The following is a 57,671-nucleotide window of genomic DNA, read 5'->3' on the forward strand; positions in this document are numbered from 1 at the left end:
AATTAAATATTATTCATGGTGTATATGTCCGACAATAACCCAACACTGACTCTGCCGATGCGCTATGCGGACTTCCCCACTCTGGTGGAAGCGTTGGACTATGCAGCCCTGAGTTGCGCCGGTATGTATTTCTACGATCGGCGCCTCCAGCTTGAGAGCACACTGGAATACCACCAGCTGCAACAACGCGCGAGAGCTGGCGCACGGCGATTGCTGTCGCTGAACATTGGTAAGGGCGAGCGCGTCGCGCTTATTGCCGAAACCAGCACCGGGTTCGTTGAAGCCTTTTTTGCTTGTCAGTACGCCGGTTTGGTTGCTGTTCCGCTCGCCATTCCAATGGGCGTAGGGCAACGTGACGCCTACACCACCAAACTTCAGGGTTTATTGGCCAGTTGTAAACCCGCCGCAATTATTAGCAGTGATGAATGGCTCTCACTTATTGATGTAGAAAATACAGATAACGCCACGCTTCATATTTTAAGCCATGCCGACTTTAATGCGCTGGCAGAAAAAGAGGGGGAACTCCCGCTGCCGTCTCCCGATGATATTGCTTACCTTCAATATACCTCTGGCAGCACCCGCTTCCCGCGCGGTGTTATTATTACGCACCGAGAGGTAATGGCGAATTTACGCGTCATTAGCCACGATGGGATAAAATTACGCGCAAGCGATCGTTGCGTTTCCTGGCTGCCTTTCTATCATGATATGGGGTTAGTCGGCTTTCTATTAACGCCGGTCGCGACGCAGCGCTCTGTCGATTATCTGCGCACGCAGGATTTTGCCATGCGCCCGCTCCAGTGGCTAAAGCTAATCAACCAAAACCGCTGCACGGTCTCGGTTGCGCCACCTTTCGGCTATGACCTGTGCCTGCGTCGCGTCAATGATCGCGATCTGGCCGAGCTCGATCTCTCCTGCTGGCGTGTGGCGGGCATTGGCGCAGAACCTATTCCTGCGCAGCAGTTAACCGAGTTCGGCGAACGCTTTCGTCAGGCGCAGTTTGACTCTTCCGCCTTTATGCCCTGCTATGGTCTGGCCGAAAATGCGCTGGCGGTGAGCTTCTCCGCTGAAGCCGCTGGGCTGCAAGTCAATGAAATCGACCGTGATATTCTTGAGCGCCAAGGCAAAGCCGTTGCGCCCACCGCCCAAACACGCGCCATTTCCACCTTCGCTAACTGCGGCAAGGCCCTTCCAGGGCATGCCATTGAAATCCGCAATGAACTGGGTATACCTCTGGCCGAGCGGGAAATCGGTCATATCTGTATTTCCGGGCCGAGCCTGATGAGCGGTTATTTCCAGGACATGGCTTCACAACAGGAAATTCAGTCAACCGGCTGGTTGGATACCGGCGATCTGGGTTATCTGCTGGATGGCGATCTTTACGTCACCGGGCGAATTAAAGATCTGATTATTATTCATGGTCGGAATATCTGGCCACAGGACATTGAATACGTCGCGGAAAAAGAGTTGGGCATTCATGCAGGCAACGCGATTGCGTTTGTCACCGCACAAGAGCGGATTGTCTTGCAGATTCAGTGCCGTATCAACTCAGAAGAGCAGCGCCAGCAAACGCTGCATGCGCTTATGGCACGCATTCAAAGTGAATTCGGCGTGATGGCGAATATCGAATTTGTTCCTCCGCACAGCATTCCGCGCACCTCGTCCGGTAAACCCGCGCGCGCTGAGGCTAAACGACGTTATCGAAGTCCGTTCGGCGAAACCATTGGCTCGCCGCAAACTCCGGTGGCAGGTTTAGTGCAATGACGCATACGGTCGCGGTAACGGGGGGAACGGGTTTTATTGGCAGGCATATTCTTGCCAGTCTGCTTTCCCGCGGCTTTACGGTTCGTGCCTTAACCCGCGTTCCGCGTAATGACTCAAGCCATCATCTCACCTGGATCCAGGGTTCACTGGAAGACAGGAACTCTCTCGCGGAACTGGTAAAAGGCGCGCGATACCTTGTTCATGGCGCAGGTCAGGTACGTGGGCACAATGAGGATGTTTTTACCCAGTGTAATGTGATGGGCAGTCTGCGTCTGCTGCAGGCCGCCAAAGAAGGCGGATGCTGCGAGCGATTTCTGTTTATCTCTTCCCTGGCCGCGCGGCATCCTCAACTCTCCTGGTACGCCAATTCGAAATATATGGCCGAACAGAAATTAGCGGCAATGTCCTCCGGGATCTCACTGGGCGTTTTCCGCCCCACAGCCGTTTACGGCTCGGGTGACAAAGAACTCAAACCGCTCTTCAACTGGCTGTTACGCGGGGTTCTTCCCCAGCTCAGCGCGGCGGACACAAAGCTCTCTTTTATTCATGCGATCGACCTGGCACAGGCCGTTACGCAGTGGTTATCCAGTGAAACCCCGCAGGCACATACCTACGAATTAGGCGACGGCACCGGGAGTTATAGCTGGAAGGATCTTCAGAACATCGGCGCCACTGCGCGTCAGGGGCCGGTCAGATTAATACCTGTTCCCCGGTATCTGCTGCAAATGATGGCGGATATCAACACGCGGCTCAGCCTGCTGACAGGAAAAGAACCGATGCTCACCCGGTCAAAAATATGCGAACTCACACATCCGGACTGGTCGGTAAACATCAAAAAGGCCGTCGACGATTTTAACTGGTCTCCAGGGATTAGCCTGACGCATGCGATACACAACAGGCTATTTTGATTATCTACATAACAGGTGTGGCAACATTTCTATGGTAAATCGTGAAAGAGTGATGGATTACATTCTCTCCTGCTTGCGGGAGATGATCGAAAATGGACGGGAAATTAAGCCTGACAGTGATCTCGTCAACGATCTGGGCCTGGAGTCGATAAAGGTGATGGATTTATTGATGGAGTTAGAAGACGAATTCGATATTTCCATTCCTATCAATATCTTGCTGGATGTCAGAACCCCTGTGCAATTGCGTGATGCTTTAATTCCCCTGCTGGAGAACCGCAATGAGTCTTTATGATAAGTTTTCACGTCTCGCCAGCGAGCGCGAGCAGTTTTCCACCTCCGGCATAACCCCCTTTGGCACCTGCATTGACGAAGTGTATTCCGCCACACAGGGGCGCATTGGCACACAACGGGTCATTCTGGCGGGAACCAACAACTATCTCGGCTTGACCTTCAATGCCGACGCCATCGCCCTGGGCCAGGCGGCGTTAGCCGCGCAGGGTACCGGCACTACCGGGTCGCGCATGGCGAACGGCAGCTACGGCCCGCACCTTGCGTTAGAGCAGGAACTGGCGCAATTCTTCGATCGTCCCTGCGCAATTGTCTTTTCTACCGGCTATACGGCTAATCTCGGCGTCATTAGCGCACTGGCAGACCACAACGCAGTGGTGCTGCTGGACGCCGACAGTCATGCCAGCATTTACGATGCCTGTACCCTGGGCGGCGCAGAGATTATTCGCTTCCGCCACAATGACGCGAAAGATCTCGAACGCCGAATGGTGCGTTTGGGCGAGCGTGCGCGTGACGCCATAATCATCGTCGAAGGCATTTACAGCATGCTCGGCGATGTGGCGCCGCTGGCAGAGATTGTCGACATTAAGCGCCGTCTGGGCGGCTTTTTGATCGTGGATGAAGCGCACTCTTTTGGCGTGATGGGGCTACATGGGCGGGGTCTGGCTGAAGCGGTCGGCGTTGAGCAGGATGTTGATATCATCGTCGGCACCTTCAGTAAAAGTCTCGCATCTATCGGCGGCTTCGCCGTCGGTGGTAAAGAGATGGAAGTGCTGCGCTATGGTAGCCGCCCCTATATTTTCACCGCCTCGCCATCGCCTTCCAGCATCGCCTCCGTGCGATCCTCTCTGCACACCATTGCCACCCAGCCCGCGCTGCGGCAAAAATTGTGGGATAACGCGCATCGTCTGTATGAAGGGTTGGAAAAACTGGGCTATCAGCTCGGTTCACATATCAGCCCGGTTGTGCCGGTGATTATCGGATCGAAAGAGGAAGGTCTGAAGATCTGGCGTGAACTCATTACAGCCGGCGTTTATGTGAACCTGATTTTACCACCCGCTGCACCAGCAGGAATCACTTTGCTGCGCTGTAGCATAAACGCTGCGCACAGCGATGAAGAGATCGATGCCATTATTCAGGCCTTCTCCGCGCTGAAGTCCTGAAACAAGTTCAGCCATGCGCATATCACGACGCATGGCTGACTCACTCACCGCGCCCGATCGTATCTCCGCACCAGGAGTATCGCCACTATCACGCAGGCCGTCGGCAACGCCAGCGCAGTTAACGGCGCATTGAGGGCGAACAATAATCCCAGATTAACCATAATTTGATAACTGATGTAGAGCAGCAGCCCCAGAATACCGCCCATGGCTAAGCGGCTGCCGAGCCCTGACGAGCGCGGCGTAACAAAGGCAAACGGAATCGCCAGTAAGATCATTGCCAACGTTAAAACTGGCCGCCCCAGCTTTTGCCAAAGCGCCAGTTGGTACTCCATGCTGGGCTGGTGTGTCTGCTTGAGATAGGCAATGTAATGATTAAGCTGACAAATGGAAAAGGTATTTCCCGGCAACGAGAGCACGTCCAGACCCATATGGGTGAAAAAGGCGTTCCACGGTAAACTTGCTTTGCTTTCAATCGTTTCCCTGCCCTCATGCCACTGTTTTTTACGCACGTCCTGAAGCACCCACTTATCGCCTTTCACAATGGTCGCTTTCCGGGCATAGATGTAGAACGCAAGTGAGAGGTCGTCGCGATAGTGAAAAATCTCCACCCCCATAGGCTGCCCCTGCTCGTTCAGTGATTTCACGGTCATAAACGTATTATCGCGACGAGCCCACAACACATTCCCGGTCATATCGATAGCGTTCCCGGCGGCCATCGACACATTTCTCATTTGCAGCGCCCGCTGCTGTAAAGGCGAGGCCACCCACTCATCAATCGCCCCCAGCGATACCGCCCATATCACGCCCGCGCACAGGGCCACCATTGCAATCCTGAAAACGGAAAAACCGGTACTGCGAATGGCCGTCAGCTCACTGCTTTTCGACATCAGCCCCAGCCCGACAATCCCGCCGAGCAGCGCGATGAAGGGCCCAAGATCGATAAGGCAGCGCGGGAGCGTCATCAACACCACCAGCATCGCCTGCGTCCAGTGATAGCCGCCAGGGCTGACATCATCCAGTTCGTTGATCAGATTAAAAGTACTGAACAACGGCAGCAGCAGTCCCGCCGCCGCTGCAAAACCGGTGAAGAGGTAACGCATCAGGTATCGGCTCAATAACGTCATCGGAAAAATGTCTGTCGCCAGGAGAAGTCGCGCGCCATCAGCACTAGCATGCCGAAAAGCATAAGAACCGGCACCAGCCAAACGCCGGGCGTCAGGGGTATCGCGCCGTTCGCCACCAGCGTTCGGCAAACATTGCCGCCGTAAAAAATCGCAACGAACATCAGTGTCAGCGGGATTAACGTGGCAAAGCGCCCTTGCCGGGGTTTTACGCGGCTTAATGGAATAGCCAACATCGCCATCAACAGTGCGGTGATGCCGCGGCTTTTTCGCCATTGTAGCTCCGCATGGTCAGCCGGATCGCTGGAAACCGACAGCGTCTCAGCCGGTTTGGCTTTACGTTTAATTTCCACCCGCTGCGTCAGCGGATTGAGGTGCAATTCAAGATTACGGTAAATTTGCTCGTTATCGTCGCTGCCCTCCTGGTCGAGCGTATAGGCCGTTCCGGCGTGTAGCATCACCGTTGGCGTCAGAGGGGAAGAGTCGATCACATCAATAGATTGCGCGCGGAACAGACTGGTTTTTCCGGCTGCCGAGGTGTAAATCAGCGCTTCATTCAAATGATTCGACTTAGGATGAATCATCTCGGCCATGATCATCCGGCCGTTATCATTGACGTTGAATTTTTTCGCCTGCAAATGGCGAACGTCCAGCTCCGACTGCGATTCCTGTTCTAACAGATAGATTTGCGCATACGCCCACGGTCTACCGTACACAGAGAGCAACATCACCAGAACACTCAGTGGGATAGCCAAAGCTATCACCGCCTTATACAGGCGCAGCGGGCTGGCGCCTGCGGCGGACATGGCGGTGATTTCCGAATCGGTATACAACTGACCCAGCGTCACGCCCACCGACACATACAGCGCGACGGGCAGAAGCATCTCCAGCGCAATCAGCACCTTATAGAAAACCACGCTTAATACCACTTCCAGCGCCAACGTGCCGTTAGCGGCTTCGGTGAGATAACGTTGTGCGCAGTAGCAGGTAAAAATGAAGATCAAAAAACCGACCATAATCAGCATCAGGCGACAGGTTCCCCCTATGATGTAGCGCTCAATCAGTTTCATGTTTAGCCGCAGACCTTTCTTTTTCAGAAATGAGCACCCATAGCAGCTTAATCACCTCGCTGACCTCTTTTTCCGTCAGGCCGCCGTCTTTGGCCCACACGATTTGCCCCTGATGGTTGAGGACAAAAATGGTGGAACTCTCTTGCGGAAGCTGCCAGCTATTGCGCCCCACGCCACCGCCGTCGATGACGAACTGCGCCCAGGCATATCGGCGCTTATTGTTCTCAATCTTCTCACGCACGAAATAGCCGGTGCCGAAGACGACATCATCGGTATTCACAATGGTGGTAGGCTGAAACACATCGCCAGGAAAGTGCGCTTTCTCGACGGCTTTAATCAGCAGTGAATTCTTCTTTTTCGCCGATTTCCGCCCTGCGATGTACTGCACTATGCGCACTTTCCCCACCAGTTGCGCGCTGTTCCAGGGGTGATAACCAATGCTATCGTCGTCATTTAGCTGCAGCTCGCCGCCGTCACTAATGGCGATTGGCGAAACGGCCTTACCCACGACAAAATTGTGCGCCGCCGCCAGGCCGGGAAGACTCAATAGTGTTATCAACAGCATAATGGCGCATGTGCCTCTCCATCGATTATCCATCATCGTATTGAGCGTCCTTTTACAGCGGAAAGCGCGCCAGAAGCAGTTCTAAGCGCTGGCGGATGTCCTCGTCCAGCGCCACGGGCGTCTCATAGGCCAGACGATTTTCCATGTCGTCGGCCACCATCTCATCATGCTTATCGCCCATCAGCCCGTTGATGGCGGCCAAAAAGCGGGAAACCTGACATGCTTCGCGGTTATCCGGGTCAATCGACCGCAGAGTGTCGTAAAACGAAACCTGCTGGCTGATGATTTTTCGCACGTCATGGAATTCGCGCCCAGTGAGCTTTGGTCGAGCGATGATTGTCTTTAGCGTCTGCATTTGCGATCGGCGACAGGCGACAAAATTGTCAACGCTCGCCAGCGTGCTATGGCGCAAGCGGTAGCGCACCAGCCCCCATACCGGCGAGCTCAAATACACCCGTAGCAGCCTGCCGTAAAAGCCAATGACATCCTTCTTTTGATTACGAAATCCATCCTGAAAGCGCCCAAGATAGACCGTCGTTTTGCCAAACAGGAAACCGGCCTGGTGTTTTTGCAGATACAGCCTTTGGGCGAAACGCAGATGCTTATAGCGCGCACGCATATATTTGTACTGCAGGCGTTCTGCTGCAGAGAGTTCAACACCGCTTGCCTGTTTCAACGTCAGATCGAGCAAATCCTGGCGCGTTACCCCCTCTTCCCAGAATTGCAGACACAACGCATAGTTGTCCTGAATGATTTCCGGCGTGCAGTGTAAATCAATCACCGGCGGCAGGCTGACCTGCGCATCCACGTAATCGTCCTCTTCTACCGCCGTAAACAGGCGCCGGGTCACTTCAGGTGCAAAACGTTTTTCCATCACTTTCCGCCCTCCGTCGATCCTTTAAAGACCAGTAAATGACGCTGAAAATAGGCCCGTAGCGTCGGCGCCAGCGAAAACAGGACGTCGAGACATTGACCAAAGAAATAAGCGAACGCCGCGCCCATCACGCCGAAAATATGCGATAGGGCGATCAGCAAAATCAGGTAACCTGCAGAGGCGAACGTTTGGGCGACGAGAAAAGCACGCTGTTTACCCGCCATGAGCAGCAGCGACTCCTGCGGGAAGCCCACCATCGAAATCACTATGGCCGCCAGCATGACCTGAATTAAGTCGTACGCTTCAAGGTATTTCACACCGAACACCAGCGAGATAAGCGGTTTGCCGACCACAATCACCAGCAGCGCGACCAGAATGCCAATCCCGCCGGCCAACAGCGCAGAACGAATGCCCAGCATCCACGGACGCTTTGTGCGTGGGTCAAGGCGCATCACTTCCGGGTAAAAACTTTTGCTCAGCAAGCTGGCAGGCGTACCCGCCGCATCAAAGAAAGTCATGGCAATTTTAAACAACCCCGCCGCCGCTGGCCCCAGCACTACGCCTACCAGCACGGTGCTGCATGAGTTGCGCGCCGCCCAGATGGAGTGCGCGATGTTGGTTGACCAAACGAACCCCCAGGCGCCAGGTATCCGTCGCGCGGATTCAAACAACCGGGGACGCAGTGCACCATGAATATGGCGGCGCCGCAGTTCGCGGGCGGCAAACCACCAGTACATTGTGCCGCCGACCAGATTCGAGGCGTACCAGGTGATCACAAATCCGGCGAAACCAAAATCACCGTAATACGCAATCACGCTACCCAACGCGCGCAGAAAAGGCTTTGTCGCCTGCTGAATAGCAATCAGATCAAATCGGTTGACCGCTCGCAAAATGCCGGTCGGCGTGGATGACGCCATCGAGGGAATCAACGTGCAATAAAGCATGGCTAACCAGAAGCTTTGCGCATCCAGCCCCATGGAATGAGAGAGAAATGGCAGCAGCGCCATGCCACCGACAATAGCAACAGCCCCGCTGGCGATATCCAGACCTAAGGAAAACGACACCACATCACGAAACTGCTGCGGGTTATTATTTTCCAGCGCGGGCGTGCCGTACTGAACCACCAATTGCCAGGTCTGAAACTTGATAAAATCGCTGATGGATTTGGCGTAAGACTGCACAACCACCAGCACGCCAAACATCGCCGGCGTCATGCCCTTACCGGCACAAGAGAGTGCCAGCAAACCCAGCAGAGCGCTCACCACATTACTGGAGCCTAAATACGCACTATTGCGAATAATGGTGCGGAACGCGCCATCAGAAAACCAATTTTTCATTGTAATAATAACAGTCCGTCAGGCTCTAATATTCAACAAAGAATTAAATACTTTGCATTCATAATTTAATAAAATGCTTTATTAGCAGCCGTTCATATTAATTCGCCACACGCTGGCGTTTTGAAATCGCAGCCACCTCAGAGGCTGCCGACAATGCTTTTTTCAGCACCTCGGCATAAGGTGCGCGCGCATCCAGCTCTATAATGCGTGAACCGTTGTAGTTAATTCTCGACATCACGTCGATTTTATCCCGCAGCTCTTCATAATCATGATCGGGCTTTCGCGAAAACGCTGTCTCGACATCAATCATCAGTCGAATAATTAAATCTGGTTGATAGCGCGCCATGTTCTGATATAGCAACGTCTCGCGCGCTGCCAGTCGCTGCTTTATTTTCCCCGTCGCGCGCTCAATGCCGATACCCGGCCCATCGTAATAAAAGCCGGAGATTTCTGCCTGGGGGAAGCGGTCGCTCACCACCAGCACGCCACGTTGCGTCAGTTGCTGAACCCTGCGTAACTTCACTCGCCGACGAAGCGAAAAGGCGAACATAATCAACGCGGCCCAAAGCGCTGGCGATCGGTTTTTCATGCTCTGCGTCTTCGACGACTTCGCGGCCAGTCGCCGCTCAAGCCAAACACCAATCAGCGGTAACTTTTTGATTTTGTCGCCATCTTCTCCTGAAAGCAGCCCCAGATACCGACGCTCAGTAACCCACTGCATTTGTAGCTGTTTCACCAGATCCGTGGTCAGGGTTGATTTACCGGTGCCATCGCAGCCCACCACCGCAATCAGACCAGAAATAGATTCGGTCTGAGGCACTGTGGCCGGGGTGAGGTTGGTTGTTTCCATGGTGTTTACTCTTGAATTCGTCACAATCAGATTGCGGCAATCAGGAAAGCGCGGATTGAATCGAACGTAATGATTCAGCGAGGACGGCATCCGCGGGCTGGCGTCCATCCAGCTCAAGAATGGGCGCATTGTTAAAATTGAGTGTAGGGATCACGGTAGTTTTCTCATGCAGCGCCGCCAGTGAATGATCGGGCTTGCGGCTGAAGGCCGTTTGCTCATCAATCGCGAGGCGAATCAATAACACAGGGATATAAGAAGCCATCCAGCGATATAATTTCAGTTCTTTTTTTCTGAGCAAACACACCCAGCCGTTACCGCCTTGCGTCTTTGCCAGTTGCGGGCCATCAAAACGAAAACCGGGCACTTCCACCTGCGGGTAGCGGTCGGTTATCAATACATAACCTTGCTGGCTTTTGCGCAGCATTTTGCGAAACTTCCAGCCCCGCCAGCAGGAGAGTAAAAAGATAACCAGCGCGCTAACGTTGCCCGGCGGTAAGGAAGGATAGTCATGAACCCTGGCGGCTTTGGCACGTAAATACCGGCCAAACGGCGCACCGATAATCGGCAGCTGCGTAATCCATTCGCCAATACGCCCGGAGGATTGCCCAAGATAAAGTAATTGCGTAGGCAGGTTTACGGCAAGCTTTTCAACCAGCGCCGAAGCCAGTGTTGATTTACCAGAACCATCACAACCGACAATGGCAATCACTCTGACAAAAGGTGGATTAACCTTTTGAATATTATATTGGCTCATGAAAAATCCATTATTAAAGAAATGATTGTATATTACTGGCATTGTGCTCAGAATATCTTTTCGGCATTGTCGTGACAATAATTAAATGTCAGCATGCGATAAACTATCGTCACGCTTAAATACATTTATCAAAACAATATTTAATATGGATATATTAAATAAGGAATTTATTTATGCAGTCAATAACACCGCCGGTTATTGCCGTTATTGGTAGTGACGGCTCCGGTAAATCCACTGTCTGTGAACGTCTGATTACCACCTTAAAAAAATATGGCCCTGCCGAACAGGTTCACCTGGGAAAACAAGCTGGCAACGTTGGTCGTGCCGTGGCCAAACTCCCCTTAATGGGTAAATCACTGCATAAAACCATAGAACGCAACCAGGTGAAAACGGCGAAAAAATTACCCGGCCCGCTTCCCGCGCTGGTAATTACCGCTTTTGTTGTACGCCGCCTGCTCCGTTTTCGCCATATGCTGGCATGCCATAAAAAAGGATTAATCGTGTTAACCGATCGCTACCCTCAGGCGCAGATCCCCGGCGCTTACGACGGTACCGTTTTTCCGCCCAATGTGACCGGTAGCCGTTTTGTTTCATGGCTGGCTGAATGTGAACGCAAGGCCTTCCACTGGATGGCCAGCCATAAACCGGATTTAGTCATTAAACTGAACGTTGATCTTGAGGTAGCCTGTGCGCGGAAACCCGATCATAAGCGAGAATCGCTGGCACGGAAGATAGCGATTACCCCGCAGCTCACATTTAACGGCGCCGAACGGGTTGATATCGATGCGAATAAACCACTGGATGAGGTGCTGAACGACGCGGAAAACGCGGTGATGCGCTTTATGGCGCGCCGGGGATATACGCTGTTGTCACAGGGCTGATTACCCTGTTAAGCCCGGTATATCACCGGGCTTAAGGGGTGTCACTCAGATAAGCTGCAGCGCAATCCAGTACAGCGCCCCGGATAAAAAGATGGCGGCTGGCAGCGTGAAGATCCACGCCATCAAAATACTGGTCACCGTTTTACGCTGTAAGCCGCCACCATCCACCAGCATGGTGCCTGCGACAGCGGAAGAGAGCACATGGGTGGTGGAAACGGGCATCCCGATGTAGCTCGCCAGGCCGATAGACATCGCCGCTGTAATTTGGGCGGACATCCCCTGGGCGTAGGTCATCCCTTTCTTGCCAATTTTCTCACCAATGGTCATCGCCACACGTTGCCAACCAATCATCGTGCCGATACCCAGCGCCAGCGCTACGGCCATGATTATCCAGACAGGCGCATACTCAATCGTACTCAGAATGTCGCTTCGCAGTTTTTTCAACATCTGCTGATCGTTAGGATTCACACCTTCTGACTTCGCCGCTTTTTCTGCGGTATCGGAGATGCAGAGCATAATGCGGCGTAACTGACTACGCTGACTCGCATCTAACGCACTGTAGTGAGTTATATTACCTGCGAGCAAAGTTTTCACACGATCGAAAGTCTCCATCGTATTCGCCGGATGGCAGTGAAACGCGCCAGATTGCCTATCAGCAGTCTGTGCAGTCGCCACCGGTTGCTCCGTTGTGGTGATGGCTTTCAACAGCGCCGGACGTTGCTCAAGGAACACCTCAAAGTTGTTGATGGCATCGCGGGTACGGGCAATTTCGTATCCTGATGCGTTCATGTTGACCACAAAACCGGCAGGCGCGATCCCGACGAGCACCAGCATCACCAGACCAATTCCTTTTTGACCATCGTTCGCACCGTGGGAAAACGCCACGCCCGCCGCCGAAACGATCAAGGAGGTTCGCGTCCAGAACGGGGGTTTTCTCAGGCCACCTTTCTTTTTACGTTCTTCGGGCGAACGGTGGATGCGGGCGCGTTTTTTGGTGCCGCTCCAGAAACGGCGCAGTAAGAAAATCAGCCCGCCCGCCAGCACCAGGCCCACAATCGGCGACACAATTAAGGAGGTGAAGATTTTCGTCACTTCGCGCAGATTTAATGCTTCAACCACGGAGTTGCCGTTCATTATCGCGTTGGTAAGTCCAATGCCGATAATCGCGCCAATCAAAGTATGCGAGCTGGACGCCGGCAAGCCGAAAAACCAGGTTCCCAGGTTCCAGATAATTGCCGCCAGCAGCATCGAAAAGACCATTGCCAGCCCATGCGAAGACCCCATATTCAGCAGCAAATCCGTCGGTAGCATATGCACAATGGCGTAGGCCACGCTAAGGCCGCCCAACAGTACACCAAAAAAGTTGAACGCTGCGGCCATAACCACCGCCAGCCGTGGGTTCATGGCGCGCGTGTAGATAACCGTCGCCACCGCGTTTGCCGTATCGTGGAAGCCATTAATCGCTTCATAGAACAGGACGAATGCCAGAGCAAGCAATAATAAAAGCCCGGTGTATATATCCAAGCCCATAAATAAATTTAGCATATATATAATTGCGCCATATTAAAATAATGAACCGGCGCATTATCGGGGAGTTTAGCTATTCGGGCAAAGTGAATTGTATTTTTTTAGTGCCTGAACAATAAATATAACCTTATCCTCTTAAAATAATTTTCATATCCAATAAATCACCCGAAATATATCTAAAACATGAATGTTTCGCTAGAAAAAGAAAAAGGTCAAATAGCAATTTTTGTTGAATGTTTCCAAAAAAAACCGGGTAAGACTTGCGTCTACCCGGCTCGATTGTCAACTCACGATTACTCGTTAATTTTTGGATGCTGCTGCACCAGCCGCGTACGTTGCTCCTGAAGCGTCGCGATTTCGGCATCGATATCTTCAATTTTATGCTCGATGTTATCGTGATGCTCCTGCAGAATTTCTCGCGCTTCTTCGATATCCGATGCGGCAGGCGTCGCACCTTTCAGCGGACGGTTGGCCGTTTCTTTCATGGTAAGGCCGGTAATCAGGCCGATCACCGCAATCACCATCAGATAGTAAGCCGGCATCATCAGGTTCTGCGAGGTTTCCACCAACCAGGCCGCCAGCGTCGGCGTCAGACCGGCAATCAGTACGGAGATGTTAAACGCCGCAGCCAGCGCACTGTAGCGAATATGCGTTGGGAACATCGCCGGCAGCGTCGATGCCATCACGCCGGTAAAGCAGTTCAGGATCACCGCCAGTAACAGCAGGCCGGCGAAAATCAAGCCAATCACGTTGCTGTTAATCAGAATAAAGGCCGGTATTGCAAACACCAGCAGCGCCACGCTACCAATAATGACGAACGGACGACGACCAAAACGGTCACTCAACAGGCCCATCACCGGCTGCACAAACAGCATACCAATCATGATGGCGATAATAATCAGCACGCCATGATCTTCCGAATAGTGCAGGTTATGCGACAGGTAGCTCGGCATATAGGTCAACAGCATGTAATAGGTGACGTTGGTTGCGATAACCAAACCAATACACGCCAGCAGGCTACGCCAGTGTTTCGTGGCAATTTCTTTAAAGGAAACTTTTGGCCCGTCCTGCAAACCCTGACGGTCACCCTGCTCAAGTTTATCAACGTGCTGCTGGAACGCTGGCGTCTCTTCCAGCGCATGGCGCAGATAGAGGCCAATAATCCCTAACGGCAGCGCGATAAAGAACGGAATACGCCAGCCCCATTCAAGGAAGTTTTCCTCACCCACCACGGTGGAAATCAGCACGACCACGCCCGCACCCAGGACGAAGCCTGCGATAGAACCGAAATCTAGCCAACTGCCCATAAAGCCGCGTTTACGGTCAGGTGAATACTCCGCAACGAAGATGGATGCCCCGGTATATTCGCCACCCACCGAGAAGCCCTGCGCCATTTTACACAGTAACAGCAGGATAGGAGCCCAAATACCGATAGAAGCATACGAGGGTATCAAACCAATACAGAACGTACTGATCGACATAATAACGATGGTGATCGCCAGAATTTTCTGACGTCCATATTTATCGCCGAGCATTCCGAAGAACAATCCACCCAGCGGGCGAATTAAAAACGGTACGGAGAACGTCGCCAGCGCGGCAATCATCTGCACGCTGGGGTCGGCGCCCGGGAAGAAGACTTTACCTAAGGCGTAGGCCACAAAGCCATACACACCAAAGTCGAACCATTCCATAGCATTACCAAGCGAGGCCGCGGTGATGGCTTTACGGAGCTTGGCATCATCGATAATCGTGACATCACGTAGCGTGATCGGCTTAACTTTTTTCCTTCGAAGCATGGGTATTCCTCGTTTACTGTCGCCGTTAACGCACACCCTGTGGAGTCGAACAGCGCACTGTTCGCATGGTGTACGGAGGAGTCGGGAAAATGCAGACTCCTGTTAATCAAGCGTAGCAGGTTTGCTTGTACTGCTAGCGCGCCCCTTGCGCGGGAGCGCATTTGGGGATGACAGCGTCGCTTTACACGTCATGACGTGGCGATCGCTCCCGGTGCAATCAAACCTGTTGACGCCTGTACAGGCAAAATACAGGTGGTTAAAAAATCCCCGGAATGTTGGTTCCGGTCTGGACTCAGGCCTTTTACCCTACCAGCGTTTAAATTTGTGATCAACTTCGCAAATAAATGCACGCTGTTGTTAAGTTGAGTCGAAATTCGTAAATAAGTTCAATCTTAATGGTTTTTTGCGTCAACGCGCTGACGCAGTGTGTTACCAAAAACACACTCAAAAATGTCAAATAACCCGAGAAACAATTACCCGCTTTATTATTTCCGTAAGATAAATCTCATCATATAAATTCACAAAGTTTTCACAGCAAAATTTGCGCACCCCGCAGTAAGTTAGATTTCGTCAAAATATGTGATCGATATAACTAAAACACTGTTTTATTTTGATTGAATCATAATTCCACCAAATGCATCATAGTTTCAGGAACAGCACCACGGGGCTTTTCAGGAAGAATTTCTTCCTCGTTGTACCCACCACGTTCCGGCCGCATGGACAGAGATACCCGAAAGGACTGATTCGGGTAACTGGTTGAAATTATTATTCTTAACCTCTTCCGTCGTTGTTCAGATGAGAAGCGAGGATGCAATATGAAAATTAAAGCCACAATGGAAAGAATCCCTGGCGGGATGATGCTGATCCCTTTACTGCTGGGTGCCGTATTAAACACTTTTGCGCCTAACACCGGCGAATACTTTGGTTCATTCACAAAAGGCATGATTGGCGGCACGGTGCCGATTCTGGCTGTCTGGTTCTTCTGTATCGGCGCTTCAATCGATTTACGCGCAACCGGAACGGTTTTACGTAAATCCGGCACGCTGGTGCTGACCAAAATTGGCGTCGCCTGGATTGTAGCGCTGATTGCAGCCATGTTTATTCCGGAGAACGGTATCCAGACCGGCTTCTTCGCGGGCCTCTCCGTGCTGGCCATCGTTTCCGCCATGGATATGACCAACGGCGGCTTATATGCCAGCCTGATGAATCAATATGGTACGAAAGAAGAATCCGGCGCATTTGTGCTGATGTCTTTAGAATCTGGCCCGCTGATGACCATGGTTATTCTCGGTTCTGCCGGTCTGGCCTCTTTCGAGCCTCACCACTTCATCGGCGCGGTGCTGCCATTCCTGATTGGCTTTACGCTCGGTAACCTGGACCACGACCTGCGCGCCTTCTTCAGCAAAGCCACGCCGGTACTGATTCCGTTCTTCGGTTTCGCGCTGGGTAACACCATCAACCTGAACGTGATTATGGACACCGGCCTGCTGGGTATTGCGCTGGGTGTTGCTGTCATCATCATCACCGGTATCCCACTGATTATTGCTGACCGCGTAATTGGTGGCGGTAATGGTACCGCGGGCGTCGCGGCCTCCTCCGCAGCGGGAGCGGCAGTCGCTAACCCGGTGATTATCGCCCAGATTAACCCGTCGTTTGCCCCGGTTGCCGCCTCAGCCACCGCGCTGGTAGCAGCAAGCGTCATCGTCACCGCGATTCTGGTACCTATTATCACCGCGTTGTATGCCAAACGTTTCGGAAAAGTGCCCGCAACGGAGAGCCCTGCCACCGCCAGTGTCTCTCAGGCTGCTCACCACTAACATCCCCCGCCCCCTCTTCGGAGGGGGTTCTGTTCCCCCTTCAGGAATAACGCCGACAAAAGTGTGGTTTTGCGCTATCATTAGCGACTGTTTGCGGCATTATGCCGGTTTTTAGGGGCTTATTGCCCTTTCGCACTTTTGAGGAAATCCCCATGTCATTACCCCACTGCCCGAAATGCAATTCCGAATACACTTATGAAGATAACGGCATGTACATCTGCCCGGAATGCGCTCACGAATGGAACGACGCAGAACCTGCACAGGATAGCGATGAGCTGATCGTGAAAGATGCTAACGGCAACCTGCTGGCCGACGGCGACAGCGTCACCGTAGTGAAAGATCTGAAAGTCAAAGGCAGCTCTTCGATGCTGAAGATCGGCACCAAAGTGAAAAACATTCGCCTGGTGGAAGGTGACCACAACATTGATTGCAAAATCGACGGATTCGGCCCGATGAAGTTGAAATCTGAGTTCGTTAAAAAGAACTGATTTTATCTGTTGGCACGCAATCGGTAGGCCGGATAAGGCGCACGCGCCGCATCCGGCAACGGTGCCAAATGCCTGATGCGACGCTAACGCGTCTTATCAGGCCTACAAATCCCCCGCTCCCATCCTCGTCTGTACAAAATTCAAACTACACTTAATGGGCTCTTCTTACCTGAGGTAACGATTATGCCGTTAAGTCCCTATATTGCTTTCGCCGGAAACTGCGCCGATGCCATCGCCTACTATCAACAGACGCTGGGCGCGGAACTGCTCTACAAAATCACCTTTGGCGAAATGCCGAAAGATGCGCAGGAAAGCAGCGACGGCTGCCCCTCCGGCCAGACCTACCCTGAAAACGCCATCGCCCACGCCAACCTGAAAATCGCAGGAAGCGACATCATGATGAGCGACGGCGCGCAAAGCGGAAATACCGGTTACAGCGGCTTTACGCTGGTGCTGGATACTCAGGACGTCAACGAAGGAAAACGCTGGTTCGATAGCCTGGGCGCAGAAGGCCAGATTGAGATGGCCTGGCAGGAAACATTCTGGGCGCACGGTTTCGGCAAAGTCACCGATCGCTACGGCCTGCCCTGGATGATCAACGTCGTCAAACAGCCTGGCGGATAACTCAGCGGGAGGCGCGTCCTCCCGCTGTCATCATTTTCACCATAACTCTTCATCTTCACGTCACCCACGCTTAACCCAACTGTCACAATAATTCGCCACGATGGAGCCACTTTTTTAGGGAGGCTCCAGCATGCAAACGATTATCCGCGTCGAACAACTGAGCAAAACCTTTCATCAGCATCAGGCGCTGCACGCGGTTGATCTGAACATTCATCACGGTGAAATGGTGGCTCTGCTTGGGCCGTCGGGTTCCGGCAAATCCACCCTTTTACGTCACTTAAGCGGCCTGATTGTCGGCGATAAAAAGCCGGAATGTCGCGTCGAACTGCTGGGCCGCACCGTCCAGCAAAATGGCCGTCTGGCGCGCGATATCCGCAAAAGCCGCGCCCATACCGGCTACATCTTTCAACAATTCAATCTGGTGAATCGCCTGAGCGTACTGGAGAACGTGCTGATTGGCGCGCTCGGCAGCACGCCGTTCTGGCGCACCTGTTTTAGCTGGTTCACCCGCGAGCAGAAACAGCGGGCGCTACAGGCGCTGACCCGCGTAGGCATGGTGCACTTTGCCCATCAGCGTGTTTCCACGCTCTCCGGTGGCCAGCAGCAGCGTGTGGCGATTGCCCGTGCGCTGATGCAGCAGGCGAAAGTAATTCTGGCAGACGAACCCATCGCCTCGCTGGATCCGGAATCAGCCCGCATCGTGATGGACACTCTGCGCGACATCAACCAGAACGACGGCATCACCGTGGTCGTCACGCTGCACCAGGTGGATTACGCCCTGCGCTACTGCGAACGCATCATCGCCCTGCGCCAGGGGCATGTTTTCTACGACGGCAGCAGCCAACAGTTTGATAACGAACGTTTTGACCATCTCTACCGCAGCATCAACCGCGTCGAAGAAAACGCGAAAGCTGCCTGACATCCCTATCATTGAGGAAAACGAATGAACGCGAAGATCATTGCCTCGCTGGCCTTCACCAGCATGTTCAGCCTCAGCACCCTGTTAACCCCGGCGCACGCCGAAGAGCAGGAAAAGGCGCTGAATTTCGGCATTATTTCAACGGAATCACAGCAAAACCTGAAACCGCAATGGACGCCGTTTTTGCAGGATATGGAGAAGAAGCTGGGCGTGAAGGTAAACGCCTTCTTTGCCCCGGACTACGCGGGCATTATCCAGGGAATGCGTTTCAACAAAGTGGATATCGCCTGGTACGGCAACCTGTCGGCAATGGAAGCAGTGGATCGCGCCAACGGCCAGGTCTTCGCCCAGACGGTCGCGGCGGATGGATCGCCGGGTTACTGGAGCGTGCTGATCGTCAACAAAGACAGCCCGATCAACAACCTGAACGATCTGCTGGCGAAGCGGAAAGATCTTACCTTCGGCAATGGCGATCCTAACTCCACCTCTGGCTTCCTCGTCCCCGGTTACTACGTCTTCGCTAAAAACAATATCTCCGCCAGCGACTTCAAGCGCACGGTGAACGCCGGGCATGAAACCAACGCGCTGGCCGTCGCCAATAAGCAGGTGGATGTCGCTACCAACAACACTGAAAACCTCGACAAGCTAAAAACCTCCGCACCGGACAAGCTGAAAGAGCTGAAGGTGATCTGGAAGTCGCCGCTGATCCCGGGCGATCCGATCGTCTGGCGCAAAAATCTTTCCGAAACCACCAAAGACAAGATCTACGACTTCTTTATGAACTACGGCAAAACGCCGGAAGAGAAAGCCGTACTGGAACGTCTGGGCTGGGCACCGTTCCGCGCGTCCAGCGACCTGCAACTGGTACCGATTCGCCAGCTCGCGCTGTTTAAAGAGATGCAGGGCGTGAAAGGCAATAAAGGGCTGAATGAGCAGGACAAACTGGCGAAAACCACCGAAATTCAGGCGCAACTGGATGATTTAGACCGCCTGAACAACGCGTTAAGCGCGATGAGTTCAGTGAGTAAAGCGGTGCAGTAATGTGCTCAATCGGCCCCCTCTCCCCTGAGGGAGAGGGTTAGGGTGAGGGGGGAAATGCGCACACTGATGCCCTCACCCCGGCCCTCTCCCACAGGGAGAGGGAGAAAACCGGTACCACATTTAGCAACGAACGCGATCGGTCCCCTCTCCCTTGAGGGAGAGGGTTAGGGTGAGGGGGGGAAATGCGCACGCTGATGCCCTCACCCCGGCCCTCTCCCACAGGGAGAGGGAGAAAACCGGTACCACATTTAGCAACGAACGCGATCGGTCCCCTCTCCCTTGAGGGAGAGGGTTAGGGTTAGGGGGAAATGCGCACGCTGATGCCCTCACCCCGGCCCTCTCCCCCAGGGAGAGGGAGAAAACCGGTACCACATTTAGCAACGAACGCGATCGGTCCCCTCTCCCTTGAGGGAGAGGGTTAGGGTGAGGGGGAAATGCGCACGCTGATGCCCTCACCCCGGCCCTCTCCCACAGGGAGAGGGAGAAAACATTAAACGGAGCCAAACATGCAAACCATCACCCTCGCCCCACCCAAGCGCAGCTGGTTCTCGCTCTTCAGCTGGGCCATCGTTCTCGCTGTACTGGTCATCTCGTGGCAAGGCGCGGAAATGGCCCCGCTCACGCTGATTAAAGACGGCGGCAACATGGCGACTTTCGCCGCCGACTTCTTCCCGCCCGATTTCAGCCAGTGGCAGGATTACCTCTCCGAAATGGCCGTCACGCTGCAAATCGCCGTCTGGGGCACCGCGCTGGCGGTGGTGCTTTCCATCCCCTTCGGCCTGATGAGCGCCGAAAACCTGGTGCCGTGGTGGGTGTACCAGCCCGTTCGCCGCCTGATGGACGCCTGCCGTGCCATTAATGAAATGGTCTTCGCCATGCTGTTCGTGGTCGCTGTCGGCCTCGGCCCGTTCGCTGGCGTGCTGGCGTTGTTTATCCACACCACCGGTGTGCTCTCCAAACTGCTTTCCGAAGCGGTGGAAGCCATTGAACCCGGCCCGGTGGAAGGCATTCGCGCAACCGGTGCCAACAAGCTGGAAGAGATCCTCTACGGCGTGCTGCCACAGGTGATGCCGCTGCTGATTTCCTACTCTCTCTATCGCTTCGAATCCAACGTGCGTTCCGCCACCGTCGTCGGCATGGTCGGCGCGGGCGGAATTGGCGTCACCCTGTGGGAAGCGATTCGTGGTTTCCAGTTCCAGCAAACCTGCGCCCTGATGGTGCTGATTATCGTCACGGTCAGCCTGCTGGATTTCCTCTCTCAACGGTTGCGTAAGCACTTTATCTGATTAGCGAGGCATTGAAAGCTATGCACTTGTCTACACATCCGACCAGCTACCCAACACGCTATCAGGAGATAGCCGCAAAACTTGAGCAGGAGCTTCGTCAACACTACCGCTGCGGCGACTATCTCCCCGCTGAGCAGCAACTGGCGGCGCGCTTTGAGGTAAACCGCCACACCCTGCGCCGGGCCATCGACCAACTGGTGGAGAAAGGATGGGTACAGCGCCGTCAGGGTGTCGGCGTGCTGGTGCTGATGCGCCCGTTCGATTACCCGCTCAACGCCCAGGCGCGTTTCAGCCAGAACCTGCTGGACCAGGGCAGCCACCCCACCAGCGAAAAACTGCTGTCGGTGCTGCGCCCCGCGTCTGGTCACGTCGCTGACGCGCTGGGGATCACTGAAGGCGAGAACGTTATCCACCTGCGCACCCTGCGCCGGGTCAACGGCGTCGCGCTCTGTTTAATTGACCACTACTTCGCAGACCTCACGCTCTGGCCGACGCTGCAACGCTTCGACAGCGGCTCACTGCACGATTTTCTGCGCGAACAAACGGGGATTGCGCTGCGCCGCAGCCAGACGCGGATCAGCGCCCGCCGCGCCCAGGCCAAAGAGTGCCAGCGCCTTGAAATCCCGAATCTGTCGCCGCTGCTGTGCGTGCGCACCCTTAACCACCGTGACGGTGAAAGCAGCCCGGCGGAGTACTCCGTCAGCCTGACCCGCGCCGACATGATTGAATTCACTATGGAGCACTGAATGCACGCAGATACCGCGACCCGCCAGCACTGGATGTCCGTACTGGCGCACAGCCAACCGGCTGAACTGGCAACGCGCCTCAAGGCGCTGAACATCACCGCCGACTATGACGTTATCCGCGCCGCCGAAACGGGCCTGGTGCAGATTCAGGCGCGGATGGGCGGCACCGGTGAACGTTTTTTTGCCGGCGACGCCACGCTGACCCGCGCCGCCGTGCGCCTGAATGACGGCACGCTCGGCTACAGCTGGGTGCTGGGGCGCGACAAACAGCATGCCGAACGCTGCGCGCTGATTGACGCGTTGATGCAGCAATCTCGCCACTTTCAAAACTTATCAGAAACCCTTATTGCCCCGCTGGACGCTGACCGTATGGCACGCATCGCCGCACGCCAGGCCGAAGTGAACGCCAGCCGGGTCGACTTCTTTACGATGGTTCGCGGAGACAACGCATGACCCTGGAAACCGCTTTTATGCTTCCCGTGCAGGATGCCCAGCACAGTTTTCGTCGCCTGTTAAAGGCGATGAGCGAGCCGGGCGTGATTGTCGCCCTGCATCAACTCAAGCGCGGCTGGCAGCCGCTGAATATCGCCACCACCAGCGTGCTGCTGATGCTGGCCGATAACGACACGTCGGTGTGGCTTTCCGCGCCAGTAAGTAACGATATCGTCAGCCAGAGCCTGCGTTTTCATACCAACGCGCCGCTGGTCAATCAACCGGAACAGGCGACCTTCGCGGTGACGGATGAAGCGATTACCCCCGAGCAGCTCAACGCCCTTTCCACCGGCACCGCCGTTGCGCCGGAATCGGGCGCGACGCTGATTTTACAGGTCGCCAGCCTGAGCGGTGGACGCATGCTGCGCCTCACCGGCGCGGGTATTGCCGAAGAACGGATGATCGCCCCGCAGCTACCGGCGTGCATTCTGCACGAACTCACCGAACGCCCGCACCCGTTCCCGCTCGGCATCGACCTGATTCTGACTTGCGGCGAGCGCCTGCTGGCTATCCCACGAACCACTCATGTGGAGGTGTGCTGATGTACGTTGCCGTGAAAGGGGGCGAAAAGGCGATCGACGCCGCCCACGCCCTGCAAGAGAGCCGACGCCGGGGCGATACTGATTTGCCTGAACTGAGCGTCGCCCAGATTGAACAGCAGCTTAATCTCGCGGTGGATCGCGTGATGACCGAAGGCGGCATTGCCGACCGCGAACTGGCGGCACTGGCGCTAAAACAGGCCAGCGGCGATAACGTTGAAGCGATTTTCCTGCTGCGCGCCTACCGCACGACGCTGGCGAAGCTGGCAGTGAGCGAGCCGCTCGACACCACGGAGATGCGTCTCGAACGCCGTATTTCGGCGGTATATAAAGATATTCCCGGCGGCCAGCTGCTTGGCCCAACCTACGACTACACCCATCGCCTGCTCGATTTCACCCTGCTGGCAAATGGCGAAGCGCCGACGCTGACCACCGCCGACAGCGAACAGCAACCGTCGCCGCACGTCTTCAGCCTGCTGGCACGTCAGGGGCTGGCGAAGTTTGAAGAGGATAATGGCGCTCAGCCGGATGACATCACCCGCACGCCGCCGGTTTACCCCTGCTCACGCTCCTCCCGTTTGCAGCAGTTAATGCGCGGCGACGAGGGCTATTTGCTGGCGTTGGCCTACTCCACCCAGCGCGGTTACGGGCGCAATCACCCGTTCGCAGGCGAAATTCGCAGTGGCTATATCGACGTCTCTATTGTGCCGGAAGAGCTGGGATTTGCGGTGAACGTCGGCGAATTGCTGATGACCGAGTGTGAAATGGTCAACGGTTTTATCGACCCGCCGGATGAACCGCCGCACTTCACGCGCGGCTACGGGCTGGTGTTCGGCATGAGCGAGCGCAAAGCGATGGCGATGGCGCTGGTTGACCGCGCTCTGCAAGCGCCGGAGTACGGCGAGTACCCCACAGGCCCGGCGCAGGATGAAGAGTTCGTGCTGGCGCATGCCGACAACGTCGAAGCCGCAGGCTTTGTCTCGCACCTCAAACTCCCGCACTACGTCGATTTCCAGGCCGAACTGGAGCTACTCAAACGTCTGCAACAGGAGCAGAACCATGGCTAATCTGAGCGGCTACAACTTTGCGTACCTCGACGAGCAGACCAAACGCATGATCCGCCGCGCCATCTTAAAAGCGGTAGCGATCCCCGGTTATCAGGTACCGTTTGGCGGGCGCGAGATGCCGATGCCTTACGGCTGGGGAACCGGCGGCATTCAGCTAACCGCCAGCGTGATTGGCGAGAGCGACGTGCTGAAGGTGATTGACCAGGGCGCGGACGACACCACCAATGCCGTGTCGATCCGCAACTTCTTTAAGCGCGTGACCGGGGTGAATACCACCGATCGCACGGACGATGCGACGCTTATCCAGACGCGTCACCGCATTCCCGAAACACCGCTGACGGAAGATCAGATCATTATCTTTCAGGTGCCGATTCCGGAACCGTTGCGCTTTATCGAGCCGCGTGAGACGGAAACCCGCACCATGCACGCGCTGGAGGAGTACGGCATCATGCAGGTGAAACTGTATGAAGATATCGCCCGCTTCGGTCATATCGCCACCACATATGCCTATCCGGTGAAGGTAAACGATCGCTACGTGATGGACCCGTCGCCCATCCCGAAATTCGATAACCCGAAAATGGACATGATGCCCGCCCTACAACTGTTTGGCGCGGGGCGCGAGAAGCGTATTTATGCCGTACCGCCGTTTACCCGCGTGGAAAGCCTCGATTTTGACGATCACCCGTTCACCGTTCAGCAGTGGGATGAACCCTGCGCGATTTGCGGATCAACCCACAGCTATCTCGACGAAGTGGTGCTGGATGACGCCGGAAACCGCATGTTTGTCTGCTCCGATACCGATTACTGCCGCCAACAGAGCGAGGCGAAAAGCCAATGAATCAACCGTTACTTTCGGTCAATAACCTGACCCACCTTTACGCACCCGGCAAAGGCTTTAGCGATGTCTCTTTTGATTTATGGCCGGGGGAAGTACTCGGCATTGTCGGGGAGTCCGGTTCCGGGAAGACCACGCTGCTGAAATCGATTTCCGCTCGCCTGACGCCGCAGCAGGGGGAGATTCACTACGAGAACCGTTCGTTGTACGCAATGAGCGAGGCCGACCGTCGTCGCCTGCTGCGCACCGAATGGGGCGTGGTGCATCAGCATCCACTCGACGGCCTGCGCCGTCAGGTGTCAGCAGGCGGCAATATCGGCGAACGCCTGATGGCAACCGGGGCGCGACATTACGGTGACATTCGCGCTACCGCACAGAAGTGGCTGGAAGAGGTGGAAATTCCGGCTAACCGTATCGATGACCTGCCGACCACCTTTTCCGGCGGCATGCAGCAACGTTTGCAGATTGCCCGCAATCTGGTGACGCATCCGAAGCTGGTGTTTATGGATGAGCCAACGGGCGGTCTGGATGTGTCGGTGCAGGCGCGCCTGCTCGACCTGCTGCGCGGCCTGGTGGTGGAGCTGAACCTGGCGGTGGTTATTGTCACCCATGATCTGGGCGTCGCCCGCCTGCTGGCGGATCGGTTGCTGGTGATGAAACAGGGTCAGGTGGTGGAGAGTGGGTTAACCGACCGCGTGCTCGATGATCCACATCATCCGTATACCCAGTTACTGGTGTCATCGGTTTTGCAGAATTGAGTTGCAACACTGTGCGCGCTGCTCCCCTCACCCCGGCCCTCTCCCGCAGGGAGAGGGAGAAGAACGTGCCGAATTTAACACCGCGCACAATCTGTCCTCTCTCCCTCAAGGGAGAGGGAGAAGAACGTGCCGAATTTAACACCGCGCACAATCGATCCCCTCTCCCGCAGGGAGAGGGAGAAGAACGCGCCGAATTTAACACCGCGCATAATCGGTCCCCTCTCCCTCGAGGGAGAGGGTTAGGGTGAGGGGGCAATGCGTGCGCCGATCCCCAATATGCGAACCACGAGGCGAAAAATGATTAACGTACAAAACGTCAGTAAAACCTTCATCCTGCACCAGCAAAACGGCGTGCGCCTGCCCGTCTTACAACGCGCCTCGCTCACCGTCAACGCAGGCGAATGCGTGGTGCTTCACGGTCACTCCGGCAGCGGCAAATCAACCCTGCTGCGCTCGCTGTACGCCAACTATCTGCCCGACGAAGGGCAGATCCAGATCAAACACGGCGACGAATGGGTAGACCTGGTCACCGCGCCAGCGCGCAAAGTGGTGGAAATTCGTAAAACCACCGTCGGCTGGGTGAGCCAGTTTCTGCGCGTCATCCCGCGCATTTCGGCGCTGGAAGTGGTGATGCAGCCGCTGCTCGATACCGGCGTACCGCGTGAAGCCTGCGCCGCTAAAGCCGCGCGTCTGCTCACTCGCCTGAACGTGCCGGAACGCCTGTGGCACCTTGCGCCATCGACCTTCTCCGGCGGCGAACAGCAGCGCGTCAACATCGCTCGCGGCTTTATCGTCGATTACCCCATTCTGCTGCTCGACGAACCTACCGCCTCGCTGGACGCCAAAAACAGCGCCGCCGTAGTCGAACTGATCCGCGAAGCCAAAGCCCGCGGCGCGGCCATCGTCGGTATCTTCCATGACGAAGCCGTGCGCAACGACGTCGCCGACCGCCTCCACCCAATGGGAGCCTCTTCATGATTATCAATAACATTAAGCTGGTGCTGGAAAACGAAATAGTACACGGCTCGCTGGAGGTACAGGACGGCGAAATCCGCGCCTTTGCCGAAAGCCAGAGCCGCCTGCCAGAAGCGATGGACGGCGAAGGTGGCTGGCTGTTGCCGGGGCTGATTGAGCTGCATACGGATAACCTGGATAAATTCTTCACCCCGCGCCCGAAAGTGGACTGGCCCGCCCACTCGGCGATGAGCAGCCACGACGCACTGATGGTGGCAAGCGGCATCACCACCGTGCTGGATGCCGTGGCGATTGGCGACGTACGCGATGGCAGCGATCGGCTGGAGAATCTGGAGAAGATGATCAACGCTATCGAAGAGACGCAGAAACGCGGCGTCAACCGCGCCGAGCACCGCCTGCATCTGCGCTGCGAACTGCCGCACCACACCACGCTGCCGCTGTTTGAAAAACTGGTGCAGCGCGAACCGGTGACGCTGGTGTCGCTGATGGATCACTCCCCTGGCCAGCGTCAGTTCGCCAACCGCGAAAAGTATCGCGAATATTATCAGGGCAAATACTCGCTCACCGATGCGCAGATGCAGCAGTACGAAGAGGAACAACTGGCGCTCGCTGCACGCTGGTCGCAGCCGAATCGCGAAACCATTGCCGCGATCTGCCGCGCACGCCAGATTGCGCTCGCCAGCCACGATGACGCCACGCACGCCCACGTTGCCGAATCCCACCAGCTTGGCAGCGTAATCGCCGAATTTCCCACCACGTTCGAAGCGGCAGAAGCCTCACGCAAGCATGGCATGAACGTGCTGATGGGCGCGCCGAATATTGTGCGCGGCGGTTCGCACTCCGGCAACGTGGCGGCAAGTGAACTGGCGCAGCTTGGCCTGCTGGATATCCTCTCTTCCGACTATTACCCCGCCAGCCTGCTGGATGCGGCGTTCCGCGTTGCCGATGACGAGAGCAACCGCTTTACGCTGCCGCAGGCGGTGAAACTGGTAACCAAAAACCCGGCGCAAGCGCTGAATCTTCAGGATCGCGGGGTGATTGGCGAGGGTAAACGCGCCGACCTGGTGCTGGCGCATCGCAAAGGCAACCACATTCACATCGACCACGTCTGGCGTCAGGGGAAAAGGGTGTTCTGAAGATGGGAAAACTGATTTGGTTGATGGGGCCGTCCGGCTCCGGGAAAGACAGTCTGCTGGCGGAACTCCGTCTGCGGGAACAGACGCAGCTACTGGTGGCGCATCGCTACATCACGCGTGACGCCAGCGCCGGAAGCGAAAATCATATCGCCCTGAGCGAGCAGGAGTTTTTTGCCCGCGCGGGGCAGCAACTCTTCGCGTTAAGCTGGCATGCTAACAGCTACTATTACGGTGTCGGGCTGGAGATCGACCTTTGGCTACACGCCGGGTTCGACGTGGTGGTCAACGGCTCACGCGCGCACCTGCCGCAGGCGCGGGCACGCTATGAATCGGCCCTGCTGCCTATCTGTTTACAGGTTTCGCCAGAGATCCTGCGCCAGCGCCTGGAAAAGCGTGGCCGCGAAAACGCCAGTGAAATTAACGCCCGTCTGGCGCGCGCCGCCCGCTATACTCCACAGGATTGCCATACGCTCAACAACGACGGCAGCCTGCGCCAGTCGGTCGACACGCTGCTGACGCTGATTCATCAGAAGGAGAAACACCATGCCTGCTTGTGAGCTTCGCCCAGCCACGCAGTACGACACCGACGCGGTTTACGCACTGATATGTGAGCTAAAACAGGCGGAGTTTGACCATCACGCGTTTCGCGTGGGCTTTAACGCCAACCTGCGCGACCCGAACATGCGCTACCATCTGGCGCTGCTGGATGGCGAAGTTATCGGCATGATCGGCCTGCATTTGCAGTTTCATCTGCATCATGTCAACTGGATTGGCGAAATTCAGGAACTGGTAGTGATGCCGCAGGCGCGCGGTTTGAACGTTGGTAGCAAGTTGCTGGCGTGGGCGGAAGAAGAAGCCCGCCAGGCGGGGGCAGAAATGACCGAGCTTTCCACCAACGTGAAGCGCCACGACGCGCACCGTTTCTATCTGCGCGAAGGCTACGAGCAGAGCCACTTCCGCTTCACCAAGGCGCTGTAACATGAGCCTGACCCTCACGCTCACTGGCACCGGCGGCGCACAGGGCGTTCCCGCATGGGGCTGTGCGTGCGCGGCGTGCGCCCGAGCGCGACGCTCGCCGCAATATCGCCGTCAGCCCTGCAGCGGCGTCGTAAAGTTTAACGATGCGATCACCCTGATCGACGCCGGGCTGCACGATCTCACCGATCGCTGGTCGCCCGGATCGTTCCGACAGTTTTTGCTGACGCACTATCATATGGATCACGTGCAGGGGCTGTTCCCGCTACGCTGGGGCGTGGGCGACACGATCCCGGTCTACGGCCCGCCGGATGAACAGGGCTGCGACGATCTGTTTAAACATCCGGGCCTGCTTGATTTCAGCCACACGGTGGAGCCGTTTGTGGTGTTCGATTTGCAGGGATTGCAGGTGACGCCGTTGCCGCTCAACCATTCAAAACTCACTTTCGGTTACTTGCTGGAAACGGCGCACAGCCGGGTGGCGTGGCTGTCTGATACCGCAGGGCTACCGGAAAAAACGGTGAAATTTTTACTTAATAATCATCCGCAGGTGATGGTGATTGATTGTAGCCACCCACCGCGCGCGGATGCGCCGCGTAATCACTGTGATTTAAATAGCGTACTGGCGCTGAATGAGGTTATCCGCTCGCCACGGGTGATTCTGACGCATATCAGTCACCAGTTTGATGCGTGGCTGATGGAGAACGCGCTTCCGCCGGGGTTTGAGTCCGGGTTTGATGGGATGGTGATTAGGGTGGAGTGATGGGGTTGGTCATGTGCGCGCTGATGCCCTCACCCCGGCCCTCTCCCACAGGGAGAGGGAGAAAAGGCGCAGTCGGTTCCCTCTCCCTGTGGGAGAGGGTTAGGGTGAGGGGCCATGCCAGCACCTACTCCCCTCACCGCTCATACTCATCTTCCAGCCTCTGCCGCTCATCCTCTAACTGCCGGCGTTCCTGATCAAGCTGGCGCTGGCGGTCATCAAGTTGCCGGCGTCGATCCTCCAGTTGGCGGCGACGGTCGTCATATTGCTGGCGGCTGTTATCGTTCCGATAACGCCCATCGTCGTAATCACGATCGTCATCATCGCTGGCGCGGTCGCTGGAAGGATTGTAAGCATCATTAATCGCCTGTTGAATGTTGCCTATCGCATCATCAATCACATCAGCATGCGCAAGCGGGCTCATCAGCACAAACAACAAGACGGTAAGGTAACGTTTCATCAGGAAAGTCTCACACAACCAGAGTGAGATGACGTTAATGAAACGTTAGAAAGTAAAACAGCGGAGTATTCTCAAATTTGAATAGCACAATAACCTAACGATAATAGTTAATTCGATCACAACCGAAATATCCACAGCAAAAAGTTATTATTATAATGTTCTCCATTTCACCTTTCTTATTATTTATTTCACAAATAATTAAATGGAGATTAGATATTTTATGAATGGAACATTCAAATTAACCAAAACCTGCCTGGCGCTGACCGCCATTATGGCACTAATGAGCCAATCGGTGGGTGCGGCAGAAACCGCTAAAGACGCCAGTACATTTACGAAATCCGTCAATCAGCAATATCAGCAATCCCTCCCATTTAACAATCGCCAGGATTTTGAAGACGCCCAGCGTGGCTTTATCGCGCCATTGCTTGATGAAGGGAAATTAAGAACACCGGACGGTAAAGTTTATTATCGTGCGCTGGATTATCAGTTTGATATTAATGCGCCAGCACCGGACACCATCAACCCAAGCCTGTGGCGTCAGGCACAGGTCAATGGCATCTCCGGGCTGTTTAAAGTGACTGACCGCATGTACCAGGTGCGCAGCCAGGATATTTCCAACATCACCTTTATTGAAGGCGATACCGGCATTATCGTCATCGACCCGCTGGTGACCCCCAACTCCGCCAAAGCCAGTCTCGATCTCTATTTCAAACACCGCCCGCAGAAGCCGATTGTGGCGGTTATTTATACCCATAGCCATGCAGACCACTATGGCGGTGTAAAAGGGATTGTTTCTGAAGCCGATGTGAAAGCTGGCAAAGTGCAGATCATCGCCCCGGAAGGCTTTATGGAGGAGGCGATCAGCGAAAACGTGCTGGCGGGGAATATCATGAGCCGCCGCGCGCTGTACTCTTATGGGCTGCTGCTGCCGCATAATGCCCAGGGTAATATCGGCAACGGCCTCGGCGTAACGCTCGCCACCGGCGACCCGAGCATTATTGCTCCGACGCACTCCGTCACCAAAACCGGTGAAAAACTCACGATCGACGGTCTGGATTTCGAATTCCTGATGGCACCAGGCAGCGAAGCGCCGTCTGAAATGCACCTCTACATTCCGGCGCTGAAAGCCCTGTGTACAGCGGAAAACAGCACCCACACCCTGCATAACTTCTACACCCTGCGCGGCGCGAAAACCCGTGATACCGCGAAGTGGACTGATTATCTGAACGAAACGCTGGATAAATGGGGCTCGCAGGCCGAAGTACTGTTTATGCCGCACACCTGGCCGGTGTGGGGAAATCAGCACATCAATGATTACATTGGCAAATATCGTGACACCATCAAGTACATTCATGACCAGACGCTGCATTTAGCGAATCAGGGTTACACCATGAATGAAATCGGCAATATGATTCATCTGCCGGAAACGCTGGATAAAAACTGGGCCAGCCGTGGCTACTATGGTTCTGTCAGTCATAATGCCCGCGCGGTGTATAACTTCTACCTCGGCTACTACGATGGTAACCCGGCGAACCTGAATCCGTATGGTCAGGTGGATATGGGTAAACGTTATGTCAAAGCGTTGGGCGGCTCCGCACATGCTATCAACCTCGCGCGTGAAGCCTACAATGAGGGTGACTACCGTTGGGCATCTGAACTGCTGAAACAGGTGATTGCAGCCGATCCGGGCGACCAGGTTGCGAAAAATCTGCAGGCCGACACCTTCGAACAGCTCGGCTATCAGGCTGAATCCGCCACCTGGCGCGGTTTCTACCTGACCGGCGCAAAAGAGCTGCGTGAAGGCGTGAAAAAATTCGAACACGCCAGCACTGCCTCTTCCGACACCATCAAGGGCATGACCGTCGAGATGCTGCTGGATTACCTGGCAGTACGTCTGGATAGCGAGAAAGCCGCAGGTAAAAACATCAGCCTGAACTTTAATTTCTCCAATAACGATAATATGAATTTATCGTTGGAAAACAGCGTACTGAACTACCGTAAAACCCTGCAACCGAAAGTTGATGCGTCGTTCTATATGAGCCGTAGCGATCTGCACGACGTACTGGTGGGTCAGGCAAAAATGGCCGATCTGGTGAAAGCGAAGAAAGTGAAAATTATTGGCAACGCTAATAAATTAAATGAAATTATTTCTTGCATGGATAAATTCGAGCTGTGGACAAATATTGTCACGCCGAATTAATCATTTTGAAAACGTGATAAACGTGCCCCGGCTTATGCCGGGGCACTCGAATTATTCACTGGCCGGATAATCAATTCCGCAAGTTAAATCAATTTTGCCGTGTTCGCGCTGATTATACTTTTCAGTTCAACCGGGCGACTTTTATTCAAAATTAACAGGAATATTAATAGCTCCATTTATTATCCAGGAAAATAAAACATGGGTAGGTTTTTTTCTTTTTCAGGCAAGCTGCTTCTGCTTCCCCTGTTTTTGCTGTCGGGCTGCACCTTTTCACCCGCGATACCGGTGATTGGCGCGTATTACCCTGGCTGGCTTTTTTGCATTATTGGCGGCGTCATCCTGACGCTCATCGTCCGCCGCATTCTTATTCGCACGAACAGCACGCCGCATCTGGGCTACCCTGGGCTGGCCTATACCGCGCTATTCGCCCTTTTCTCCATGCTGTTATGGCTGGCCTTCTTCTAATTCTATTGAGACGCACACATGGAAAGTACGCCCAAAAAACCGACTAATAAAAAGGCGCCTGCCCTGATTCTGGTGATGGCGGCTATTGTCGTTATGGTTTATGTCATCTGGCGCCTGGACAGCGCGCCCTCCACAAATGATGCCTATGTTTATGCAGACACCATTGATGTCGTGCCGGAAGTCAGCGGCCGCATTGTCGACATGGCCGTGCACGATAACCAACGGGTTAAGAAAGGCGATGTGTTAATGCGCATCGATCCCCGCACTTATGAAGCCAACCTGGCGAAAGCCAAAGCCTCACTTGAAGCGCTCGACAAACAAATTATGCTGATGCAGCGCAGTGTTAATGCCCAACAGCACGGCGCTGATTCAGTAGAAGCGGCGGTCGCGAAAGCGCGCGCCGCCGCCGCCCAGGCGACCAAAACGCTGAATCGCACCGAGCCGCTGCTGGCGCAGGGCTTTGTTTCCGCTGAAGACGTTGACCGGGCCCGGACAGCGCAACGTGCCGCAGAAGCCGATCTCAATGCTATCCTCGAACAGGCAAAACAGGCAGCCAGCGCGGTTAGCGGCGTCGATGCGCTGGAAGCCCAGCGCGATGTGGTGCGGGCGGATATCGCACTCACCGAGCTGCATCTGGAAATGGCGACCGTGCGCGCGCCGTTTGATGGTCGCGTGGTGGCGCTGAAAACCAGCGTCGGTCAGTTCGCATCGGCCATGAAACCGGTTTTCACCCTGATTGATACTCACCACTGGTACGTGATCGCCAATTTCCGCGAAACCGAGCTGAAAAACATCCACAGTGGTACTCCCGCCACCCTTCGCCTGATGAGTGACTCCGGCAAAACGTTTACCGGCAAGGTCGATTCTATCGGCTACGGTGTAATGCCGGATGATGGCGGCATGGTTCTCGGCGGCCTGCCGCGCGTGTCCCGCTCCATTAACTGGGTTCGCGTCGCCCAACGTTTTCCGGTGAAAATTGTGGTCGAGAATCCGGACGAAGAGATGTTCCGCATCGGCGCATCAGCGGTTGCTAACCTTGAGCCGCAATGATGAAGGCGCTTGATTATCTGCCGCTCCCACTGGTTAAACTGCTGGGTTTCTTTCATGCAGAGCTCAGTGAACAGCGCCCGGGTCGCTTCCCGCAGACAATGCAGCTCTGGGCGGGCTGCTTACTGGTGGTGCTCATCTCCATGACCTTCGAGATCCCCTTTGTGGCGATCTCGCTGGCGGTGCTGTTTTACGGCATCCAGTCCAACGCTTTCTACACCAAATTTGTGGCGATTCTCTTTCTGGTCGCCACGGTGCTGGAAATCGGCAGCCTGTTCCTGATTTATAAATGGTCTTACGGCTATCCGCTGGTGCGTATGGTCATTGCCAGTCTGATCCTTATTGGCTGTATGTTCCTGATGCGTACCCATAAGTTGGGGCTGGTGTTCTTCGCCGTGGCGATTGTGGCGATTTACGGGCAAACTTTTCCGGGGATGCTTGATTACCCGGAAATTGTGCTGCGCCTGACGTTATGGTGCATCGTGGTCGGGCTTTACCCGACGCTGCTGATGGTGTTGATGGGCGTGCTGTGGTTCCCGGCGAGGGCGATTAGCCAGATGCGCAGCGGGCTTTGCGCACATTTGCAAGAAGCCGCCACACGCTTAACGCAGCTTGATTTACCGGTCAGTGACAAACAGCTTGAGCGCGACGCGCTGGCGCTGCAAAAACTGAACGTTTTCTGCATGGCGGACGACGTCGAGTGGAAAAACCATTGCGCCTGGTGGCAAACCTGCGTGGCAACTGTAACTTACCTGCGCACGACGCTTAACCGCTTTGATACCGCCGCCTGGGCGCATGATCCGGCGGTGCAGGCGTTGCTGGCTACACTGGCCACAGAAATGAATGCGCTGTGTGCGGCCATTCGCGTCGGTGATGCGTGGCGCGGAGACTGGCAACCAGACGAACAGCAGCTTGCCGCCGCGCAGCGTTGCGGTCTGGCGGGTGTGTGTCAGGCCGTGAGTCAGCTTGGCAAAATGGCCGCGGACACCCCGCCTGCACCTGCCGCAAAACAGCCGTCGATGGCCGCCGATGCCTGGACGAATCCGGTCTACATCCGCTATGCCCTGAAAACGCTACTGGCCTGCATGGTGTGTTATGTCTTTTATTCCGGCGTCGACTGGGAAGGCATCCACACCTGCATGCTCACCTGCGTGATCGTGGCGAATCCCAGTATCGGCTCCTCTTATCAGAAGATGGGGCTGCGTTTCGGCGGTGCGTTTCTCGGCGCGATTCTGGCGCTGCTGTTTACCCTGCTGGTCATGCCATGGCTCGACAATATTGTTGAGCTGCTGTGCGTGCTGGCGCCGATTTTCCTGCTTGGCGCATGGCTGGCGACCAGTTCCGAACGCTCCTCTTACATCGGCACGCAAATGGTCGTCACCTTTGCCCTCGCCACGCTGGAGAACGTGTTTGGCCCCACCTATGACCTGGTAGAAATCCGCGACCGTGCCATTGGGATCCTGATTGGCACCGCCGTCTCTGCGGTGATCTACACCTTTATCTGGCCTGAAAGTGAAGCTCGCGCGCTACCGCAGAAACTGGCGAGTGCGCTGGCGATGATTGCCAAAGCAATGCGCCTGCCACATACCCAGGGCGGCGCGGCGCTCAGCGGTTACCTGCAATTGCGCATCGGCTGCCACGCCGCGTTAAACGCCAGTGAAGAGATGTGCGAACGCGTGGCGCTTGAGCGTCATCTTCCTGTCGATGAACGTGACCGGTTAATCAGCCACAGCCAGGCGGTGATCCGTCAGGGGCGTGAAATCCTCAATACCTGGGATAAACAACCCGACGCACACTACGCCGCCGCACTCGCTGATGCGCTGGACGCCTACGCCAGCGGGCTGCCGCAGAACAGTAGCGTCACACCCACATTGAGCCCGGCTGCGCACGCCAACCCGACCGCGCAGCACATCACTCTTTTACCCGACTGGAGCAACCCGCCGCCCCCAGAGGCCGCGCGGGCGCAAGGAGCTATGCCACAATGACCCGACATTTTTCCCGCTTGCTGATTTGCAGCCTGCTCGGCACCACCACGCTGCTCTCAGGCTGTGCGTTGATCCGCAAAGATGGCACGCCGAGCCCGCAGATCGCCCCCGAGCAAATTAAGCTCGCCGACGACATTCATCTGGCAAGCCAGGGCTGGCCACAAGCGCAATGGTGGAAGCAATTTCACGATCCGCAACTGGATGCGCTGATCGCTAAAACCCTTGCCGGTTCGCATACGCTGGCCGAAGCAAAGCAGCACGAAGAGAAAGCGCAATCGCAGGCTGAACTGCTGGAAGCCGGTTCACGGTTGCAAATGGCGGCGCTGGGTATGCTGAACCGCCAGCGCGTTTCCGCCAGTGGCTTTCTGAGCCCCTACGCCATGGATGCGCCGCGTTTAGGGATGGACGGCCCTTACTATACGGAAGCGACCGTCGGCGTAGTCGCCGGGTTTGATCCCGATTTGTGGGGCGTACATCGTTCAGCCGTGGAAGCCGCCATTGGCGCGAAAAACGCGGCGCTGGCGGAAACCGCCGCCGTCGAACTGTCGCTGACCACCGGCGTCGCCCAGCTTTATTACAGCCAGCAGGCTAACTACCAGATGCTTGATTTGCTGGAGCAGACGCGTGATGTGATTGATTACGCGGTGCAGGCCCATCAAAGCAAAGTGAAGCAGGGGCTGGAGGCGAAAGTACCGTGGCACGGCGCGCGCGCGCAGTTACTGGCGGTGGAAAAACAAATCGCCGCAGTAAAAGGGCAAATCAAAGAGACGCGGGAATCGTTGCGCGCCATCATCGGTGCGACCGATATGCCGGACATCAAACCGGTGGCGCTGCCGCAGGTTGATACCGGGCTGCCATCGTCGCTCTCCTATGAACTGCTCGCTCGTCGCCCGGATCTTCAGGCCATGCGCTGGTATGTACAAGCCTCACTAAGCCAGGTCGATGCCGCACGCGCCCTCTTCTATCCGAGCTTCGATATCAAAGCCTTCTTCGGCTTCGACGCCATCCACCTTGAGGATATGTTCAAAAGCCCGAGCAAGCAGATTAACTTCATCCCCGGCCTGCGTCTGCCGCTGTTTGACGGTGGGCGTCTGAACGCTAATCTGGCGAGCACGCGCGCCAGCAGCAACATGCTGATTGAGCGCTACAACCAGTCGGTGCTCAACGCGGTTCGTGATGTGGCGATTAACGGCTCGCGCCTGCAAACGCTCAACGAACAGCGCGTGATGCAGACCGAACGCGTCGACGCCGCGCGTTACACCCAGGCCGCCGCACAAGCCGCCTACAAGCAAGGCCTTGGCAGCCGCTTGCAGGCAACCGAAGCGCAACTTCCGGTACTGGCGGAACAGATGTCGTTGATGATGCTCGACACCCATCGGATCATTGAGAACATCCAGCTCATTAAATCGCTGGGCGGCGGCTATCAGGCCATTCACCAAAAGTAACCCTCACGCCGCGTGCACCGTCACGCGGCGCCTCTTCGACACGTCAAAACTGACGACAGACTGTTTTTCGTCAGGGTTTTGTCTAAAAAATCCCCGTAATATCCGTGGATACCCACAATAAAAACATGGCATAGAACCTGCATAATGAGGTCGTTATGCGCGTCCGCGCTGATTGAAACTGGAGCAAGACCGATGAAAAAAGTCGTCACGGTTTGCCCGTATTGCGCCTCAGGTTGCAAAATCAACCTGGTGGTCGATAACGGGAAAGTCGTTAAGGCTGAAGCGGCGATGGGGAAAACCAACCAGGGCACGCTGTGCCTGAAGGGTTATTACGGCTGGGATTTTATCAATGATACCCAGATCCTGACTCCGCGCCTGAAAAGCCCAATGATCCGTCGCCAGCGCGGCGGCAAGCTGGAAGCCGTCTCCTGGGACGAAGCCCTGAATTACGTTGCTGACCGCCTGAGCGCGATCAAAGCAAAATATGGCCCAGACGCCATTCAAACGACCGGCTCCTCGCGTGGCACCGGTAATGAAACCAACTATGTGATGCAAAAATTTGCGCGCGCCGTTATTGGTACCAATAACGTCGATTGCTGCGCACGTGTCTGACACGGCCCATCGGTTGCAGGTCTGCACCAGTCGGTCGGTAATGGCGCAATGAGTAATGCCATCACAGAAATTGATAACACGGATCTCGTGTTCATCTTCGGGTATAACCCGGCAGATTCACACCCGATTGTGGCGAATCACGTGATTAACGCCAAACGCAATGGGGCAAAAATTATCGTCTGCGATCCGCGCAAAATTGAAACCGCGCGCATTGCTGATATGCACATCGCATTGAAAAACGGCTCGAACATCGCGCTGCTCAATGCCATCGGGCATGTCATTATCGAAGAAAATCTGTATGACCAGGCGTTCGTTGCGGGTCGTACCGAGGGCTTCGAAGAGTACCGTAAAATTGTTGAAGGCTATACACCGGAGTCCGTCGAGGACATTACCGGCGTGAGCGCGCAGGAAATTCGCCAGTGCGCCCGCATGTATGCTTCCGCGAAAAGCGCGGCGATCCTGTGGGGCATGGGCGTGACTCAGTTCTATCAGGGCGTGGAAACCGTGCGTTCTTTGACCAGCCTGGCGATGCTGACCGGCAACCTTGGGAAACCAAGCGTCGGCGTAAACCCGGTTCGTGGCCAGAACAACGTACAGGGCGCGTGCGATATGGGCGCGCTGCCGGATACTTATCCGGGCTACCAGTACGTCAAATTCCCGGAAAACCGCGAGAAATTCGCCAAAGCCTGGGGCGTTGACAGCCTGCCGGAACACACCGGTTATCGTATCAGCGAGCTGCCGCACCGCGTCGCACATGGTGAAGTACGCGCGGCCTACATTATGGGTGAAGATCCACTCCAGACTGACGCTGAACTCTCTGCCGTGCGTAAAGCGTTCGACGAGCTGGAACTGGTGATTGTGCAGGACATCTTTATGACCAAAACCGCCTCGGCGGCTGACGTCATTCTGCCGTCCACCTCATGGGGTGAGCACGAAGGGGTTTATACCGCGGCTGACCGTGGCTTCCAGCGTTTCTTCAAGGCCGTTGAGCCGAAGTGGGACCTGAAAACCGACTGGCAGATCATCAGTGAAATCGCCACCCGCATGGGCTATCCGATGCACTACAACAACACCCAGGAAATCTGGGATGAGTTGCGTCATCTTTGCCCGGACTTCCTTGGTGCAACCTATGAAAAAATGGGCGAGCTGGGATATGTCATGTGGCCGTGCCGCGATGAATCTGACGCCGACCAGGGAACGTCGTATCTCTTTAAAGAGAAGTTCGACACGCCAAACGGTCTGGCGCAGTTCTTCACCTGCGACTGGGTTGCGCCTATCGACAAACTGACCGACGAGTATCCGATGGTACTCTCCACGGTGCGTGAAGTTGGGCACTACTCCTGCCGTTCAATGACCGGTAACTGTGCGGCACTGGCCGCGCTGGCGGATGAACCGGGCTACGCGCAAATCAACACCGCTGATGCAGCACGCCTCGGCATTGAAGATGAAGCGCTGGTGTGGGTCAATTCACGCAAAGGGAAAATCATTACCCGTGCTCAGGTGAGCGATCGCCCGAACAAAGGCGCGGTGTATATGACCTACCAGTGGTGGATTGGCGCGTGTAACGAGCTGGTGAGTGAAAACTTAAGCCCGATTACCAAGACGCCGGAATATAAGTACTGTGCGGTCAACGTTGAGCCGATTGCGGATCAACAGGCGGCAGAGCAGTATGTGATTCAGGAATACGACAAGCTGAAAGCCCGTCTGCGCGAAAGCGCGTTGGGTTAATGATGGGGAGCCCCCCCTCACCCCGGCCCTCTCCCAAAGGGAGAGGGTGAAAACCGGCGCTGTATTTAAGTACGTGCACCATCGGTTCCCTCTCCCTTTGGGAGAGGGTTAGGGTGAGGGGGCAAACCAACAAAAACGGGGATGAAAATCATCCCCGTTTTTTTATTGGCAAACGTTACATATTCGCTTTCTTATCAAATTTACCGAGCACATCGCGTTCATACGCCAGCGCTTTTTTGCGGTCAAATTTGTGTTCCCACTTGGCGATAACCAGCACCGCCAGGGCATTACCCACCACGTTCAGTGCGGTACGCGCCATGTCGAGGATACGGTCAACACCGGCGATAAACGCCAGACCTTCCAGCGGAATACCCACGCTGCCGAGCGTTGCCAGCAGTACCACAAACGATACGCCCGGTACGCCAGCAATCCCTTTCGAGGTTACCATCAGCGTCAGCACCAGAATAATTTCCTGCCAGATGGAAAGCTCAATGCCGTAAAGCTGCGCGATAAAGATCGCCGCAATACTCTGGTACAGCGTTGAGCCATCCAGGTTGAAGGAGTAGCCGGTCGGAACGACGAAGCTGGTGATCGCCGGCGGCGCCCCATAGGCTTCCATCTTCTCGATGATACGCGGCAGCACGCTCTCGGAACTCGCGGTGGAGTACGCCAGAATCAGCTCATCTTTGAGGATGAGGATCAGCGTCCAGATGCTCAGTTTACACATGCGTGCAACCGCACCCAGCACCACCAGCGCGAAGAACAGAATCGCGGCATAAACCAGAATCACCAGCTTCGCCAGTGGCCACAGTGAAGCGAACCCAAAGTTTGCCACCGTCACCGAGATCAGTGCGAAGACCCCCACCGGTGCATAACGCATCACCATATGGGTCACTTTAAACATGGTTTCGGAGATAGAACGGAAAACGGTAACCAGCGGTTCACGATGCGTTGCAGGAAGAGAGGAAAGGCCCAGACCAAACAGCACCGAGAAGAAGATGATTGGCAACATGTCGCCCTTCGCCATCGACGCGATGATATTGGTCGGCACCAGTGAAAGAATGGTGCCCATCAGGCCATGCGCATGGCTCTGTACATCCGCCGTGGTGCTTTGGTATTTCGAAATATCCACCGTCGCCAGTTGCGACATATCAATGCCCGCGCCCGGCTGGAAGACGTTGGCAAGCGTAATCCCGAGGATAATCGCCACCGTGGTGATCACTTCGAAATAGATAATGGTTTTTGCGCCAATACGGCCAAGCTGTTTGGCATCGCCCACGCCCGCAATCCCCACGATAAGCGTGGAAATCACAATCGGTACGACAATCATTTTAATCAGATGGATAAAGATATCACCCGCCGGTGATAAGAGGTTAGCAATCAGCCATTCACGGCTATCACTATGATAATGCAGGTAACTACCCAGCAGGATGCCCAGAATAAGGGCAATCAAAATCTGCCAGGCGAGGCTGATTCTCGTTTTTTTCATAACAACAGACTTCCTCAATGAAAGCTATCATTCCAAAAGGGAATGACATCTACTTGAAAGGGATGATTTGTGTTGCGTTTGTTTATGGGGTTTTTTAACGCGCAGTATCAGTATCATCTGGACGGTATCTTGCGCAACCCTTTAAGAACAGGGCTTTTCACTTCAAACATGCATATTCTCATTAATTTCTACCAATAAACTATTATAAGTTTTTGTTATAAATAATATTTTTTTGACACAATTTTCATAAATAACTCCTGGCAATTATTTCCCTTCAAAGAATCGAATGCACATTATTTGAACAATCCTAATAATGCGTGATCTGCCGCCCAAATAGTAAACAAAGCTCGCAATACCCCTACAATTAACTTTTTGGCGACATATTATTAACATCTTACAAGGAGAAAAAAAGCATGAGCCAAATACATAAACACACCATTCCTGCGAACATTGCAGATCGTTGCCTGATCAACCCGGAGCAATACCAGCAGAGATACCAGCTCTCTATCTCCGACCCTGACGCATTCTGGGGAGAAGAAGGCAAAATTCTCGACTGGATGAAACCGTATACCAGGGTTAAGAACACCTCGTTTGCGCCGGGCAACATCTCCATCAAATGGTATGAAGATGGCACCCTGAACCTGGCGGCGAACTGCCTCGACCGACATCTGCACGCGCGCGGCGACCAGACCGCCATTATCTGGGAAGGCGACGACGCCAGCCAGAGCAAAAATATCACCTATAAAGAGCTACATCGCGACGTCTGCCGCTTCGCTAACGTCCTGCTTTCGCTGGGCATTAAGAAAGGCGATGTGGTCGCGATTTACATGCCAATGGTGCCGGAAGCCGCAGTCGCCATGCTGGCCTGCGCCCGCATTGGTGCAGTGCACTCGGTTATCTTCGGCGGCTTCTCACCGGAAGCGGTGGCCGGGCGTATTATCGACTCCAGTTCACGCCTGGTGATCACCGCTGACGAAGGCGTGCGCGCCGGGCGCGGGATCCCGCTGAAGAAAAACGTCGATGACGCGCTGAAAAACCCGAACGTCAAAACCATTGAAAACGTGGTGGTGCTGAAGCGCACCGGCGGCAAGATTGACTGGCATGAAGGCCGCGACCTGTGGTGGAGCGACCTGATCGAAAAAGCCGACGACCAGCACCAGCCAGAAGAGATGAACGCCGAAGACCCGCTGTTTATTCTCTATACCTCCGGTTCAACCGGCAAACCCAAAGGCGTGCTGCACACTACCGGCGGTTATCTGGTTTATGCGGCAACGACGTTCAAATATGCGTTTGATTACCATCCGGGTGACATCTACTGGTGTACCGCGGATGTGGGCTGGGTTACCGGCCACAGCTACCTGCTTTACGGGCCGCTGGCCTGCGGAGCGACTACGCTGATGTTCGAAGGTGTGCCAAACTCACCGACCCCGGCGCGTATGTGTCAGGTCGTCGACAAACACAAAGTTAACATTCTCTATACTGCGCCAACGGCGATCCGCGCCCTGATGGCGGAAGGCGATAAGGCGATTGAAGGTACCGATCGCTCTTCCCTGCGCATTCTCGGTTCCGTCGGCGAGCCGATTAACCCGGAAGCGTGGGAGTGGTACTGGAAGAAAATCGGCAAAGAGAAATGCCCGGTGATCGACACCTGGTGGCAGACAGAAACCGGTGGCTTCATGATCACCCCGCTGCCGGGCGCGACTGAACTGAAAGCCGGTTCCGCCAGCCGTCCGTTCTTCGGCGTACAGCCTGCGCTGGTGGATAACGAAGGGAATCCGCAGGAAGGCGCAACCGAAGGCAATCTGGTGATCACCGATTCCTGGCCGGGACAGGCGCGTACGCTGTTTGGCGATCACGAGCGCTTTGAGCAGACCTACTTCTCCACCTTCAAAAATATGTATTTCAGCGGTGACGGCGCGCGTCGCGACGAAGATGGTTATTACTGGATTACGGGGCGCGTTGATGACGTACTGAACGTCTCCGGCCACCGTCTGGGTACGGCAGAAATCGAATCGGCGTTGGTGTCGCATCCGAAAGTCGCAGAAGCGGCAGTGGTCGGCATTCCACACAACATTAAAGGCCAGGCGATTTATGCCTACGTGACGCTGAATCATGGTGAAGAACCGACGCCGGCGCTGTACACCGAAGTGCGTAACTGGGTGCGTAAAGAGATTGGCCCGCTGGCGACGCCGGACGTGCTGCACTGGACGGATTCGCTGCCAAAAACGCGTTCGGGCAAAATCATGCGCCGTATTCTGCGCAAAATTGCTGCGGGTGATACCAGTAACCTCGGCGACACCTCAACGCTCGCCGATCCGGGCGTGGTAGACAAACTGCTCGAAGAGAAGCAGGCGATCACCATGCCTTCATAACTTAGCCTTTCTCCCTCTCCCCGTGGGAGAGGGGCGGGGTGAGGGCCGTCATGGGCACCTTTCCCCCTCACCCTAACCCTCTCCCTTAAGGGAGAGGGAATTAAAACATCCCAACCCTACCTCTGGAGACTCTGTGATGAATGACACCATTTATCAGCGGATAGAAGACAGTGCGCGTTTCAGGGAGTTAGTCGAAAAACGGCAACGGTTTGCCACCATTCTGTCGATTATCATGCTGGCAGTTTACATCAGCTTTATTCTTCTGATTGCCTTCGCGCCTGGCTGGCTGGGTACGCCGCTGCATGCGGGAACCAGCGTGACCCGGGGGATTCCGATTGGCGTGGGCGTGATTCTTATCTCCTTTGTTCTGACCGGTATTTATATCTGGCGCGCGAACGGTGAGTTCGATCGTCTTAACAACGCGGTACTGCACGAGGTAAAAGCATCATGAAGCGAGTCCTGACGGCGCTTGCCGCCACACTACCCTTCGCCGCTAACGCAGCCGATGCTATCAGCGGTGCCGTACAACGCCAGCCAACCAACTGGCAGGCGATTATTATGTTTTTAATTTTCGTCGTGTTTACGCTTGGGATTACCTACTGGGCCTCTAAACGCGTACGTTCGCGTAATGACTACTACACCGCTGGCGGCAACATCACCGGTTTCCAGAACGGTCTGGCGATTGCGGGCGATTATATGTCTGCCGCCTCATTCCTGGGAATTTCCGCACTGGTCTTTACCTCTGGCTACGACGGGCTGATTTACTCGCTCGGCTTCCTGGTAGGTTGGCCCATCATTCTGTTCCTGATTGCCGAACGTCTGCGTAACCTGGGCCGCTATACCTTTGCCGATGTGGCCTCCTATCGCCTGAAGCAGGGCCCCATTCGTATTCTTTCCGCCTGTGGCTCGCTGGTGGTAGTTGCGCTGTACCTCATCGCCCAGATGGTTGGTGCGGGTAAACTGATTGAGCTGCTGTTCGGACTGAACTACCACATCGCGGTCGTGCTGGTGGGCGTGCTGATGATGATGTACGTGCTGTTTGGCGGCATGCTCGCCACCACATGGGTACAGATTATCAAAGCCGTTCTGCTGCTGTTTGGCGCGAGCTTTATGGCCTTTATGGTGATGAAACACGTGGGCTTCAGCTTCAATAACCTGTTCACTGAAGCCATGGCGGTTCACCCGAAAGGTGAAGCCATCATGAGCCCTGGCGGGCTGGTGAAAGATCCGATTTCCGCGCTGTCGTTGGGCCTTGGCCTGATGTTCGGAACAGCGGGGCTGCCACATATTCTGATGCGCTTCTTCACGGTTAGCGATGCCCGCGAAGCGCGTAAAAGCGTATTCTACGCCACCGGCTTTATGGGTTACTTCTACATCCTGACCTTTATCATCGGCTTTGGCGCTATCATGCTGGTGGGGGCGAACCCGGTCTATAAAGATGCGGCAGGCGCGCTGATCGGCGGTAACAACATGGCGGCGGTTCACCTGGCAAATGCGGTCGGCGGTAACCTGTTCCTCGGCTTTATCTCCGCTGTGGCCTTCGCCACCATTCTGGCGGTCGTCGCTGGCCTGACGCTGGCAGGTGCTTCTGCGGTGTCGCATGACCTTTACGCTAACGTCTTCCGTAAAGGCGCCACCGAGCGTGAAGAGCTGCGCGTATCGAAAATCACCGTACTGATTTTGGGCGTGATTGCTATCGTGCTGGGCGTGCTGTTTGAAAACCAGAACATCGCCTTCATGGTTGGCCTGGCATTTGCCATTGCCGCCAGCTGCAACTTCCCCATCATCCTGCTCTCCATGTACTGGTCAAAACTGACCACCCGTGGCGCCATGATGGGCGGATGGCTGGGCCTGCTGACCGCGGTGGTGCTGATGATCCTCGGCCCAACCATTTGGGTGCAGATCCTCGGCCACGAAAAAGCCATCTTCCCGTACGAATACCCGGCACTGTTCTCCATCACCGTGGCATTCCTGGGGATTTGGTTCTTCTCGGCAACCGACAACTCTGCTGAGGGTAACCTTGAGCGCGAGCAGTTCCGCGCCCAGTTTATCCGTTCACAAACCGGCCTCGGCGTCGAGCAGGGGCGTGCGCATTAACAGTAGATTCCCCGGTCGCAAGGCCGGGGAAACCCGCATCCTACACCACACTCCCCCACACCAGTTGCCCTTTATGGAACGTCGCCGTGCGCGGTGAAATACGCGCGACCGCCTCGGCGGAACAGGAGGCGTCCACCAGCACAAAGCTGGCGTCATCCTGGGCTTTTGGCCAGACACGCTCGCCCTTTTCATTGAGTGGCAACACATCACCCGTAGCTAAAAACAGCGAACGGGACAAATTCTGTTCGTTAGGGCGAATATAGAGCTGCGCATACAGATTGGCTTTTTCCAGCATGTCACCCAGGCCGTAAGGCGACCAGTAGTCGATAACGCTGTCAGTGCCGGTCATCACTTTCACGCCTTTGTCGTGCAACTGTTTGAGCGGCATATGCAACGTGCCAATCGGCACCGTCGAGGCGATAGAAATTTGCTGCGCCATCATGCGGTGCGCCAGTTCATCCACCTGTTGCGCGTTGAGCGTTGCCAGCGCAAAAGCGTGGCTGATGGTCAGCTTGCCTTTCAGTTGCGGCGTTTTCTCTACGGTTTCAACCATATAATTGATGGCCGCCACGCCCGCTGGCGTAGTTTCGTGCAGGTGTATATCGACGCCTTTGTCGTAATCCAGCGCAATCTGGAACATGGTGTCGAGGGATTTTTCCATCGCGCCATCGACGCTGGTGGGATCCAGCCCGCCGACGTAATGCGCCCCCGCCTGCATCGCTTCGCGCATTAAGGGTTCCGATTTCGACAGCAGCAAACCGTGCTGCGGGAAGGCGACAATTTCACACTCGAAGCCCGCCTGACGCCGCGCCAGCACCGCCTGCAGGTTTTGCAGATTTTTCAGGCCGGAAACCGGTTCGATATTGCAGTGGCTGCGGGCAATGGTGGTGCCTTTCGACTGCAAGAGATCGATCAGTTTTTCCGCCCGCTCCTGCGTGTACGGTTGCAGTTCCGGCAGCATTTTCTGCTCGAGCGCGATCATGTCCTGAATGGTGGTGCCCGCCGGGCGATTGAGCGAGCGCCACGGCCCGCCGTAAAAGGTTTTGTCGAGATGAATATGCATATCGCGGGTAGTGGGCAGCATCAACTTACCACCTGCGTCATAGTGCGGCAGCGTGGCGTCCGGATGCTGCTTGTTCTCGCGCAGGGCAACAATTTTGCCGTTCTGAATTTCCACGGTCTGGCGCGCCGTACGGGTCTGCACTGCCACACCGTTTTCATAATCAAAACCGGTTTCCAGCAGCACGTTGTCGAGATAGTAGTGCGGGTCAGTGATTTTCATGGTGTTATTCGCTTCGCAGTGGGTGGTGCCAGAGACCGCCGCATGGGCAAGCGGCACAGACGTACCAAACAGCGCAGCGGCGGTGACCATCTTACCGCTCTGGCTCAGAAACTCACGGCGGCTATTATTTTCTTTCATCTTACGTCCTTAGGTTTTAATAATATGGGTGCCCGTTTCGCCGCGCAGTGCCGCTGGCAGGCATTCCGGCGTGGTGATAATCACTTCTTTGCCGCCCTGTTCCAGGAACGTCAGGCTGGCGATGATTTTTGGCAACATGCTGCCAGGCGGGAAATGCCCTTCCTGCATATAGCGGGTCATGGTGGCAATATCCACCCGATCCAGCGCCTGCTGCTGCGGCTTGCCAAAGTGAATACACACTTTTTCCACGCCGGTGGTGATCACTAAAATGTCGGCGTGAATTTCGCGCGCCAGCAGCGCAGTGGAGAGATCTTTGTCGATAACCGCGTCCACGCTTTGGTAATCGCCTGCTTCTGTACGCACCACGGGAATGCCACCGCCTCCCGCGCCAATCACCACAAAGCCCTGTTGGATCAGCGCCTTAATGGCGGGTGCTTCGACAATACGTTTGGGTTCCGGCGAGGCAACAACCCGGCGATAGCCCCGTCCGGCATCTTCAACAAAATGCCAGTCAGGATTTGCCTCTTGTAATTCGTCACGCTGGGTTTCACTAAAGAATGCACCGATGGGCTTGGTGGGATGAGCAAATCCAGGATCGTTTTTATCCACTTCGACCTGAGTCACCACGGTGACGGCTTTTTTCTCGCCGTGACGGGCCAGCCGGTTGTTCAGCGCCTGTTGGATCAGGTAGCCAATACCACCTTGCGTATCCGCCACGCAGTTCGCCAGTGGCGTTAAGGGCAGCCCTTCGCGCTCGTGAGCAATCTCCGCGCGGCGTAAATCCAGCCCGACCTGTGGCCCGTTACCGTGGGTCAGCACAATGTCGTAATCGGAAGCCAGCATTTCCAGCACCGTATCGGCGACGGCTTTCACCGCCTCCGCCTGATGCTCAATCGACTGACTGGCGTTATCTTTGATAATGCTGTTGCCACCAATGGCAACGACCACAAGCTCTTTCATATTGTTATGTCCGCTACAGAAGGTGATGGGGTTATGACCAACGTCAGACTGCCTGATGCGCTACGCTTATCAGGCCTACAAATTCTGTTGCTATCCGGCAATGGTGAAAAATGCCTGATGCGACGCTCGCGCGTCTTATCAGGCCTACAAATTCTCGTGGCATTTGTAGGCCGGATAAGGCGTTCACGCCGCCTCCGGCATGAACATCTCAGTCAGACGCCGTAACGTTCGCACCAGCCAAGAATGGCTTTCTCGAAGCAGGCGAATGGTGGATGCACGATGCCCGCACCAATCATGCCGACGCCCGCATCTTTATGCGCGATGGCGGTGTTGATCACCGGCAGAATGCCGCTGCTACCCACGCGGGTAATGTCGATTGCCGACGGCACGCCCATAAAACCGAGCAGCGGAATGGTGACGTTGGGGTTTTCACCGAGGGTGATTTCCCGCATCTGGCGGGAGAAATCGATAGCTTCCTCCACCGTACCGCCCACCAGCGCGACGATGGCGGGCGCGGTCGCCATGGCAAATCCACCAATGCCGTAGGTTTCGGTGATGGCGCTGTCACCGATATCCAGCCCTGAATCTTCCGGCTTATACCCGGCAAACATCGGGCCAATCACCTGCTGTGCCGGGCCGGTAAACCATTGCCCCGGCAGGCCGCTGACCCGCAGGCCGAACTCGACGCCGTTACGCGCCATGGTGGTCACCACGGTGCTGTATTCGATGCCGTGCGCCGCATCCATCGCCGCTTTACACATCGCCATCCACGTCGGGCCGGAGAAGTAGTCGCTGCTGGCGACAAACTCAAACACTTCGCGCTGCTGCTCAACGGAATAACCGGCCTGAATAATCCCCGGCGTCAGCGCCTGAATCAGCAGCGTCGTTCCGGCGTTGTTGCGGTTATGGCACTCATCGCCCATATGCAGCGCCTGCGCCAGCATTAAGCGCAGATCGATCTCACCGATAATTTTCATCGCGTCGCGCAGCATGGGCCCCTGCACATCGCGCATCCACTTGAGACGGTCAATCACGCTCTGGTCGTTGGCGCCCATGCGCAAAATCTTCGCCATCTGCTCGCTCATGTTGGTGTACGCGAGGTTGCCGTAGGTTTTGTTTTTCACGATGTGCATAAACATCGAGGCCGAGGTGACGCCCGCCATCGACCCCACGCAGTCATGTTCGTGGCACGGCGAGAAAGTAATCTCTCCGGAGGCCGCCAGTTCAGCCGCTTCGTCGAGATCTTTCGCCAGCCCTTCAAACACCAGCGCCCCGGTGACCGCGCCTTTCATCGCGCCGCACATTTTGTCCCAGGTGACCGGCGGCCCGGCGTGAAGAATGGTTTTCGGCGTCATGCCTGGCACCACGTTAATCGCCTGATCAAAGCCAATCAAAACCGGATGCGACTGGATAATGCGCTCCAGCGCATGCTGGTTAGCGGCGGCGATTTTGTCTGCCAGCGGCGAAGCGGCAATGTTGTCCAGCGCCTGCACCACCTGCATATTGCCCTGCCCCGGCGGCGTCCAGTCGAGCTGGGTCACTTCAACATGCTGCTTTTTCAGGTCATCGCTAAACATGGCAATACCGACGTTAATAACGTTCAACGGTTGGCTAAACAGTGACGGGCTCATCAGGCTTCCTCCCCTTTGCAGATAAATTCACGCGCCAGCAATCCGGTATTGGTGCTGCTGCTGGCCAGAATCACGCCGGCATCAAGCAACATCTGGCTCTGTTGTGCTAACGATGGCGTATCAAGATCGGTGCCCAGCACATAGGCGAGAATGATCAATTCACGGCCTTCGGCAGCGGCGATCGCTTTCGCTTCTTTGATCGCGTCGATGGTGGAGCCGACCGGATCTTCATGCGATCCAAATCCGAGCACGAAATCCATCACGATCACCGCCACTTCCGGATCGCGCGCTTCTTCGAGCAAGCGGCTGATGCGATTGGTCGGGTCAATCATTGGGTGCGGCTTGCCGTTGGTAAAATCATCATCGCCAAAGTCGAGGAAGGTGTGTTTGATGCTGCGGTTGATATCTTTCAGGCGGAATTCAGGATCGGGCTGGATATTGCTGTAGACATCGCCGTGTTTTTCCATCACCGCGAACATTGTTTCGTCACACAGCGTGCCGCCGCAGAACAGCCCACGAATGTATTTTTGCTGGGGTTGCAGGCGAGTACGCACGTCCGCAATCAACGACCGGTTAAGCGAATGCAGGTCGAGCTTTTCTTGTTTCACGCCGGAGAGCAGCACCGCTTTCAGCGCCGCTTCTTTGGTGCCGCGGGCAAACTGTAGCCCCGGCTCATCAGCGGATGTTTCGCCACGACCGAGGAAGCAAACCACCACCGGTTTGCGGCAGGCGCGCGCACGTTCCAGCACTTTGCGGGCCACCGCAGGCGCTGGCGGTTTAGAAATTAAGGCGATGATTTCCGTTTGTGGATCGTTTTCTAACATGCCGATGGCATCGAGCATCATCAGGCCGCCAATTTTCTCACTCAGATCACGCCCGCCGGTGCCAACCAGTTGTGAAACGCCGCCGCCAAAGTCATGAATGCGGACACTCAGTTCCTGGCTACCGGTGCCAGATGCACCAACTATACCGATGTTGCCGCGACGCACAGCGTTACCAAAGCAGAGCGCCGCGCCGTTAATAATCGCCGTGCCGCAGTCAGGCCCCATCATCAGCAGCCCTTTTTCGTGGGCCAGTTGCTTGAGCGCCAGTTCATCTTCAACTGAGACGTTATCAGAAAACAGCATCACATTGAGGTCGTTTTGCAGCGCCTGACGCGCTTCGCGGGCGGCAAACAGACCGTTAACGGAAATCACCGCCAGGTTACTTGCCGGAATATGCTTTTTGGCGCTGGCAATAGTGGCATAGCGCGCTTCATGCGAGCCACTTTGCGCTTTGGTATTGAACAGTTCTTCAATCTCAGCCAGCAACTGTTCGTTGTCCGCGCCTGTTTTGCCGTTGATGACAATCATCAGGTCGCCGTTTTTCGCCTGTTCCAGCTCCGGCGTCAGCAGTCCTAAATTCTTCAGCACGCCTTTGTTCATTTCCGTCGCCATCGCCACAAATGCCTGCTCGACGCCGTCGAGTTTATTTGCGCGCGTGGAGATGGACATCAGCGAGACAGAATCAAAATAAGTATTCGGTTTAATGACTATTTTAACTGACATAATTCCCTCCGTAGGTTTGGCTCAGCGCACAGCCATCGGCCATGCCAAACAGCATGTCGCAGCCGGAACTGGAGCCAATACTTTTAATATCCGCGATGTTCTTTTCCGATAATTGCCTGGGGTCATTAATCAGGCTGGCAATAAACGCATAAATATTTTCACGATAACGATAATCGAATGCCGCCTCGAGCGTCGTGGCACTCAGGCTTGTTGTATTTTTTTCGGCACACGCCAGGGCCGATATAAATTCATCACGCAGATGCGCTGCCGGGTGACCAGGAATAAAGAGAATTGCACTCATTCCCACCAGATAATCATCGGAAGACGGCGTAAGCCCGATGCCCAAACCTATCATCTGTGTAACGGCGGACGTGATATTTAAATTACCACGCAGCGCCTTAAATAGTATTTCCCGGTTACGCTGCAATTGCTCAGATATCGCCTGATAAAAAGGGTTATTTCCGCCTCCCAGAAAAAGCGTGTCATGCTTTTGTAGTTGCTGCAAAATTATATCGCGCAATTTAAGCCACGGAATCTGGCGAAAACGTTCGCGACTTAGCGTTAAATCTGGCGGCTGCCAGCAGCGGCATGACAGCGTATCAATTTTCAGTTTATCAGCAACCATGACGCCATGATGATGCAACTCAATCGACTGGCCAGGCTGGAATGAAGCATCAAAGTGAGTGAGCGCTAACCTACAGCTATTTGGGGCGTTATCACAGCTTTCACTCAGCAGTGTCAACCATCGCCGCCGGGCAGGAAGCCAGAGATTAACCGCCCGATTAAATACCTGTGCAATCTGCCCTGAACCCCGTTCGGCCAGAAAACCTGCATCTGCCGTTAGCGCCTGCACACACCGGTATAGTGGTGTGTTAATGGCGATTCTCCTTCGTTATGCACCCGCCGCAATCAGCAGTTCGGCAATTTCAGAAAAACCTTTTTCGCGCGCCAGTTCGAGTGGCGTTTTACCGTATTTATCGGTCATATGCGGGCTGGCACCGTGTTGCAGTAAAAGACGTACAATTGCCTGCTGCGTTTCACCGCCATCATTAAACACAATAGCTTCCAGCAGCGGCGTCCAGCCAACATAATTGGTCTGATTAACGTTAATATCAGTGCGGGTTAATAATTCGCGTACAATATTGATATGGCCTTTTTCGCAGGCGGGCGTCAGCCCCACGCCGCCAAAACGCGTTAAACGGTTGAGATCGGGATTGGCGGGCAGAATTAAATTCAAAAGCGTTAAATCATTATTCAGGCAACTCAGCAGAAAAGGATTAGCACAGATGTTATCCTGCATATTAATATCTGCACCTGCATCTATTAATATTTGCACGCAGTCATAATGTTTATTCAGGCTCGCAAGAATAATGGCGGTTTGCTTCGTTCTATTACGTGTATTAACATCAACACCCTGCCGCAAACAGTTTCTGAGCGCATCAACATTTCCATGTTGGGCTGCCAGCAAAAACTCACTCGCCAAATTATTCGTGGTCATAAATATTCCCCCAGCTGATGATGTGGCTGTTTGATCCATAATTCGAGGATAGCAATGAAACTTCAGGAAAAGAAGGCGGTTAAATTTAATTCGCCATAACACGCCTTATTATTGAAAGTAATTCAACAATGGAGGCAGAGTGTGCGTTAACACACTGTTTGTTCCTTTACCTCTATACCCCTTAACTCAACCGGGTTTTATTTCGATATAGTTCCGAAACGAAACCAACACATTCAGTAAACATGATATTGGGGGGCACCATGAACGGACTCACCGCAACAGGTATCACCGTCGGTATTTGCGCAGGGCTCTGGCAAATGGTGGCCTCCAGGGTCGGAATGACGCCAGGTTGGGAGTTATTAGGCACAACGGGTTTTGTCTCGTTTTGTAGTTTCTATGCGGCTGGCGGCGGAAAAGCCGGATTTACGAAAAGCCTGTTCGTTAACGTCTCCGGGGCGATATGGGCTTCTCTGGCCGCGCTGGCGACGGGCTGGTTAGCCACCACGTCCGGGCTTTCGCCGTGGTTGGCTGGCGTGATAATGACTATTCCTTTCTCAGCGGCGATCGTCTGGCAGGGGCGCTTCTGGCTGACCTCGTTTATTCCCGGCGGCTTTCTTGGCATGACGCTTTTTTTCGCCACCGGGCTTAACTGGGCCGTTGCGCTGTCCGGTTTTATCGTCGGGAACGGCATCGGACTCATCTCGGAATATACCGGGCGCAGGCTGAGTGAAGCCACCTCAAAAGAGAAGGTGTAATCAGTTTTAAAAGTTATTCAAAAGTGATTGTCACTTTGCCCTGAGAATCACTACAGTAAAACAGGAGCATAATGCGGTAACCGGAGCAGGAAAATGAACTCAATTTTTACGGAAGAAAACCTGCTGGCGTTTACCACCGCCGCACGTTACGGCAGCTTTAGTAAAGCGGCGGAGGAGTTAGGGCTGACGACTTCCGCCATCAGCTACACGATTCGCAGGATGGAAACCGGCCTTGATGTGGTGCTGTTTACCCGTAATACCCGCAGCATAGAACTGACGGAATCCGGGCGCTACTTTCTGCGTAAAGCGAGCGATCTGCTCAATGACTTTCACGCCATTCGCCGCAGTATTGATACCATCGCCCAGGGAATAGAGACAAGAATTCGCATTTGTATCAACCAGTTGCTTTATACACCGGAACATACCGCCCGCTTGCTTCAGGGGTTGAAAAAGCAATTTCCCACTTGCCAGATTACCGTCACCACGGAAGTGTATAACGGCGTCTGGGATGCGATGATCAATAACCAGGCCAGCATTGCTATCGGCGCGCCGGATACCCTGCTCGACGGCGGCGGCATTGATTACACCGAAATTGGCGCGATTCGTTGGGTTTTCGCCATCGCCCCCGATCATCCCCTGGCCTTTATGCCGGAGCCCATCGCCGAAAGTCAGCTACGCCTTTATCCCAATATCATGGTGGAAGATACCGCGCATACCATCAATAAGAAGGTAGGCTGGCTGCTGCACGGTCAGGAATCGGTGCTGGTGCCTGATTTCAACACCAAATGCCAGTGCCAGATCCTCGGCGCTGGAATCGGTTTTTTACCTGACTACATGGTGCGTAAAGCAGCAGAACAATCACTGCTGGTCACCCGACAAATCCATAACCCACGTCAGGATTCTCGTATGCTGCTGGCGACGCGCCACTCCGCCACCGGACAGGTAACACTGTGGATTAAAAAAGAGTTCGCTCCCGGCGGGATTTTGAGCGGAATTTATCAAGACCTTTTACATAGAGAGAACTGATTCGATGGGACTTTGCGATCGTCCAGCATATCCCACTGATTTTCGTGTTGTTCAAAAATCACATTTTCACGCCCGTCTGGTGACTGAAATCACGCTTTGTAGCTGTTAAAAAACGATCTGCATCACATTGATTTTCATCAATTCGCTATCTCTATCACACTATTTACCCCTTCTACACTTCTCCGCTCTTCTTCATCCTTCCCACAGACGACTTTTCGCGAGCCGCTCCCTATTCTTACCCCATCGACAAACTGTCAGCGAAACGGCTCAAACGCGCCGGGTTTAGCAACATCGACAAAAACAGCGGGCTGCCTGCGGGCGGCGTGTCCAGCCAGCGGTCGAGCGTGTCGGCATAACGCAGCAGCGCGTTCTGCTGTTCGGCAAGTACGCTGGCGGAGGGCTCACTACCGTAATGATCGTGCCAGGTGAGCAGCGTCACGCTGGCAGCGACGCGAGAAAACATCTGGCTGTAGACCTCGGCGCTACGCCAGGCGGCAAGAAGTTGTTCCAGCGTATCGTTCGGGCAGGTGATGCGCGGCATGAGCGCCCGCAGACTTTGCACAGCGTTGGCGGCGAGGAAGCAGGCGGTCTCTTTCTCAAGGGCGATCAGCTCGCGCTGCTCATTACCAAGCGACGGATCGTCGGTGGGCATCAGCGGCTGGTAAGCCTGCATCCAGTTGGCGCTGCGGGTATCCATGTGCAGCAACTGCTGCGCCTGGGCGAGGCTTTCGGGGATTTGGCTTTGATAGTGCATACGCCGCCCCAGCAGGTTGGGCGTTTTGCACAGCCAGTCATAGCTGGTATGCAGCAGGGCGGCGAGACGCTGTTTATCCTGTGCGGAACGGAAACGAAGCTGTTGCTGCTCAGCCCAGCGTTCGAAGGTGGTAAGCGCGCCCTCCTGAAGTTGATTCGCCGCCGACAGGCCAAGCAGATTGATGGCGTTGAAGGAGTCCATCACCCGGCTGTCGGGCAGCCACTGCCAGCTGACGCGGGAAGTGATGGCTTCCACTTCATTTTCCGCCACGCTCAGCGCCCAGCTCAGGCGACCGCTGATTTCATCAGCGAGATAGCACGGCAGCGCCGTCCAGCCGTAGCCGGTGCCGAAGAGGTCAAACTCGATCCACTTATTGTGGCCTGGCAGCGTGGCGATATTGGGATGGTTGGCGAAGCCGGGGTGGTAATCCAGCTCGGTGGCTTTGATGGAGGCGCGCACATCGCCCGGCAGCGTCGCGAGAATGCTCGAGAGCTGCTGGCGCGGCCAGCTGTCATCAATGAAGTCGCGCAAAACCAGCTTTTTTCCCTGCCCGCGCAGCAGGCTCCAGACGGAATGCAGGCTGTGCTGCCAGCCGGAGGTCTGAAACGCGGGCGTTGTCAGGCTAAGAATTAAACCGCTCAGATGCGGCAACGCCTGTAATAACGGATGCATGATTGCCGCATAAAACTGCGGCCAGAAATCGGGCGCGCTTTTTTCATCGAATGCCATCTCGGGAAATTTGCGCTTAATAATGTCATCCGTCGGCGCGGCTTCGCCCTGAAGCCAAAAAGATAAATTATTGTCGGCCAGATAACGGTCAACGCGTTTTAAATACAGCAGCGCGTAATTTTGCTGATGAATAAGGTTCTCGACATTCAGTTTCTGACTCAATGGCGAGGGCGTAGCCAGAATAGAAAGCAGTTCCTGTTGGTGCAGGATTATCCCGGTGAAACCATGCTGTTTCGCACTCTGCACACCCTGAATAAACCAGGGCCAGTGCCAGATAAAGGTGCTATTCAGTTCCATCAACTGGTGGGGAATACGTTTCATCGCGACATCCTGCCGTTATTTGGTCGTTTATCATAATCGAGGACACAATGAAAAAATATGCGCTGGTCGGCACGGGAGGACGTGCAGGTTTATATATTTCGGCTATCGGCGGTCAATGGCGCGAGAATGCCAAACTGGTGGCCTTTTGCGATACCAATCAGACGCGTATGAATTACGCTAATACGCTGCTGCAAAAGGAAGGTGCCGCGCCCGTTTCCACCTGGAAAGCCGCGCAGTTTGAAGAGATGATCCGCGAAACCCGTCCGGATATTATTATCGTCACGACCATGGATCGCACCCATGATGATTATATTGTGCGGGCGCTGCACGCGGGCTGTGATGTGATCACCGAAAAACCGATGACCATCGATGAGAAGCGAGCCCTGCGCATTCTGGATGCCATCGAAGAAACCGGGCATACCGTGCGCGTGGCGTTCAACTATCGCTACGCGCCGCATCACAGCAAGATACGCGAGCTGCTGATGCAGGGGGTGATTGGTCAGGTCACATCGGTACACTTCGAGTGGCTGCTCAATACCGAGCACGGGGCAGATTATTTCCGTCGCTGGCATCGGGAAAAACGCAACAGCGGCGGCCTGCTGGTGCATAAATCCACTCACCATTTCGATCTGATGAACTTCTGGCTGGTGAGCTACCCGGAACGCGTTTATGCCGAAGGCAGCCTGCAATTCTACGGCAAAGAGAACGCCGAAAAACGCGGTGTGACGCAGTTCTATCCACGCACTCACGGCTACGCGGAAGCGAAAAATGATCCGTTTGCGCTGGAAATGGCGGAAAACCCGCAGCTTAAAGCGCTCTATCTGGACGCCGAACATGAAGATAACTATTTCCGCGATCAGAGCGTTTTTAGCGATGGGATTACCATCGAAGACACCCTGTCGGTGCTGGTGAAATACCAGAATCAGGTGCAGCTCACCTACTCCCTGAACGCTTACTTGCCGTGGGAAGGTTTGAACGTGGTGTTCAACGGCACCGAAGGGCGTCTGGAGATGAAAATTATCGAGAAATCCTACGTTAACGCGGGCGGCAAACGCGAGAACGAAGGCAGTCTTGAGCAGTGTGATATCACCGTCTTCCCGATGTTTGCCGAACCGTGGAAAGCGGATTTCACCCTTGGCGAAGGCGGCCACGGTGGTGGCGATAACGCGATGCTGGCGGATCTTTTCGGTGTGCCGGGCAACGACCCGCTGCAACGCGCCGCCGACCACCGTGCCGGGGCGATGTCGATTCTCACCGGGATTGCCGGGAATATTTCGATGCTGCAGCAGCGCCCGGTCAATTTCCGGGAGTTTGACCTGGTTTCACGTCTGATGAAACACGCCCGGGATGGCAAAGCTTAAGTCTTGCTGAGAGGGATGGTCACAACGGAAACACAGAGGTGAAAATTCGGATTTCATCAATCGAGAAAACAAAGGCGCAGGGAGTAGAATGCGTGTGGGTGCTTGAGGCTATCTGTCTCAGGCATTTGCAGGACGGCAGATAGAGAAAAGCCCCGAGTGATTTTTCAATCAACCCGAGGCCCACTATATGCTCCACACATATAGACTGCCTCTTACAGACCGAAAGGTCAAGGAGAAGAGAGCCATGAAGCAGCATAAGGCGATGCTTGTCGCCCTAATCATCATCTGTATTACCGCCTTACTGGCGGCGCTGGTAATGAGAAAGGACCTCTGTGAGGTTCATTTCCGAACCAGCCAGACTGAAGTTGCTGTTTTCACGGCTTACGAATCCGAGTAAGAGCATCGGCGGGGGGCAA

53 protein-coding genes are annotated in these 57,671 nt (G+C 55.0%); 35 read left to right on the forward strand and 18 right to left on the reverse strand.

Annotated features, from left to right (window positions below; translation table 11 throughout):
* The first annotated feature begins 24 nt into the window (after nt 1-24).
* The 4 genes from DBY68_RS18360 to DBY68_RS18375 are packed head-to-tail and all read left to right on the forward strand — an operon-like array spanning nt 25 to nt 4,120.
* Entirely contained in the window at nt 25-1,761 is a 1,737-nt protein-coding gene (locus DBY68_RS18360) for a fatty acyl-AMP ligase (protein ID WP_108476086.1), read from the forward strand.
* Nucleotides 1,758-2,669, forward strand: coding sequence for an NAD-dependent epimerase/dehydratase family protein (locus tag DBY68_RS18365; protein WP_108476085.1), 912 nt, complete (start codon nt 1,758-1,760; stop codon nt 2,667-2,669). Before DBY68_RS18360 ends, DBY68_RS18365 begins: the two co-directional genes overlap by 4 nt.
* Before the next feature lie 31 nt (nt 2,670-2,700).
* Nucleotides 2,701-2,961, forward strand: a complete 261-nt coding sequence (locus tag DBY68_RS18370; RefSeq protein ID WP_108476084.1) for a phosphopantetheine-binding protein — start codon at nt 2,701-2,703, stop codon at nt 2,959-2,961.
* Nucleotides 2,948-4,120: an aminotransferase class I/II-fold pyridoxal phosphate-dependent enzyme gene (locus tag DBY68_RS18375; RefSeq protein WP_108476083.1), complete on the forward strand. Its 1,173-nt coding sequence runs from the start codon at nt 2,948-2,950 to the stop codon at nt 4,118-4,120. The genes DBY68_RS18370 and DBY68_RS18375 overlap by 14 nt, the downstream gene beginning before the upstream one ends.
* A 44-nt stretch (nt 4,121-4,164) precedes the next feature.
* Here DBY68_RS18375 and lptG read toward each other — a convergent pair whose 3' ends face one another.
* The 7 genes from lptG to DBY68_RS18410 all read right to left on the reverse strand — a co-directional run bounded on the left by lptG (nt 4,165) and on the right by DBY68_RS18410 (nt 10,691).
* Complete coding sequence (gene lptG / locus DBY68_RS18380; RefSeq protein WP_108476082.1) at nt 4,165-5,244, reverse strand: LPS export ABC transporter permease LptG; 1,080 nt, start codon at nt 5,242-5,244, stop codon at nt 4,165-4,167.
* Nucleotides 5,241-6,311: an LPS export ABC transporter permease LptF gene (gene lptF / locus DBY68_RS18385; RefSeq protein ID WP_108476081.1), complete on the reverse strand. Its 1,071-nt coding sequence runs from the start codon at nt 6,309-6,311 to the stop codon at nt 5,241-5,243. The genes lptG and lptF overlap by 4 nt, the downstream gene beginning before the upstream one ends.
* Nucleotides 6,298-6,909: a YtfJ family protein gene (locus DBY68_RS18390; protein ID WP_108476095.1), complete on the reverse strand. Its 612-nt coding sequence runs from the start codon at nt 6,907-6,909 to the stop codon at nt 6,298-6,300. The genes lptF and DBY68_RS18390 overlap by 14 nt, the downstream gene beginning before the upstream one ends.
* 19 nt (nt 6,910-6,928) lie before the next feature.
* Nucleotides 6,929-7,753 (reverse strand): hypothetical protein, encoded by an 825-nt coding sequence (locus DBY68_RS18395; RefSeq protein ID WP_108476080.1) that lies wholly within the window; start codon nt 7,751-7,753, stop codon nt 6,929-6,931.
* The gene (locus DBY68_RS18400) at nt 7,750-9,087 is read right to left on the reverse strand and encodes a lipopolysaccharide biosynthesis protein (protein ID WP_108476079.1); all 1,338 of its coding nucleotides are present in this window, start codon (nt 9,085-9,087) and stop codon (nt 7,750-7,752) included. The genes DBY68_RS18395 and DBY68_RS18400 overlap by 4 nt, the downstream gene beginning before the upstream one ends.
* A gap of 97 nt (nt 9,088-9,184) precedes the next feature.
* Nucleotides 9,185-9,937 (reverse strand): hypothetical protein, encoded by a 753-nt coding sequence (locus DBY68_RS18405; protein ID WP_108476078.1) that lies wholly within the window; start codon nt 9,935-9,937, stop codon nt 9,185-9,187.
* Between the two features lie 40 nt (nt 9,938-9,977).
* Nucleotides 9,978-10,691 carry a hypothetical protein gene (locus DBY68_RS18410; protein WP_108476077.1) on the reverse strand — a complete coding sequence of 238 codons (714 nt, stop codon included), beginning with the start codon at nt 10,689-10,691 and terminating at the stop codon, nt 9,978-9,980.
* A 173-nt stretch (nt 10,692-10,864) separates the two neighbouring features.
* Here DBY68_RS18410 and DBY68_RS18415 point away from each other — a divergent pair, with 173 nt between their 5' ends.
* The gene (locus DBY68_RS18415; RefSeq protein ID WP_108476076.1) at nt 10,865-11,572 is read left to right on the forward strand and encodes a dTMP kinase; all 708 of its coding nucleotides are present in this window, start codon (nt 10,865-10,867) and stop codon (nt 11,570-11,572) included.
* 45 nt (nt 11,573-11,617) lie between these two features.
* Here the strand turns inward: DBY68_RS18415 and pitA are convergent, their stop codons facing one another.
* Nucleotides 11,618-13,117 carry an inorganic phosphate transporter PitA gene (gene pitA, locus DBY68_RS18420; protein ID WP_108476075.1) on the reverse strand — a complete coding sequence of 500 codons (1,500 nt, stop codon included), beginning with the start codon at nt 13,115-13,117 and terminating at the stop codon, nt 11,618-11,620.
* Nucleotides 13,118-13,392: 275 nt separating this feature from the next.
* Complete coding sequence (proP, locus tag DBY68_RS18425) at nt 13,393-14,895, reverse strand: glycine betaine/L-proline transporter ProP (RefSeq protein ID WP_108476074.1); 1,503 nt, start codon at nt 14,893-14,895, stop codon at nt 13,393-13,395.
* Nucleotides 14,896-15,710: 815 nt separating this feature from the next.
* On the opposite strand from proP, the gene kdgT reads away from it, so the two are divergent.
* The 17 genes from kdgT to phnP all read left to right on the forward strand — a co-directional run bounded on the left by kdgT (nt 15,711) and on the right by phnP (nt 29,356).
* Entirely contained in the window at nt 15,711-16,712 is a 1,002-nt protein-coding gene (gene kdgT / locus DBY68_RS18430; protein WP_108476073.1) for a 2-keto-3-deoxygluconate transporter, read from the forward strand.
* A 152-nt stretch (nt 16,713-16,864) separates the two neighbouring features.
* Nucleotides 16,865-17,200 (forward strand): zinc ribbon domain-containing protein YjdM, encoded by a 336-nt coding sequence (locus DBY68_RS18435; protein WP_015966275.1) that lies wholly within the window; start codon nt 16,865-16,867, stop codon nt 17,198-17,200.
* Between the two features lie 183 nt (nt 17,201-17,383).
* A complete protein-coding gene (gene yjdN, locus DBY68_RS18440; protein WP_108476072.1) occupies nt 17,384-17,824 on the forward strand; it encodes a VOC family metalloprotein YjdN in 441 nt (146 codons plus the stop codon).
* A 130-nt stretch (nt 17,825-17,954) separates the two neighbouring features.
* Nucleotides 17,955-18,743 carry a phosphonate ABC transporter ATP-binding protein gene (phnC, locus tag DBY68_RS18445; protein WP_108476071.1) on the forward strand — a complete coding sequence of 263 codons (789 nt, stop codon included), beginning with the start codon at nt 17,955-17,957 and terminating at the stop codon, nt 18,741-18,743.
* A gap of 24 nt (nt 18,744-18,767) precedes the next feature.
* Nucleotides 18,768-19,784: a phosphonate ABC transporter substrate-binding protein gene (gene phnD / locus DBY68_RS18450; RefSeq protein ID WP_108476070.1), complete on the forward strand. Its 1,017-nt coding sequence runs from the start codon at nt 18,768-18,770 to the stop codon at nt 19,782-19,784.
* 506 nt (nt 19,785-20,290) lie between these two features.
* Nucleotides 20,291-21,070 (forward strand): phosphonate ABC transporter, permease protein PhnE, encoded by a 780-nt coding sequence (gene phnE / locus DBY68_RS18455; RefSeq protein WP_108476069.1) that lies wholly within the window; start codon nt 20,291-20,293, stop codon nt 21,068-21,070.
* Nucleotides 21,071-21,090: 20 nt separating this feature from the next.
* Nucleotides 21,091-21,816, forward strand: coding sequence for a phosphonate metabolism transcriptional regulator PhnF (phnF, locus tag DBY68_RS18460; RefSeq protein WP_108476068.1), 726 nt, complete (start codon nt 21,091-21,093; stop codon nt 21,814-21,816).
* Nucleotides 21,817-22,269: a phosphonate C-P lyase system protein PhnG gene (gene phnG / locus DBY68_RS18465; protein WP_108476067.1), complete on the forward strand. Its 453-nt coding sequence runs from the start codon at nt 21,817-21,819 to the stop codon at nt 22,267-22,269.
* Complete coding sequence (gene phnH, locus DBY68_RS18470; RefSeq protein WP_108476066.1) at nt 22,266-22,850, forward strand: phosphonate C-P lyase system protein PhnH; 585 nt, start codon at nt 22,266-22,268, stop codon at nt 22,848-22,850. Before phnG ends, phnH begins: the two co-directional genes overlap by 4 nt.
* Complete coding sequence (gene phnI / locus DBY68_RS18475) at nt 22,850-23,914, forward strand: alpha-D-ribose 1-methylphosphonate 5-triphosphate synthase subunit PhnI (RefSeq protein ID WP_108476065.1); 1,065 nt, start codon at nt 22,850-22,852, stop codon at nt 23,912-23,914. The genes phnH and phnI overlap by 1 nt, the downstream gene beginning before the upstream one ends.
* A complete protein-coding gene (gene phnJ / locus DBY68_RS18480; RefSeq protein ID WP_108476064.1) occupies nt 23,907-24,752 on the forward strand; it encodes an alpha-D-ribose 1-methylphosphonate 5-phosphate C-P-lyase PhnJ in 846 nt (281 codons plus the stop codon). The genes phnI and phnJ overlap by 8 nt, the downstream gene beginning before the upstream one ends.
* The gene (gene phnK, locus DBY68_RS18485) at nt 24,749-25,507 is read left to right on the forward strand and encodes a phosphonate C-P lyase system protein PhnK (RefSeq protein WP_001075514.1); all 759 of its coding nucleotides are present in this window, start codon (nt 24,749-24,751) and stop codon (nt 25,505-25,507) included. Before phnJ ends, phnK begins: the two co-directional genes overlap by 4 nt.
* A 297-nt stretch (nt 25,508-25,804) precedes the next feature.
* Complete coding sequence (gene phnL, locus DBY68_RS18490) at nt 25,805-26,485, forward strand: phosphonate C-P lyase system protein PhnL (protein WP_000611426.1); 681 nt, start codon at nt 25,805-25,807, stop codon at nt 26,483-26,485.
* Nucleotides 26,482-27,618, forward strand: coding sequence for an alpha-D-ribose 1-methylphosphonate 5-triphosphate diphosphatase (phnM, locus tag DBY68_RS18495; RefSeq protein ID WP_108476063.1), 1,137 nt, complete (start codon nt 26,482-26,484; stop codon nt 27,616-27,618). Before phnL ends, phnM begins: the two co-directional genes overlap by 4 nt.
* Before the next feature lie 2 nt (nt 27,619-27,620).
* Entirely contained in the window at nt 27,621-28,175 is a 555-nt protein-coding gene (gene phnN / locus DBY68_RS18500) for a ribose 1,5-bisphosphokinase (protein WP_108476062.1), read from the forward strand.
* Nucleotides 28,162-28,596: an aminoalkylphosphonate N-acetyltransferase gene (gene phnO / locus DBY68_RS18505; protein ID WP_096989630.1), complete on the forward strand. Its 435-nt coding sequence runs from the start codon at nt 28,162-28,164 to the stop codon at nt 28,594-28,596. The genes phnN and phnO overlap by 14 nt, the downstream gene beginning before the upstream one ends.
* A 1-nt stretch (nt 28,597) precedes the next feature.
* Nucleotides 28,598-29,356, forward strand: a complete 759-nt coding sequence (phnP, locus tag DBY68_RS18510) for a phosphonate metabolism protein PhnP (protein ID WP_108476061.1) — start codon at nt 28,598-28,600, stop codon at nt 29,354-29,356.
* A 133-nt stretch (nt 29,357-29,489) separates the two neighbouring features.
* Here phnP and yjdP read toward each other — a convergent pair whose 3' ends face one another.
* A complete protein-coding gene (gene yjdP, locus DBY68_RS18515; RefSeq protein ID WP_108476060.1) occupies nt 29,490-29,813 on the reverse strand; it encodes a DDRRRQL repeat protein YjdP in 324 nt (107 codons plus the stop codon).
* Nucleotides 29,814-30,033: 220 nt separating this feature from the next.
* Between yjdP and DBY68_RS18520 the strand changes: the two genes are divergently transcribed.
* From DBY68_RS18520 to fdhF, 6 genes are all read left to right on the forward strand, one after another.
* Nucleotides 30,034-32,013, forward strand: coding sequence for an alkyl sulfatase dimerization domain-containing protein (locus tag DBY68_RS18520; protein ID WP_108476059.1), 1,980 nt, complete (start codon nt 30,034-30,036; stop codon nt 32,011-32,013).
* A gap of 198 nt (nt 32,014-32,211) precedes the next feature.
* Entirely contained in the window at nt 32,212-32,478 is a 267-nt protein-coding gene (locus tag DBY68_RS18525; RefSeq protein ID WP_108476058.1) for a YtcA family lipoprotein, read from the forward strand.
* An 18-nt stretch (nt 32,479-32,496) separates the two neighbouring features.
* A complete protein-coding gene (mdtN, locus tag DBY68_RS18530; protein ID WP_108476057.1) occupies nt 32,497-33,528 on the forward strand; it encodes a multidrug transporter subunit MdtN in 1,032 nt (343 codons plus the stop codon).
* Nucleotides 33,528-35,510: a multidrug efflux transporter permease subunit MdtO gene (gene mdtO, locus DBY68_RS18535; RefSeq protein ID WP_108476094.1), complete on the forward strand. Its 1,983-nt coding sequence runs from the start codon at nt 33,528-33,530 to the stop codon at nt 35,508-35,510. Before mdtN ends, mdtO begins: the two co-directional genes overlap by 1 nt.
* Complete coding sequence (locus DBY68_RS18540; protein WP_108476056.1) at nt 35,507-36,955, forward strand: MdtP family multidrug efflux transporter outer membrane subunit; 1,449 nt, start codon at nt 35,507-35,509, stop codon at nt 36,953-36,955. Before mdtO ends, DBY68_RS18540 begins: the two co-directional genes overlap by 4 nt.
* Before the next feature lie 192 nt (nt 36,956-37,147).
* Nucleotides 37,148-39,295 (forward strand): formate dehydrogenase subunit alpha, encoded by a 2,148-nt coding sequence (gene fdhF / locus DBY68_RS18550; protein ID WP_108476055.1) that lies wholly within the window; start codon nt 37,148-37,150, stop codon nt 39,293-39,295.
* A gap of 175 nt (nt 39,296-39,470) precedes the next feature.
* Here the strand turns inward: fdhF and gltP are convergent, their stop codons facing one another.
* Nucleotides 39,471-40,784, reverse strand: a complete 1,314-nt coding sequence (gltP, locus tag DBY68_RS18555) for a glutamate/aspartate:proton symporter GltP (RefSeq protein WP_108476054.1) — start codon at nt 40,782-40,784, stop codon at nt 39,471-39,473.
* Nucleotides 40,785-41,197: 413 nt separating this feature from the next.
* Between gltP and acs the strand changes: the two genes are divergently transcribed.
* The 3 genes from acs (at nt 41,198) to actP (ending at nt 45,253) form a co-directional block, all read left to right on the forward strand.
* Nucleotides 41,198-43,156 carry an acetate--CoA ligase gene (gene acs / locus DBY68_RS18560; protein WP_108476053.1) on the forward strand — a complete coding sequence of 653 codons (1,959 nt, stop codon included), beginning with the start codon at nt 41,198-41,200 and terminating at the stop codon, nt 43,154-43,156.
* Between the two features lie 136 nt (nt 43,157-43,292).
* Nucleotides 43,293-43,607, forward strand: a complete 315-nt coding sequence (locus tag DBY68_RS18565; protein WP_108476052.1) for a DUF485 domain-containing protein — start codon at nt 43,293-43,295, stop codon at nt 43,605-43,607.
* Nucleotides 43,604-45,253, forward strand: a complete 1,650-nt coding sequence (gene actP / locus DBY68_RS18570) for a cation/acetate symporter ActP (RefSeq protein ID WP_108476051.1) — start codon at nt 43,604-43,606, stop codon at nt 45,251-45,253. The genes DBY68_RS18565 and actP overlap by 4 nt, the downstream gene beginning before the upstream one ends.
* A 40-nt stretch (nt 45,254-45,293) precedes the next feature.
* Here actP and DBY68_RS18575 read toward each other — a convergent pair whose 3' ends face one another.
* The 6 genes from DBY68_RS18575 to DBY68_RS18600 form a co-directional block, all read right to left on the reverse strand.
* Nucleotides 45,294-46,673, reverse strand: coding sequence for an amidohydrolase family protein (locus tag DBY68_RS18575; RefSeq protein WP_108476050.1), 1,380 nt, complete (start codon nt 46,671-46,673; stop codon nt 45,294-45,296).
* Nucleotides 46,674-46,682: 9 nt separating this feature from the next.
* A complete protein-coding gene (locus DBY68_RS18580) occupies nt 46,683-47,633 on the reverse strand; it encodes a carbamate kinase family protein (protein ID WP_108476049.1) in 951 nt (316 codons plus the stop codon).
* 212 nt (nt 47,634-47,845) lie between these two features.
* A complete protein-coding gene (locus tag DBY68_RS18585; RefSeq protein WP_108476048.1) occupies nt 47,846-49,264 on the reverse strand; it encodes a DUF1116 domain-containing protein in 1,419 nt (472 codons plus the stop codon).
* Nucleotides 49,264-50,811 carry an acyl-CoA synthetase FdrA gene (gene fdrA / locus DBY68_RS18590; RefSeq protein WP_108476047.1) on the reverse strand — a complete coding sequence of 516 codons (1,548 nt, stop codon included), beginning with the start codon at nt 50,809-50,811 and terminating at the stop codon, nt 49,264-49,266. The genes DBY68_RS18585 and fdrA overlap by 1 nt, the downstream gene beginning before the upstream one ends.
* Complete coding sequence (locus DBY68_RS18595) at nt 50,801-51,664, reverse strand: DUF2877 domain-containing protein (protein ID WP_108476046.1); 864 nt, start codon at nt 51,662-51,664, stop codon at nt 50,801-50,803. The genes fdrA and DBY68_RS18595 overlap by 11 nt, the downstream gene beginning before the upstream one ends.
* A 39-nt stretch (nt 51,665-51,703) precedes the next feature.
* Nucleotides 51,704-52,309, reverse strand: a complete 606-nt coding sequence (locus DBY68_RS18600; protein WP_108476045.1) for an ankyrin repeat domain-containing protein — start codon at nt 52,307-52,309, stop codon at nt 51,704-51,706.
* Nucleotides 52,310-52,569: 260 nt separating this feature from the next.
* Here DBY68_RS18600 and DBY68_RS18605 point away from each other — a divergent pair, with 260 nt between their 5' ends.
* A complete protein-coding gene (locus DBY68_RS18605) occupies nt 52,570-53,064 on the forward strand; it encodes a DUF1097 domain-containing protein (protein ID WP_108476044.1) in 495 nt (164 codons plus the stop codon).
* A 93-nt stretch (nt 53,065-53,157) separates the two neighbouring features.
* Nucleotides 53,158-54,090, forward strand: coding sequence for a LysR substrate-binding domain-containing protein (locus DBY68_RS18610; RefSeq protein WP_108476043.1), 933 nt, complete (start codon nt 53,158-53,160; stop codon nt 54,088-54,090).
* 235 nt (nt 54,091-54,325) lie between these two features.
* Here DBY68_RS18610 and DBY68_RS18615 read toward each other — a convergent pair whose 3' ends face one another.
* On the reverse strand, nt 54,326-55,894 hold the full coding sequence (locus DBY68_RS18615) for a hypothetical protein (RefSeq protein ID WP_108476042.1): 1,569 nt from the start codon (nt 55,892-55,894) through the stop codon (nt 54,326-54,328).
* A 47-nt stretch (nt 55,895-55,941) separates the two neighbouring features.
* Here DBY68_RS18615 and DBY68_RS18620 point away from each other — a divergent pair, with 47 nt between their 5' ends.
* Entirely contained in the window at nt 55,942-57,255 is a 1,314-nt protein-coding gene (locus DBY68_RS18620; protein WP_108476041.1) for a Gfo/Idh/MocA family oxidoreductase, read from the forward strand.
* Nucleotides 57,256-57,499: 244 nt separating this feature from the next.
* Nucleotides 57,500-57,652 (forward strand): Hok/Gef family protein, encoded by a 153-nt coding sequence (locus DBY68_RS18625; protein ID WP_199538674.1) that lies wholly within the window; start codon nt 57,500-57,502, stop codon nt 57,650-57,652.
* Nucleotides 57,653-57,671: the final 19 nt, after the last annotated feature.

This window comes from Pseudocitrobacter sp. RIT415 (assembly GCF_003057695.2).
In the GTDB taxonomy this organism is placed as follows: Bacteria; Pseudomonadota; Gammaproteobacteria; order Enterobacterales; family Enterobacteriaceae; genus Pseudocitrobacter; species Pseudocitrobacter faecalis.

Bases quoted from the DNA above. Each gene is read 5' to 3' on its own strand.
- DBY68_RS18525 (WP_108476058.1), top strand. From the start codon at position 32,212: ATGGGTAGGTTTTTTTCTTTTTCAGGCAAGCTGCTTCTGCTTCCCCTG.
- DBY68_RS18365 (WP_108476085.1), top strand. From the start codon at position 1,758: ATGACGCATACGGTCGCGGTAACGGGGGGAACGGGTTTTATTGGCAGG.
- actP (WP_108476051.1), top strand. From the start codon at position 43,604: ATGAAGCGAGTCCTGACGGCGCTTGCCGCCACACTACCCTTCGCCGCT.
- phnH (WP_108476066.1), top strand. From the start codon at position 22,266: ATGACCCTGGAAACCGCTTTTATGCTTCCCGTGCAGGATGCCCAGCAC.
- phnK (WP_001075514.1), top strand. From the start codon at position 24,749: ATGAATCAACCGTTACTTTCGGTCAATAACCTGACCCACCTTTACGCA.
- yjdN (WP_108476072.1), top strand. From the start codon at position 17,384: ATGCCGTTAAGTCCCTATATTGCTTTCGCCGGAAACTGCGCCGATGCC.
- DBY68_RS18540 (WP_108476056.1), top strand. From the start codon at position 35,507: ATGACCCGACATTTTTCCCGCTTGCTGATTTGCAGCCTGCTCGGCACC.
- DBY68_RS18565 (WP_108476052.1), top strand. From the start codon at position 43,293: ATGAATGACACCATTTATCAGCGGATAGAAGACAGTGCGCGTTTCAGG.
- phnG (WP_108476067.1), top strand. From the start codon at position 21,817: ATGCACGCAGATACCGCGACCCGCCAGCACTGGATGTCCGTACTGGCG.
- DBY68_RS18370 (WP_108476084.1), top strand. From the start codon at position 2,701: ATGGTAAATCGTGAAAGAGTGATGGATTACATTCTCTCCTGCTTGCGG.
- phnM (WP_108476063.1), top strand. From the start codon at position 26,482: ATGATTATCAATAACATTAAGCTGGTGCTGGAAAACGAAATAGTACAC.
- DBY68_RS18405 (WP_108476078.1), bottom strand. From the start codon at position 9,937: ATGGAAACAACCAACCTCACCCCGGCCACAGTGCCTCAGACCGAATCT.
- phnL (WP_000611426.1), top strand. From the start codon at position 25,805: ATGATTAACGTACAAAACGTCAGTAAAACCTTCATCCTGCACCAGCAA.
- mdtN (WP_108476057.1), top strand. From the start codon at position 32,497: ATGGAAAGTACGCCCAAAAAACCGACTAATAAAAAGGCGCCTGCCCTG.
- acs (WP_108476053.1), top strand. From the start codon at position 41,198: ATGAGCCAAATACATAAACACACCATTCCTGCGAACATTGCAGATCGT.
- lptG (WP_108476082.1), bottom strand. From the start codon at position 5,244: ATGACGTTATTGAGCCGATACCTGATGCGTTACCTCTTCACCGGTTTT.
- proP (WP_108476074.1), bottom strand. From the start codon at position 14,895: ATGCTTCGAAGGAAAAAAGTTAAGCCGATCACGCTACGTGATGTCACG.
- DBY68_RS18415 (WP_108476076.1), top strand. From the start codon at position 10,865: ATGCAGTCAATAACACCGCCGGTTATTGCCGTTATTGGTAGTGACGGC.
- phnC (WP_108476071.1), top strand. From the start codon at position 17,955: ATGCAAACGATTATCCGCGTCGAACAACTGAGCAAAACCTTTCATCAG.
- phnI (WP_108476065.1), top strand. From the start codon at position 22,850: ATGTACGTTGCCGTGAAAGGGGGCGAAAAGGCGATCGACGCCGCCCAC.
- gltP (WP_108476054.1), bottom strand. From the start codon at position 40,784: ATGAAAAAAACGAGAATCAGCCTCGCCTGGCAGATTTTGATTGCCCTT.
- DBY68_RS18360 (WP_108476086.1), top strand. From the start codon at position 25: ATGTCCGACAATAACCCAACACTGACTCTGCCGATGCGCTATGCGGAC.
- fdrA (WP_108476047.1), bottom strand. From the start codon at position 50,811: ATGTCAGTTAAAATAGTCATTAAACCGAATACTTATTTTGATTCTGTC.
- DBY68_RS18400 (WP_108476079.1), bottom strand. From the start codon at position 9,087: ATGAAAAATTGGTTTTCTGATGGCGCGTTCCGCACCATTATTCGCAAT.
- lptF (WP_108476081.1), bottom strand. From the start codon at position 6,311: ATGAAACTGATTGAGCGCTACATCATAGGGGGAACCTGTCGCCTGATG.
- yjdP (WP_108476060.1), bottom strand. From the start codon at position 29,813: ATGAAACGTTACCTTACCGTCTTGTTGTTTGTGCTGATGAGCCCGCTT.
- DBY68_RS18610 (WP_108476043.1), top strand. From the start codon at position 53,158: ATGAACTCAATTTTTACGGAAGAAAACCTGCTGGCGTTTACCACCGCC.
- phnP (WP_108476061.1), top strand. From the start codon at position 28,598: ATGAGCCTGACCCTCACGCTCACTGGCACCGGCGGCGCACAGGGCGTT.
- pitA (WP_108476075.1), bottom strand. From the start codon at position 13,117: ATGCTAAATTTATTTATGGGCTTGGATATATACACCGGGCTTTTATTA.
- DBY68_RS18390 (WP_108476095.1), bottom strand. From the start codon at position 6,909: ATGGATAATCGATGGAGAGGCACATGCGCCATTATGCTGTTGATAACA.
- DBY68_RS18605 (WP_108476044.1), top strand. From the start codon at position 52,570: ATGAACGGACTCACCGCAACAGGTATCACCGTCGGTATTTGCGCAGGG.
- phnE (WP_108476069.1), top strand. From the start codon at position 20,291: ATGCAAACCATCACCCTCGCCCCACCCAAGCGCAGCTGGTTCTCGCTC.
- phnD (WP_108476070.1), top strand. From the start codon at position 18,768: ATGAACGCGAAGATCATTGCCTCGCTGGCCTTCACCAGCATGTTCAGC.
- DBY68_RS18410 (WP_108476077.1), bottom strand. From the start codon at position 10,691: ATGAGCCAATATAATATTCAAAAGGTTAATCCACCTTTTGTCAGAGTG.
- DBY68_RS18620 (WP_108476041.1), top strand. From the start codon at position 55,942: ATGAAAAAATATGCGCTGGTCGGCACGGGAGGACGTGCAGGTTTATAT.
- DBY68_RS18435 (WP_015966275.1), top strand. From the start codon at position 16,865: ATGTCATTACCCCACTGCCCGAAATGCAATTCCGAATACACTTATGAA.
- phnO (WP_096989630.1), top strand. From the start codon at position 28,162: ATGCCTGCTTGTGAGCTTCGCCCAGCCACGCAGTACGACACCGACGCG.
- DBY68_RS18585 (WP_108476048.1), bottom strand. From the start codon at position 49,264: ATGAGCCCGTCACTGTTTAGCCAACCGTTGAACGTTATTAACGTCGGT.
- DBY68_RS18575 (WP_108476050.1), bottom strand. From the start codon at position 46,673: ATGAAAGAAAATAATAGCCGCCGTGAGTTTCTGAGCCAGAGCGGTAAG.
- phnF (WP_108476068.1), top strand. From the start codon at position 21,091: ATGCACTTGTCTACACATCCGACCAGCTACCCAACACGCTATCAGGAG.
- phnN (WP_108476062.1), top strand. From the start codon at position 27,621: ATGGGAAAACTGATTTGGTTGATGGGGCCGTCCGGCTCCGGGAAAGAC.
- kdgT (WP_108476073.1), top strand. From the start codon at position 15,711: ATGAAAATTAAAGCCACAATGGAAAGAATCCCTGGCGGGATGATGCTG.
- mdtO (WP_108476094.1), top strand. From the start codon at position 33,528: ATGAAGGCGCTTGATTATCTGCCGCTCCCACTGGTTAAACTGCTGGGT.
- DBY68_RS18625 (WP_199538674.1), top strand. From the start codon at position 57,500: ATGAAGCAGCATAAGGCGATGCTTGTCGCCCTAATCATCATCTGTATT.
- DBY68_RS18580 (WP_108476049.1), bottom strand. From the start codon at position 47,633: ATGAAAGAGCTTGTGGTCGTTGCCATTGGTGGCAACAGCATTATCAAA.
- DBY68_RS18600 (WP_108476045.1), bottom strand. From the start codon at position 52,309: ATGACCACGAATAATTTGGCGAGTGAGTTTTTGCTGGCAGCCCAACAT.
- DBY68_RS18520 (WP_108476059.1), top strand. From the start codon at position 30,034: ATGAATGGAACATTCAAATTAACCAAAACCTGCCTGGCGCTGACCGCC.
- DBY68_RS18615 (WP_108476042.1), bottom strand. From the start codon at position 55,894: ATGAAACGTATTCCCCACCAGTTGATGGAACTGAATAGCACCTTTATC.
- phnJ (WP_108476064.1), top strand. From the start codon at position 23,907: ATGGCTAATCTGAGCGGCTACAACTTTGCGTACCTCGACGAGCAGACC.
- DBY68_RS18375 (WP_108476083.1), top strand. From the start codon at position 2,948: ATGAGTCTTTATGATAAGTTTTCACGTCTCGCCAGCGAGCGCGAGCAG.